We start from the raw sequence: 57,217 nt of genomic DNA, 5'->3' as shown, positions 1-57,217 counted from the left end.
CAGCAGCCCGTGCGTCGACCGGACCGGCGTGGAACCGGTGTTCATGAGCAGAAAACCGCCGGTGCCGTACGTGCATTTGACGTCACCGGGCGCAAAGCACGCCTGCCCGAACAGCGCGGCCTGCTGATCGCCCATGGCGGCCGCGATCGGCACCCCCGGCAGCACCGAGTCGGCCGCGCCGTAGACCTCGGACGAGGAGCGGATCTCCGGCAGCATCGCCTGTGGGATCGTGCACACATCGACGAGTGAGGCATCCCAGCGCAGCGTCGTGAGGTCCATCAGCATCGTGCGGCTGGCGTTGGTGACGTCGGTCAGGTGGTGCTTGCCGCCGGTCAGGTTCCAGATCAGCCAGCTGTCCATCGTCCCGAAGAGCACCTCGCCCTTCTCGGCCCGGGCCCGCAGCCCCGGCGTGTGGTCGAGCAGCCACTGCACCTTGGGCGCCGAGAAGTAGGTGGCCGGCGGAAGCCCGGTCCTGTCCCGCACGAAGTCGGCATCCAGGGCGGAGACCAGCGCGGACGTACGGGTGTCCTGCCAGACGATCGCCGGCGCCACCGGCACTCCGGTCTTGCGGTCCCACACCACGGCGGTCTCGCGCTGGTTGGCGATGCCGATCGCGGCGACCTGAGCGGCCCCGATCCCGGCCGAGGCCATCACCCGCTTGATCAGCTTCTGGGTGTCCCGCCAGATCCGCGCCGCGTCGTGCTCCACCCACCCCGGCTTGGGATAGCTCTGCGGATGCTCGGCCCGCGCCACGGAAACGACGGTGGCCCGCCGATCGAAGAGAATGCATCGCGTCGAGGTGGTGCCCTGGTCGATGGCGAGGATGTAGCGCTCGGTCACGAGAGCCGCCCCATCGCCGCGGGGAATGATCCGAGGGCCGCCCGATTCGCGCGGTGTGCGGACGCCGTCATGAGCGCGGCCCGCTCAGATCGCGTGATATGGACTCGGCGGTGGCGCGCACCTGGGCGACGAGGGCGGTGCGGGGCCGCAGGCGGGAGTCGCAGACGCGCTCGACCGGGCCGTAGATGCCGATCGCGCCGACCACCAGCCCACCGATGCCGCGGGTCGGCGCCGCGATGCCCGCCCGGCCCGGCTCCCATTCCTCGATCGCAGACCCCCACCCCTGGCCCCGGATCTCGGCCAGAGCGGCGGCGAGATCTCGCCGATGGGTCAAGGTCTTCCGGGTGTACGGGTCCAGGCCGCCCCGGACCGCGGCCTCGGCCGCCGGCGCGTCGTACGCCAGAAGGACCTTGCCCAGCGCTGTCGCATGCGCCGGAACGACCAGCCCGATCTCCATGGACTGAGCCGTGTCGTCGGGCCGGAACACGTGGTGGATGACCTTGACCGCCGCGCCGTCTTCGACGCGGCCGTCCGAACCGGTGGCCCTGCCGTCGCGCGCGGGTGTGCCGTCGAGGACGCCGATGCGTACCGACTCGACCGTGCGGGAGGCCAGGGCGTCGGCCCAGTCCAGGGCGCGGGAGCGCAGCTCGTTCACGTCGAGGCCGCCCCGGCCGAGCTCCAGCAGGCCGCGGCCGAGGCGGTAGCGGGCCGTGCGCGGGTCCTGCTCGGCGAAGCCGACGTGTTCGAGGGTGCGCAGGATGCTGTGCGCGGTCGACTTGGGCAGCCCCAGCGCGTCGGCCACCTCTTTGACCCGCAACCGGCCGGGACCGGCCGCGAGCAGGCGCAACACGGCCGACGACCGCTCGACGGACTGAATCATGCCGGGCACGTGCGACATTGTCACACGGTGCACGGCTCAGGACGGCGTGACCAGCCGGGTCTCGAAGGCCACGACCACCGCCTGGACCCGGTCGCGCAGGCCGAGCTTGGCCAGCACCCGGGCCACGTGGGTCTTCACCGTCGCCTCGGACAGGAAGAGGCGGCCGGCGATCTCGACGTTGCTCAAGCCCTGCGCGACCAGGGTCAGCACCTCGCGCTCGCGCGGGGTCAGGGCGGCCAGGTCGCGGTGCAGGGGGGAGTCGCGGGGCTCGGGCGTGGTGAACCGCTCGACGAGCCGGCGGGTGATGCTCGGGGCGAGCAGCGCGTCGCCGTCGCGGACGATGCGCACCGCGGCGACCAGATATTCGGGGGTGACGTCCTTCAGCAGGAAGCCGCTGGCACCCAGCCCCAGCGCCGCGTAGACGTAGTTGTCGAGGTCGAACGTGGTCAGCATGATGACCCGGGGCGGCCCGGCCGCGGCCAGGATGCGGCGGGTGGCCTCGATGCCGTCCATCTCCGGCATGCGGATGTCCATGAGGACCACGTCGGGGCTGGTGCGCCGGACCGCTTCGACCGCCTCGGCGCCGTTCTCGGCCTCGGCCACCACGTCGATGCCGTCGGCGGCCAGGATCATCCGGAAACCGGCCCGCACCAGCGCCTGATCGTCGGCGATCACGACCCGCATCGGCGCGCCGTTCATGGGGTCTCCAAGGGAAGCTGGGCCTGCACGCGGTAGCCGCCGGTCAGGCGGGCGGCCGCTTGCAGGGTTCCGCCGTAGACGGCGAGTCTTTCACGCAGGCCGGCCAGCCCGCGGCCCGTGGACGAGGCCGACTCCGGTGTCGGCCGGCCGCCGGTGTCGGTGACGGTGATGCGCAGCCCGTCCGGCGCGTACGCGACGTCGACCGTGGCGCTGGCCCCGGACGCGTGCTTCACGGTGTTGGTGAGCGCCTCCTGCACGACGCGGTAGGCCGCGAGCTCCAGGCCGGCCGGCAGCGGATATCGCTCGCCGCTGGTGGTGACGGTGACGTCGACGCCGGCGTCGCGCACCCGGTCGATCAGGGGCGGCAGCTGGGCCAGGCCGGGCTGCGGGGTGAGGTCGTCCTCGTCGTCCGGCGCCGACAGCAGGCCCATCACCCCGCGGAGCTCGCCGAGCGCCGCGCGGCCGCCCTCCTCCACCGCGAGCAGGGCGTCGCGGGCGGCCTCGGGCGCCTCGTCGAGGACCTTGCGGGCGGCGCCGGCCTGGATCACCATCATGGACACGTTGTGGGTGACGATGTCGTGCAGCTCGCGGGCGATGCGGGCGCGTTCCTGGCGGGCAGCCTCCCGCGTCGCGTCGGCGCGCTCCTGGCGCAGCCGGTCGGCCCGCTCACGCCAGGTGCGCATGCCGTGCACGGCCAGCCCGATCGGCAGCAGCACCAGGAACGGCACCCAGCCCACCGGCACGATCGGCACCGCCAGGTCGGGGAACGAGCTGTACAGCAGCGCCGCCACCGGCAGCGCGGCCAGGGCCCACATCCGATAGTGGCTGTACGCGGCGGCGGTGTACCCGGCGATCACGCAGGCGTAGAAGGAGACGCGCAGAATGTCGGTGCTCGGCTCGACGCCGTGCAGCGACAGCACCGTGATGCCGAGGATGACCGAGAGGGTGGCCAGCGGGTAGCGGCGGCGCATGAGCAACGGCAGGATCGCGGCGATGGCGATCCAGCCCGGGCTCTGCGGGTCGCGTATCTCGCGCAGGTCGTTCCCCCACGGGTCGAGGGGAACCTGCCCGCGTTCCGCCGGTGCCGGAGGATCCGGGAAATCGGGGAGATCGGGAAGGTCCGGCGGCGGCACCATCATCGCCACGTCGCCGGTGGTGTCGAACAGATGGTCGGTGATGTCGGTCCCGCCCAGCGCCACCGCCACGAACACCACGACCAGCAGCACGTCGAAGACCCAGTTGCGGCGGGTCATCCGTGGCTGCGGGCCGGAGCGGCGGAGAGCCCGCGCGAGCAGGTGCGGCATCCGCTCATTGTGTCCGGGCCGGTCGAGCGTACGCATCAGCCTCTGGACTACGCCGCAAGGATGACCCCGGCCCGCAAAGGGGCTCTCACGGCCGACGACCCGGGTACGCGGCCGTCCATAGTGTCCCGGCCATGATTGACGTCGTAGATGTGAGCCGCCGTTACGAAGGCGACCGGGCCGCCCTCGACCATCTGAGCCTGCAGGTCGCCGAGGGCGAGTGCCTGGCGCTGCTCGGCCCGTCCGGCAGCGGCAAGTCGACCCTGCTCAACCTGATCGCCGGCCTCGACCGGCCCACCGAGGGCAGCGTCACGGTCGGTGGCACCCGCGTGGACCGGCTCGGCGAGGCCGCGGCCGCCCGCTATCGCCGCGCGACCATCGGCCTGGTCTTCCAGTTCTTCAACCTGCTCGACGACCTGACCGTCACCGACAACGTGCTGCTGCCGGCGCAGATCGCCGGCCGGCCCGCCGCCGGCTCCCGCCGGCGCGCGCACGAGCTTCTCGAGACGCTCGGCATCGACCGGCACGCCGGCGCCTATCCCGGCCGCCTGTCCGGCGGGGAACGGCAGCGGGTCGCCGTCGCGCGGGCCCTGATGAACCGGCCGCCGCTGCTGCTCGCGGACGAGCCGACCGGCGCCCTGGACACGGCCTCGGGCGCGGAGGTGCGCAAACTGCTGATCGATCTGCACGCCGACGGCCAGACCATCGTCCTGGTCACCCACGACGAGGTGCTGGCCGAGGCCGTCGCCACCCGCACCGTCCGCCTGGTCGACGGGCAGGTGGCAGTGGGATGAGCGCCATCCGGACCGTCGTGCGCGGCGCCCAGCGGCGCCGCGTCTCCACCATCGTCATCGTCGCGGCCACGGCCATGGCCGTCACCGCGACCGTGCTGGCCGGACTGCTGCTGGCCGCCTCGTCGGCGCCGTTCGCCAACGCGTTCGCCGGCCAGCACGGCGCCCACCTCACCGCGTTCTTCGATTCCGCGAAGACGACGAAGGACCAGGCCGCGGCCACCGCGTCGCAGGCCGGGCAGGCGACCGGCCCGTTCCCGGTGGCCGCGACCGGCATCAGGCCCGAGGGCCTGCAAGGGATGCCCTTCACGGCGCTGAGGGTGGTCGGGCGGGCCGACCCGGGCCGCGACCCGATCGACAAGGTGAGCCTGCTGTCCGGCCGCTGGGCCCGCACCACCGGCGAGATCGTGATGGCCCGCGGGGACCTGAGGATCGCCCCCGGCACTGTCGTGAGCCTGGAGAACGGCTCCACGCTGACGGTCGTCGGCGAAGCCCGGTCGATCAGCCAGACCGCGCAGGCCTGGGTGACACCCGATCAGGCGGCCGCGCTCGGCCAGACCGGCTGGCAGATGCTTTACCGGTACGCCGACGCCGGCACCGTGGCCGCGATGACCGCGCATCAGACCGCACTCGGCCCGGCCGCACAGACGCAGTCCTGGCTGGGCGTCCGCGACGACGCCGCCCACCGCACCCAGCTGTTCGTGCCCCTGCTCACCGCGTTCGGGCTGATCGGCCTGGCCCTGGCCGCCCTCGTCATCGGCAACGTCGCCGCGGGCACGGTCGCCTCGGCCACCCGCCGCATCGGTGTCATGAAGGCGCTCGGGCTGACCCCGGCCCAGGTGGTGCGGGCCTGCCTGGTCCAGGCCCTGATCCCCGGCATGATCGGCGCGGTTCTCGGCATCATCGCCGGTGACCTGCTCGCGGTGCCGCTGACCGCCGACGTGGCCGACCTGTTCGGCACCGTCCCGATGTCGGTCACCCCCTGGGTCGACGCCCTCGCGGTCGTCGCCGCGGTGCTGGTCATCGCCGCGACCGCGGCCCCGGCCGCGTGGCGGGCGGCCCGGCTGCGCACGGTCGACGCGCTCGCGGTCGGCCGCACCCCGCTCAGCGGCCGGGGTCGCCTGGCCGCTCGCCTGGCCGCCCGCTCCCGGCTGCCGAGGCCGCTCAGCCTCGGCCTGGCCCAGCCGTTCACCCGGCCCGCCCGGCTGCTGGCCATGCTGCTGACGGTCGCGTTCGGCACGGCGGCGGCGACGTTCGCCATCGGACTGGCCAGTTCGCTGCGCCTGGTCCAGGCGGCCGACCAGAAGCCCGCCACCTCGGCCGACGTGGTGGTCTATCCGAGCCGGGACGCCGACGGCTCGGTCCCGAACCCGGGCGCCGTCATCGCCGCCACACCGGGAACCGGCAGCTACTACGGCCGCGGGCCGGCGGACATCACCATCGACGGACTGCGCGAAGCCGCCCGGGGGACCGTCACCACCGGTGACGCCAGTGCGGCCGGGTACGAGATGCTCGAGGGCCGCTGGTACACCGCACCGGGCGAGGCGGTCGTCACGACCGGATTCCTCACCGCCACCGGCAAGCACATCGGCGACACTGTCACCGGCACCGGCCACGGCCCGCTCACCCTCGTCGGCGAGGTGTTCGACGGCAGCGCCAACAACCACCTCTACACCGACGTGGCCACCCTGCCCGGCCTGCGGGCGCCGTTCGAGTGGTACGTCAAGCTCACGCCGGGCACCGACCGCGCCGCCTATCTCCAGACGCTGACGAGCCGGAACCTGATGGCCGAGGCCACCCGGGCCGAGGGTGCCGACGGCACGCTGATCGTGCTCAACTCGCTCACCGCCCTGCTCACGGCGCTCCTGGTATCCGTGGCCGCGCTGGGCGTGCTGAACGCGGTCGTCCTCGACTCCCGCGACCGGGTGCACGACATCGGCGTACAGAAATCAATCGGCATGACTCCGAAGCAGACAGCGTTCATGGTCATCTCCTCGGTCGGCGTGGCCGGCCTGATCGGCGGCGTCGCCGGCGTCCCGGCCGGCTACCTCGTGCATCACTGGGCCGTGCCCGCGATGGCCCGCGGGGCCGGCATCCGCCTGCCCGACAGCACCATCGACGTCTTCGCGCCGACCCTGCTGCTCACCCTGGCCCTGGCCGGCCTGATCCTGGCCGCGGCCGGCGCCCTGCTCCCGGCGGGCTGGGCGGCCCGAACGCGCACGGCGGTGGCCCTGCGCACCGAGTAGAGACCCACATGATCACCACCCGCTGAACAGCCAGACTTCGATGCCTGAGGTCTGTCCTAACGGACATCTTCATCACCGTATCTGGATGGCTACTCTCCGGGGATGAGACGACTTCTGGCGGCGACCGTCGCCACGACTGTCGGACTGGCGCTCGGCGGCAGCATGATCCCGGCCGCGGCGCAGGCCCACAGTGGGACTCCCAGCTACACGCCCCCGCCGATCGCGTGGGGCACGTGTACCAACGCCACCCTGAAGGCGCGCGGCGCCGAGTGCGGATTCGTGATCGTCCCGCTCGACTACGCGCGCCCGGGCGGGACCAAAATCAAGATCGCCGTGTCGAGGGTGAAGGCCAAGTCGCCGGCCGCCGACTACCAGGGCGTCATGCTGGTCAACCCGGGCGGGCCGGGCGGATCCGGCCTGATCTACTCGGTGTTGCAGAGCGCCATCCCGAACAACGCGGGCCTCGACTACGACTGGATCGGCTTCGACCCGCGCGGGGTCGGCTCCAGCGTGCCGTCGCTGAGCTGTGACGGGAACGTGGCCGGCTACAACCGCCCGTACTACGTCCCGGTCAACCGGCAGCTCGAGAAGACCTGGCTGGCCCGGTCCAAGGCGTACGCCCAGGCGTGTGCCCGCGCCGGCGGCCCGCTGCTCGATCACCTGAAGACCACCGACAACGTGGCCGACATGGAGAGCATCCGCAAGGCGCTGGGCCAGAAGCAGATCAACTTCTATGGCTTCTCGTACGGCACGTATCTCGGCCAGGTCTACGCGACGCTGCACCCGGCGCAGGTCCGGCGGATGGTCTTCGACGGGGTCGTCGACCCGCGCGGCGTCTGGTACGACGCCAACCTCAGCCAGGACGTCCAGTTCGACAAGAACATGGACACGTACTTCGCCTGGGTGGCCAAGTACGACTCGGTGTACCACCTGGGTACCACCGGCAAGGCCGTCAAGGCCAAGTACTACGCCACGCTGCAGAAGCTCCGCGTGGCGCCGGCCGAGGGCAAGATCGGCCCGGACGAGTGGAACGACATCTTCGTGTCGGCCGGCTACTACGTCTACGGCTGGGAGGACGTGGCCACCGCGTTCTCGGCGTACGTCAACAGCGGTGACGCCTCCGGCCTGCTGGAGCTGTACTCCGAGCCCGGCCCCGGCGCCGACAACGGCTACGCGATCTATCTGGGCACCCAGTGCACCGACGTGCAGTGGCCGACCAGCTGGAACAAGTGGAAGCGGGACAACTGGCGGATCTACCAGAAGTACCCGTTCATCACCTGGAACAACGCCTGGTACAACGCGCCCTGCCTGTTCTGGAAGGGCGACGTCGGCAAGCCGGTCGGCGTCAACGGCAAGAAGGCCCCGCCGATCCTGATGATCGCCGAGACCAACGACGCCGCCACGCCGTACCCGGGCGCGATCGAGGTCCGCAAGCGGTTCCCCCGCTCGGTCCTCATCGAGGGTGTCGGCGGCACCACCCACTCCGGCTCGCTGAGCGGGATCGCCTGCACCGACGACACGATCGCGGCCTACCTGGACACCGGAGCCCTGCCGGCCCGGGTCCACGGCAACCGCTCCGACAAGCAGTGCGCCCCGGTTCCGCAGCCGGACCCGACGGCGGCGGCCGCCAAGTCGCTCGCCTCCACCGGCAGCGGCAGCCTCAAGGCGACCCTGCGCAACGCGGCACCCCCGGTGCGCTGATCACATCCGCCACCCGTGCGACATTGTCGCACGGGTGGCGTTGATCCCGGTCGTTTCGCTCCCTAGCGTCGCTCCCACGAGAAGGGGGCGATGTGGCGGACTTCGTCGGCGCGATCGATCAGGGCACCACCAGCACGCGCTTCATGGTCTTCGACCGGGCCGGTCACGAGATCGGCCGCCACCAGCTGGAGCACCGGCAGATCCTGCCCGGGGCCGGGCTGGTCGAGCACGACGCGGACGAGATCTGGGAGAACACCCTCAAGACGATCGACGTCGCCCTGGCCGACGCGGGCCTCACCCCGGCCGATCTGGCCGCCATCGGCATCACCAACCAGCGCGAGAGCGCGCTGATCTGGGACCGCGCCACCGGACGGCCGTGCCACAACGTGATCGTCTGGCAGGACACCCGGACCGCGCCCATGATCCACACCTTGGACGCCGGCTTCCTGCGCGAACGCACCGGGCTGCCGCCGGCCACGTACTTCTCCGCCACCAAGGTTCAGTGGATGCTCGACAACGTCCCCGGCCTACGGGATCGGGCGTCACGAGGCGAAGTGCTGTTCGGAACGATGGACAGCTGGCTGATCTGGAACCTGACCGGCGGCGAACAGCACCTGACCGACGTCACCAACGCCAGCCGCACTCAGCTGATGAACCTGCACACCCTCGACTGGGACGACGAGCTGCTGCGGCTGTTCGACATCCCGCGGGTCATGCTTCCGGAGATCCGGTCGTCGGCCGAGGTGTACGGGAAAGCCTTCGGGGTGCCCATCGCGGCCGCCATCGGCGACCAGCAGGCGGCGCTCTTCGGGCAGACGTGCTTTGCGCCCGGCGACGCCAAATGCACGTACGGAACCGGGAATTTCGTCCTTCTGAACACCGGGACGACCCCGGTGCGCTCGACGCACGGGCTGCTGACCACCGTGGCCTACCGGTTCGGTGACGACGCACCGGTCTACGCGCTCGAAGGGTCGATCGCGGCCACCGGATCGGCCGTGCAGTGGCTGCGCGACCAGCTCGGCGTCATCGACTCGGCGAGCGAGAGCGAACAGCTGGCGGCCCGGGTCGACGACAGCGAGGGCGTCTGCTTCGTGCCGGCGTTCTCCGGGCTGTTCGCGCCGTACTGGCGGCCGGACGCGCGGGCCGCGATCGTCGGGCTGTCCCGCTATCACACCGCGGCCCACATCACCCGAGCGGCGCTCGAGGCCATCTGCTATCAGACCCGCGACGTCGTGGCGGCCATGGCCCAGGACTCCGGCACCGAGCTGGACTGCCTCCAGGTCGACGGCGGCGTCACCGCGAACGCGCTCTGCATGCAGCTGCAGGCCGACATCCTCGGCGTGCCGGTGAGCCGGCCCGCCGTGGCCGAGACGACCGCGCTCGGCGCCGCCTACGCGGCCGGGCTGGCCGTCGGCTTCTGGTCGTCGACCGGCGAGTTGCGCGCCAACTGGCGGGAGGACCGGCGCTGGACGCCGTCCTGGACCGAGCAACGGCGCGAGCAGGGAACCACCCGCTGGCGAGCGGCCATCGACCGGACCCTCGACTGGGTCAGCCTCGGCTGAAATCGGAGATCACTATGAACACCGGAATCCTGTCGCCCGCCGCGCGCACGGCGGCCCTCACCACGATGTCGGCCGGCCCGGAACTCGACGTGCTGGTCGTCGGCGGCGGCGTGGTCGGCGCGGGCGCGGCCCTCGACGCGGCCACCCGCGGGCTCTCGGTCGGCCTGCTCGAGGCCCGCGACTTCGCCAGCGGCACGTCCAGCCGCTCCAGCAAGCTCATCCACGGCGGCCTGCGCTACCTGGAGATGCTCGACTTCGGCCTGGTCCGCGAGGCGCTGCGCGAGCGCGGCCTGCTCATCCAGCGGCTCGCCCCGCACCTCGTACGCCCGGTGCCGTTCCTTTATCCCCTGCGGCACCGCGCGTGGGACCGGCTCTACGTGGGGGCCGGGGTCGCGCTGTACGACACCCTCGCCCTCTCCGGTTGGGGCGCCGGGCTCCCGCGACACCGCCACCTGAGCCGGACCGAGGCGCTCAAGGCGTTCCCGGCGCTGCGGCCCGAGTCGCTGGTCGGCGCCATCCGCTACTTCGACGCCCAGGTCGACGACGCCCGGCACACCATGTTCCTGGTCCGTACGGCGGCGGCCAACGGCGCCCAGGTCGCGGCCCGGACCGAGGTGATCGCCTTCCTGCGCGAGGGCCGCCGGGTCGTCGGCGTCCGCGCCCGCGACACCGAGACCGGGGCCGAGCTGGAGATCCGGGCCCGGACGGTCATCAACGCCACCGGGGTGTGGACCAGCGACATCCAGTCGCTGATGAAGGGCGAGCGCGGTCAGTTCAAGATCACGGCGTCCAAGGGCATCCACCTGGTCGTGCCCCGCGAGAAGATCACCGGCACCACCGGCATGATCCTGCGGACCGCGACCAGCGTGCTGTTCGTGATCCCGTGGGACCGGCACTGGATCATCGGCACCACCGACACACCGTGGAACCTCGACAAGGCCCACCCGTCGGTGTCGGCCCAGGACGTCACCTACCTGCTCGACGAGGTCAACAAGGCCCTGGCCACGCCGCTGACCCGCGACGACGTGCAGGGCGTCTACGCCGGCCTGCGCCCGTTGCTGTCGGCCGACGCGGCGATCACGGCCAAGCTGTCCCGCGAGCACGCGGTCGACCGGCTCGCCCCCGGACTCGTCCTGGTGGCGGGCGGCAAGTACACGACGTACCGGGTGATGGCCAAGGACGCGGTCGACGCCGCCGTGGCCGACCTCGAAACCCGGGTGCCGGCCTCCTGCACCGACCAGGTCCCGCTGCTCGGCGCGGCCGGATACCGGGCGGCCTGGAACCGTCGCGCCCAGCTGGGCCGCCGCGCCGGCCTGCACGTCTCCCGGGTGGAGCACCTGCTCAAGCGCTACGGCACCCTGGCCGACGAGGTGCTCGCCCTGATCGACGCCGACCCGGCGCTGGGCCGGCCGTTGGCCGGCGCTCCCGACTACCTGGCGGCCGAGGTGGTGTACGCGGTCACCCACGAGGGTGCCCGCCACCTGGACGACGTGCTGACCCGCCGTACCCGGATCTCCATCGAGACCCCCGACCGTGGCGTGACCGCCGCCCGGACCACCGCGGCCCTGATCGCCGCCCCGCTCGGCTGGTCCGCCGCCGAGGCGGAGGCGGAGATCGGCCGCTACGAGGCCCGCGTCGCCGCCGAGCTGGCCGCCCAGGAGCAGCCCGACGACGAGAGCGCCGACGCCACCCGCCTCGCCGCGGTATGAGAAGCCACGCGGCAAGATGTGACGGTCCGAGAGGCCGCGCGGTGAGGTTGGGGCGCGGTGGGGGTCGCCCGGCGCGGGCCGGGCGCGACAAAGGCCGCGCTGTGGGCGCCGGCGCGATCTCGGACCGTGGCCGGGCGAGCCGCGGTCGGAGACGTGGCGGCCGGCGCGGCCGGGGCTGAGTCGTGTCCGCGGAGGAGCGGCAGGCGCGGATTCTCGCCGAGGTCGATCGGACCGGCGGGGTGCGGATCGCGCAACTGGGCGCGCGGCTCGGCGTCTCCGACGTGACCGCCCGGCGTGACGTCGAGGCGCTGGCCGAGCGGGGGCTGGTCGCGCGGGTGCGGGGTGGGGCGATGGCCCGCACCGCCGGGCCGGGGCCCGCCCGCGGGGCCGGGCTGCGGGCCAAGGCCGCCATCGCCCGCAGCGCGGCCCGGCTCGTACGGCCGGACGAGGCGATCGGCATCCTGGCCGGCGGCATCACCGCGCTGCTGGCCCGGGAGCTGTCGGGGGTGCCCGGCCTCAGCGTGGTCACCAACGCGATCCCGATCGCCGACACGTTCCACCACGAGGGCCGGGCCGACCAGATGGTGCTGCTGCTGGGCGGGGTCCGCACCCGCTCCGGCGCGCTGGCCGGGCCGGTCGCCGAGCGGGCCGCGGCCGGGCTCAACGTGGACGTGGTCTTCGTCAGCGTGTCCGGCATGGACGCCAGTTCCGGTTTCACCGCGCCCGGCCGGGCCGAGGCGCGCATCGGGGCCGCCCTGATCGCCGCCGCCCGCCGGGTGGTGGTGCTCGCCGACCACGGAACGTGGGGCTCGAGCGGCGCCGCCGTGATCGCGCCCCTCGAACGGGCCGACGTCGTGGTCACCGACGATGGGCTGGTGCGCGCGGGCCGCTCGGCGCTGCGCCGGCGGGCCGGCCGCCTGATCGTCGCCGACGTGCCCTGAAATCGCCAGACCGCCGGGCTGGAGGCGACGACGTCGTGGCGATCGCCGAGTGCGGCGCCCGGCCGCGTGAAGCGGCGGCTGACCAGGAGGCCGGGCCGGCCAGGCCGACCTGCGCCGGACAACGGAGGGCAGCACCCGTCGGCTGCGCCGGTCAGGCTGAGTCGCGCCGGACGTCGGGGAGGGCAGCACCCGGCGGCTGAGTCGGTCAGGCTGAGTCGGTCGGGCTGCGGCGGTCAGGCTGAGTCGCGCCAGACGACGGGGGAGGGGAGCAGCAGGCCGCCCTGGGGGATCTCCTCGCCCCTGAGCTGGCGCAGCACCATGTCTGCGGCGTGGGCGCCGATGTCGGCCGCGGGCTGGTGGACCGTGGACAGGTGGGGCCGGGTGCGGGTGGCCCAGGAGCTGTCGTCGAAGCCGACCACGCCCACGTCGCCGGGCACCGTGCGGCCGGCCTCGCGCAGGGCCTCGACGGCGCCCGCGGCCACCGCGTCGGACGCGGCGAAGACGCCGTCGATCCGCGGCTCGCGCTCCAGGAGCGTGCGCATGCCCTTGGCGCCGCAGGCGAAGTCGTACAGCGGGACCTCGGCCACCAAGCTTTCGTCGAAAAGCGGGCCCAGGGCGCGGCGGAAGCCGGCCAGGCGGTCGGCGCCGGAGTCGCGGTCGACGGCGGCGGCGATCATGCCGACCCGGCGGCGGCCGGTGGCCAGCAGGCGGCGGGTGATCTCCTCGGTCGAAGTCATGTTGTCGATGCCCACGTACGGGATCTCGGGGCGCAGGTCGCGCGGATGGCCGACGAAGGCCGAGGGCAGGGCCAGGCTGCCGACCACCTGGATGATCGGGTCGTGGCTGCGGGCCGAGACGATGATGGCGCCGTCGACGAAACCGCCGCTCAGGTAGCGGGTGATGCGGGCGGTGTCGCGTTCGGAGTCGACGACCAGGTTGACCATCTGGTAGTCGGCGTCGGACAGCGTCGTGTTGGCGCCGAGCAGGATGCCGCCGATGTTCGGATCTTCCAGGAACAGGGTGTGCGGCTCGAGGACGATGAAGCCGACGGCCTGTGAGCGCTGCATGACCAGGTTGCGGGCGGCGGTGTTGGGCACGTAGCCGACCTCGCGGATGGCCCGCTCGATGGCGGTACGCGCGGTCACCGAGACGTAGCCGCCGTTGAGCACGCGGCTCACCGTGCCCCGGGAGACACCGGCGGCGGCCGCGATGTCGTGCACGGTCGCCCTTTTGCCCGGCTTGTTCGGCTGTTCGGTCGCGCTCACGCAACGACCCTATCTTTCTCCCGAATCTGTTCACGACGGTGAAGATCGCGTGGTCATGTCGCGGCAGGCGGGACTCGAGGTAGGTCGTGAACAAACTCGGGTCTTGACGGCCCGATTGAGGAAACCTAATGTGTGCACGTTCACACATCTGACCTGCGGGTTTTACGCAGCAGAAATGTGTGCACGTGCACAGACGAGGAGAGCCTGTGATCACTCTGGGGTGCGACTACAACCCGGAGCAGTGGCCGGCCGAGGTGTGGGCCGAGGACGTCGCGTTGATGAGGACCGCCGGGGTCTCCCTGGTCGCGGTCAACATCTTCGGCTGGTCGGACCTCGAACCGCGGGCCGGCGAATACGACTTCAAGCAGCTCGACCGCATCGTCGAGCTGCTGCATCAGAACGACATAAAGATCAATTTGGGTACGGCCACCGCGTCGCCCCCGCCGTGGCTCGGCGCCCGCCACCCGGAGATCCTGCCGATGGCCGCCGACGGCACCCGGCGGTACCCGGGCGGCCGGCAGGCGTGGTGCCCGAGCTCGCCGGTCTTCCGCGAGCACGCGCTGTCCCTGGTCGAACAGGTCGCCCAGCGCTACGGGCAACACCCGGCCCTGGCCCTGTGGCACGTCTCGAACGAGCTCGGCTGCCACAACGCGCTCTGCTACTGCGACGCCAGCGCCGAGCGGTTCCGGGCCTGGCTGGCCGACCGCTACGAGACCGTCGAAGGCCTGAACGCGGCCTGGGGCACGTCGTTCTGGAGCCAGCGCTACGGCGAGTGGTCCGAGGTACTGCCGCCGCGGACCGCGCTGTCGCTGCGCAACCCGGCCCAGATGCTCGACTTCCACCGGTTCTCGTCGGACGAGCTGCTCGGCTACTACGAGGCCGAGGCCGCCGTGCTGCGTAAGCACTCCAGCGTCCCGGTGACCACGAACTTCATGGTCACCGCGCACATCCGCAACATGGACTACTGGCGCTGGGCCCCGCGGATGGACGTCATCGCCAACGACCACTACCTGGACCACCGCCTCGGTCACCCGGCGGCCGAGCTCAGCTTCGCCGCCGACCTGACCCGCGGCCTGGCCGGCGGCAAGCCGTGGATGCTCATGGAGCAGTCCACCGGCGCGGTCAACTGGCAGCCGGTCAACCTGGCCAAGGCGCCCGGCGAGATGCTGCGCAACACGCTCACGCATGTCGCCCGCGGCGCCGACGCGGTCTGCTTCTTCCAGTGGCGGGCCTCGGCCCAGGGCAGCGAGAAGTTCCACTCGGCGCTGCTGCCGCACGCCGGCACCGATACCGAGCAGTGGCGTGAGGTCCTCGATCTCTCGTCCGTGCTGGGCAAGCTGGCCGAGGTGGCCGGGACCACGGTCCGTACGGAAACCGCGGTGATCTTCAGCTGGGAGGCCTGGTGGGCGGCCGAGCAGGAGGGCCGGCCGTCGACGGCGGTGAACTATCTCGACCAGGTCCACGCCGTCCACGGTGGGCTGCGCGACCTCGGTGTGACGGCTGATGTCATCAGCCCGGACGGCGATCTGTCGGCGTACGCCCAAGTAATCGTCCCTTGCCTTTATCTCGTCACCGACGAGCAGGCGGCGGCGATCCAGAAATATGTGGAGCGCGGCGGCCGTGTGCTGGTCACCTTCTTCAGCGGGATCGCCGACCGGGACGACCGGATCCGGCCCGGCGGCTATCCGGGCGCGTTCCGTGACCTGCTCGGCGTCACCGTCGAGGAGTTCGCGCCGCTGAAGCCGGGCACGACCGTGACGCTCGACGACGGCAGCAAGGCCACGCTGTGGACGGAGCGGCTGCGGACCACCAGTGCCGAGGTCGTGGCCCGTTACACCGACGGACCGCTGCCCGGCACTCCGGCCATCACCCGCAACGGGAACGCCTGGTATGTCGCGACCGCGCTCGACCGGGAATCGATGCGAACGGTTCTGAGCCGCTTCACCGGAACCCCTGAAACCCACGACGGTTCGGTCGAGGTGGTGCGGCGGGGGACGTACGTCTTCGTCATCAACCACGGCGAGCGGGAGATCGAGTACGCGGTCACCGGCCACGAACTCCTCCGTGGCGAAAAGGTGGCCGGCCTCGTCAAGGTGCCGGCCGGCGCCGTCCGGGTGGTGCGTGAGTCGTGAAGAAAGCCATCCTGTTCTTCGTCGCGCCGTTCGGCGCCCTGTTCACGCTCTTCTACCTGATCCCGATCGGGTACGCGATCTGGCAGTCGCTGTTCACCGTGGAGCGCACCGGCACGTTCGGGCCGGCCACCGAGGTGTTCGGCGGCCTCACCCAGTACAAGCAGGTCTTCAGCGACGGGCCGTTCTGGGAGTCGATCGGGCGGGTGCTGCTGTTCGGCGCCGTGCAGGTGCCGGTCATGCTCGGCCTGGCCCTGTTCCTGGCCCTGCTGCTCGACTCCGGCCTGGTCAAGGGGCGCCGGTTCTTCCGGCTGGTCTACTTCCTGCCCTATGCGGTGCCGGGCGTGGTCGCCGCGATCATGTGGGGCTACCTGTACTCGCCCAACCTGTCGCCGTTCACCGAGGTCACCTCGGCCGTCGACCTGCTCTCGCCGAGCCTGGTGCTGTGGGCCATGGCCAACGTCGTGACCTGGGTCTACGTCGGCTACAACATGCTGATCATCTACTCGGCGCTGCTGGCCGTGCCGACCGAGATCTACGAGGCCGCCAAGATCGACGGGGCCGGCGTGTTCCGTACGGCCTGGTCCATCAAGATCCCGATGGTCATGCCGGCGATCGTGCTGACCACCGTCTTCTCGATCATCGGCACGCTTCAGCTGCTGGCCGAGCCGCAGGTGTTCCGCAGCTTCAGCTCCGCGGTGTCCAGCACCTACACCCCGAACCTGACCGTGCTGAGCACCGCGAGCATCCCGAACTTCCACCTGGCCGCCGCCTTCTCGGTGGTGCTGGCCCTGGCCACGTTCGTCCTCTCGTTCTCGTTCCTCAAATTCACTCAGCGCAAGGGCGTGCAGTGATGACCGGATTCAAGGTCCCGCGGTACGCCGCCATGCTCGTCATGGCCGTCTTCACGCTCTACTTCCTGACGCCGCTGTGGTGGCTGTTCATCGCCTCCGGCAAGCAGGACGGGCAGGTGACCGAGGGGCACGCGCTCCTGCCGGACAACTTCGCGCTCGGCACCAACCTGTCCGACCTGTTCCGCTACAACGACGGCGTCTTCCTGCGCTGGCTGGCCAACTCGGTCGGCTACACCGTCGGCGCCGCCCTGCTCGGCACGCTGCTGGCCGGCATGTGCGGCTACGCCCTGGCCAAGTACGTGTTCCGCGGCCGGGAGCTGATCTTCAACATCGTGCTCGGCGGCGTGCTCGTGCCGGCCACCGCGCTCGCGCTGCCGCTGTTCCTCATGTTCAGCAAGGCCGAGCTGGCCAACACCTTCTGGTCGGTCTTCCTGCCCAGCCTGGTCAACCCGTTCGGCGTCTACCTGGGCCGCATCTACGCGGCGGCCAGCGTGCCGGACGAGCTTCTGGAGGCGGCGAGGATCGACGGTTCCGGCGAGGTGCGGTCCTTCTTCACCATTTCCGTACGGCTGATGGCGCCGGCCTTCGTCACCATCTTCCTGTTCCACTTCGTCGCGGTCTGGAACAACTTCATGCTTCCGCTGATCATGCTCGGCAATGAGCGGCTGTTCCCCGTGACCCTCGGCCTCTACTCATGGAACTCCCAGGTCAACCAGCATCCGGAGCTGCGCGCCCTGGTCCTGGTCGGAGCGTTCGTCTCGATCGTTCCGATGGTCATCGCATTTCTCTCACTCCAGCGCTTCTGGCGAAGCGGCCTCGGCGCTGGATCCATTAAGTAGGAGGGTTTCATGCGCGTACGCGCAGGCTCTATCGCTGTTCTGTTGGCCTTCTCCCTTGGTGCTTGTTCGTCCGGTTCCGATGATTCGTCGTCCACGGAAGCGGGATCGGCGTGCGCCCCCGCCGGCGCGCCGGTCACCCTGACCTACACCACCTGGATCCCCGGCATCGAGAAGGTCGTCGACGTCTGGAACAAGGCCAACCCCGACATCCAGGTCAAGGTGCAGACCGGCCCGAACGGCAACGGCGGCACCTACGCCAACTTCTTCAACCAGCTCAAGGCCGGCAACGCGCCCGACCTCGGCCACATCGAGTACGACGCGCTGCCCAGCTTCCGGGTGCAGGACGGCCTGACCGACCTGGCCGGCTGCGACATCGTCACCCAGTCGCAGAGCAAGTTCATCGACTGGACCTGGAACCAGGTCACCTTCGGCGAGCAGGGCCACGTCTACGGCATCCCGCAGGACGCCGGCCCGATGGGGCTGTTCTACCGCAAGGACCTGTTCGAGAAGAACAACATCCCGGTCCCGACGACCTGGGAGGAGTACGCGGCGGCGGCCGAGAAGGTGAAGGCCGCGGGCGGCTACATCACCAACTTCTCGCAGAGCGACATCAACCAGTTCGCCGGCCTGGTCTGGCAGGCGGGCGGCCACTGGTTCGGCAACGACGGCACCAACTGGACCGTCACGATGACCGACGAGCCGACCAAGAAGGTCGCCGACTACTGGCAGGGCCTGATCGACAAGAAGCTCGTGTCGTCGGTGCCGCCGTGGACGCCCGAGTGGGACAACGCGTACAACTCGAGCAGTGCCTGGACCTGGGTCTCGGCCGTGTGGGGCGCCAACTCGATCCTGGCCGGCGCGCCCAAGACGTCGGGCAAGTGGGCGGTCGCGCCGATGCCGCAGTGGAGCGCGGGTGAAAAGGTCGCCGGCAACTGGGGCGGCTCGTCGACCGCGGTCTTCAAAAACTCGAAGCACCCGTACGAGGCGGCCAAGTTCGCGCTGTGGCTGAACACGTCGACCGAGGCGCTGACCCTGCTGAACAAGGAGGCCCAGCTCTACCCGGCCACGAAGGAGGGCGCGTCGCTGCCGGCCCTGAAGGAGGGCGTCGAGTTCTACGGCGGCCAGAAGATCTACGACGTCTTCGCCGAGGCCTCGACCCAGGTCAAGCCCGACTTCACGTGGGGCCCGACGATGACCAAGACGTACGCCGACGCCTCCGACGGCTTCAAGAAGGCCGTCACGGGTCAGGAGACGCTGACCAAGGCCCTCGAGGACGCCCAGGCCAGCACGATCGCCACCCTGAAGTCCCAGTCCATCCCGGTCAAGGAGTAACAGGCGGTAAGAGCCGGAGCCGGCTCGTCTCATGGCGAGCCGGCTCTGCCGGATCATCCGATGGGGCCGTGCACCGGAGGCCGGGAGACTGTCACCGCTGGCCGAGCCCGCCGGCGGCATCGCTGTCTTCGTGGTGCGCCTCGACGGCAGCCGCCTGCGGCGGGTCACCCCCTGGGCGCTGGAGGCGGGCGACCACCCGGACTGGTCGCCGGACGCCGTTCCGCTCCAACGTCGAGGGCGACTTCCTCAACTCGCAGCTCTACACGGTCCAGCCCGACGGACGGCACCTGCGCCAGGTCACGCATGTCAGTGCCGACACCATGCTGCTGTCGAGCTCGTTCTCGCCCGACGGCGCCGGCATCGTCTACGCGCGGTCGGGCGACGGCGACCAGCCGGACATCTTCACCGCCCGTGTCGACGGCAGTCATGTCCGGCCGGTCACCCACACTCCGCGGTGGGAGAGCGCCCCCGACTGGGGGCCGGCGATCAGGCGGGGAAGGTGACCTGAGCCGGCGCCGTGCGGTTGGTGGTGGTGCCGTCGGCGAGCTGGCCGGCCGCGTTGTAGCCCCAGCACCAGAGGCTGTCGTCGGCGCGGGGCGCGCAGACGTGGTAGGCCACGACGAAGGAGCGGGTGGCGGTGGTGCCGGTGGCCGTCGGGGCGTACCGGTTGGTGGTCGTGCCGTCGCCGATCTGGCCGGCCATGTTGTTGCCCCAGCACCACAGGGTGCTGTCGGCCCGGGTGGCGCAGGCGGTGTCGAAGCTGGCGTCCACGGCGGTCCAGGCCGCGCCGGAGCCGATCTGCAGCGGGGACCGCTGGAAGGTGACGTTCGCGCCGAGCTGGCCGTAGCCGTTCTCGCCCCAGCACCACAGCGTCTGGTCGGACCGGACGGCGCAGGTGAAGGCGTACCCGGTCGTCACCTGCGACCACGTCGTGGCCGTGCCGACCTGGCCCGGCGTCGTGCTGTAGGCGACCGCGCCCTGGCCGAGCTGGCCGGCGCTGCCGTCGCCCCAGCACCACAGGGTGCCGTCGGTGCGGGTGGCGCAGGTGTGTGCGTAGCCGGTGGCGACGCTCGCCCAGGTGCCGGCCGTGCCGACCCGGACCGGGGTGGCGGAGTAGTAGTCGGCGCCGCCGGTGCCCAGCTGGCCGAGGCGGTTGAAGCCCCAGCACCACAGGCTGCCGTCGGTCCTGACCCCGCAGGTGTGTGCGTCGCCGGCGCTGACGGTGGCCCAGGTGGTGGCGGCGCCGACCCGCGTGGGGGACGTCCGGTTGGTCGTGGTGCCGTCGCCGAGCTGGCCGCGGCGGTTGCTGCCCCAGCACCACAGTGAGCCGTCGGTGCCCACGGCGCAGGTGTGGCTGGTGCCGGCGTCGACGGCCTTCCAGGTGGTGGCGGTGCCGGCGCGGACCGGTGAGGTGCGGGCGGTGGTCGTGCCGTCGCCGAGCTGGCCGCTGCCGTTGCCGCCCCAGCACCACAGCGAGCCGTCGGACGGGATGGCGCAGGTATGCAGATATCCCGCGGCGACATCGGTGACCGGCGCGGCGGCGGCCGGGCCGGTCACGACTCCGAGGAACGACGCCACCAGCGCGAGGAGGATCACGATGCGTCGGAGAATCATGTCCGGAACGTTACGGGAGCGCTCCCATACATTCAAGATTGTGATTCTGTTACAGGAACTCGCTCCGGTAGGTCGGCGCCAGCTCGGCCGCGCGGCGGCGGCGCTCGGCGAGCTGATCGGGGGTGAGCGCCGGCGGCGGGGCGTCCGGGCCGGCGACGACGTCGCCGATGCGGGCGAAATACTCGTCCTGGCCGGCCGGGGTGCACATGCAGAGCATGCGGGCCGGGGCGCCGGAGACGTTGCGGAAGTTGTGCGGGGCGTTGGCCGGGATGTTGACGGTCGAGCCGGCCCGCACGGTGTGCTTCTCGCCGCGGAAGGTGAACTCGATCTCGCCCTCGAGGATCGTGAACATCTCCTCGAAGTCGTGCCGGTGCGGCGGCGGCCCGCCGCCGTCCGGCACGCGCATGTCGATCAGGCAGTACTGCTCGTTGGTCTGCTCGCCGGTGATCAGCATGGCGTAGGTGTTGCCGACCAGCGAAATGTACGTGGTGGCCGGGTCGCCGGGATTCGCCACGGTCAGCGAGCGAGACAGATCGTCATCCGGAATCATCGGGGTCTCCTTAAGGGGCGTCAGGCGGCGAGGACGATGGTCTTGCCGCTGGGGAGCTTGCCGGCGGCGGCGTCGGCGTGCAGGGCCGGCAGCTCGGCCAGTGGGACGCGAGCGGCGATGTCGACCCGCAGCTCGCCGCTGTCGACCAAGGCGGCCAGCTGCGCGAGCTGGTCGGCGTCGCTTCGGACGAAGAGGTTGATGCCGCGGACGCCGCGGGCCTCGTCGGACGGCGCCGGCATCCACACCGTGGTGTTGACCAGGACGCCGCCGTCGCGGATCAGCGGGACCAGCGCGGCCAGCTGCTCGGGCGCCACCGGGGCCAGGTTGAGCACGGCGTCGACCGGCTCCAAGGTCGTCACGTCGGTGAGCACCTCGTCCGCGCCCGAGACGCGTGAGGCGCTGCGCGGGCTGGCCACGGCGATCACGTACGCCCCGGCCCGCTTGGCCAGCTGCACGGCGTAGTCGCCCACCGCCCCGCCGGCGCCGTTGATCAGGATTCGCTGGCCGGCCGTGAGCGAGGCGTGCTCGAAAAGGGCCTGCCAGGCGGTGAGGCCGACGATGGGCAGCGCCGCCGCGTCGGTCAGCGGGATGCTCTTCGGCGCGGCCGTCAGCACCGCCGCCGGCGCGAGCACGTACTCGGCGGCCGCCCCGGTCTCGGTCATCGGGAGGAAGCCGATCACTTGGTCGCCCACGGCGACCTCGGTGACGCCCTCGCCCAGCGCCTCGACCGTTCCCGCCATGTCGATGCCGGGGGTGTGCGGCAGCGTCACCGGGATCGGCCCCTGCATGAAGCCACCGCGGATGTTGGCGTCGACCCCGTTGAACGACGTCGCCGCCACCCGGATCAATACCTGCCCGGCGCCGGGAACGGGCCGCTCCACGTCCTCGTAGCGCAGAACCGAGGAGTCGCCGTACTCGTGGAAACGCACTGCCTTCATGGGACTGCCTGCCTTCATGCCGATCGCGTTTGCTTCGAACTCGAAGCACCTGGGAACAAAGCTATGCCTGCTTCGAATTCGAAGCAAGAGTGATGCCCTGTGTGGCCGGACACAGGAACTCTAGGAAGATCCGCACCCCGGGCGCGTGTACCGTCGCGACACCTGATGGCATCCAAGCGACAAACGGGAGGCCTCTCATGCGGGTGGGCACCTTCACCGTCGACGCCGACTCGACCGGCGTCGGGCGGGAGACGTGGGAGCCGTTCATCGACACCTGGAACGACCGCATGGGCGACCTCTATCCGCTGCCCGAGTTCAGCGCCGACACGGCGGACGGCTTCCAGGGCACGATGCACTCGGTCACCCTGAGCGACACCGCCATCAACGAGATGTGGACGTCCTCGCCCATCAGCACCCAGGCCGTCGGTTCTCTGGAGCAGGACCAGGTCCGGTTGTACGCCGGGATGCGCGGCACGGTCGCTCTCCAGGAGCCGCACGATCGGGGCGGCGACGCGTCCGTCACGGCGGGCACGTACTTCATGCATCACGTGGTCGCCGAGAATCACTTCCACACCACACCCGGGGTCGGCGCCCGCATCTTCATCTTCCCCGGCGACGCCATGCGGCCGCTGGTCGCCGGGAAGCCACGCCTCGGCCGCGCCGACTCACCGGCGGCCCAGATCCTCATGGCGCACACCACGATGGTCCAGCGCGTCGCCACCGGCCTCGGCCCGGCCGCCGCCGAAGCCGCCCGCAACGCCCTGATCGAACTGGCCAAAGGGCTGGTCCTCGACCACTTCGACGACCGCGAGCCGGTCTTCGCCCCGGCCCTGGCCCAGGCGGCCAAGGACTTGGCCGACGCCCACCTCACCGACGCCGACTTGTCACCGGCCGCGGTCGCCGACCGGCTGCACGTCTCGGTCCGCACCCTGCAACGCGCCTTCGCCGCCCTCGACGAGTCGTTCGCCGGCTACATCCGCCGCCGTCGCCTGGAGGAGGCCGCCGCCGCCCTCACCCACCCGGCATCGCGACTCAGCGTGTCGCAGGCCGCCGCGATCTGGCAGTTCACCGACAGCAGCCACTTCATCCGCTCCTTCAAGAAGCGGTTCCAGGTGACACCGGCGGAATTCGCTCGCCGTAAAAGGTGACATTAGATGTCACCGTTGGCGTTCAGGCTGGTGGCATGGAGCTGAAAAACAAGATCGCGCTTGTGGCCGGAGCCACCCGCGGCGCCGGGCGGGCGCTCGCCGTCGAACTCGGCCGGGCCGGGGCCACCGTGTACGTCACCGGCCGCACCACCCGGGACCGCGCCAGTGAGGTCGGCCGCCCCACGGAGACCATCGAGGAGACCGGGGAGCTGGTCACCGCGGCCGGCGGCACCGGCATCGCCGTACCCACCGATCATCTCGACGAGGCCCAGGTGCGGGCGCTCGTCGAACGGATCGAGCGCGAGCAGGGCCGGCTCGACATCCTGATCAACGATCTGTGGGGTGGCGAGCACCTGCTCATCAACTCGGTCTTCGGCAAGAAGAGCTGGGAGACCCCGCTCGCCGACGGCCTGCGCATCCTCGAGCTCGGCGTCCGCTCCCACCTGATCACCGCCGCGCTCGCCCTGCCGCTGCTGATCCGCTCGGACGCGCCGCTGCACGTGGAGGTCACCGACGGCACGGCCGCCTTCAACCGCCGCTATCGCGAGAACCTCTACTACGACCTCGCCAAGAACGCGCCGATCCGCATCGCCTTCGGGCTGGGCGAGGAACTCAAAGATTTGGGGGGTACGGCGGTGGCCGTCACCCCCGGCTTCCTGCGCTCGGAACAAATGCTCGGCCACTTCGGTGTGACCGAGGAGAACTGGCGCGACGCCGTGGCCCAGGAGCCGCACTTCGCGATCGCCGAATCACCGCACTACCTGGCCCGCGGTGTCGCCGCGCTGGCCGCCGACCCCGATCGGGCGTCCCGCTGGAACGGCCGGTCCGTCTCCAGCGGAGATCTGGCCAAGGCTTATGACGTACGGGATGTGGACGGCACCCAGCCCGACTCGATCGCCTACTTCGAGGACGTCGTCTACGGGGGCAAGCAGGCCTCGCCCGACGACTACCGCTGATACAGCTCGGTCAGGGCCTGCGCGTGCTCGCGGAACCGCGCGCGCAGGCCCTCCGGCGCCAGCACCTCGACCGTTGCGCTCAGCCCGACAAGCTGCCCGAAGGCGACCTCCTCGGACTCCACCGGCAGCTCGACGGTGAACAGGCCGGACGAGGACGGGCCGGTCACCGCGGCGAACCCGGCCGGATCGGCCACCACCCGCAGCCGCCGCAGACCGGTTTCCGTGGTGCGCAGCGTGACATTCGTCCGCAGCATGGCCCGGGCGAACTCGGCCGCCCCGGCCTCCCAGTGCGCGGCCAGGTCGAACGACGGGTCGCGGTCGAAGTGCTCGCCGGGGCTGGTCGCGGTCACCCGGTCGACCCGGTAGGTGCGCCAGTCGCCGTCCCGGACGCGGCCCACGACGTACCAGACCCCGGCCTTCAGGACGAGGCCGTACGGCTCCAGCCGCCGCGTCACGACCTCGCGACCCGGCCGGGCATAGGTCAGCTCGACCGTGCGATCGGTCCACACCGCCCGGGCCAGCTCGGGCAGCAGCGCCGGGGCCGACGGTTCCCGGAACCAGGCCGGCGCGTCGAGGTGGAAGCGCCGCACCGACGACTCGGCCGCCGCCCGCACCGACGGAATCAGCGTCGCCGACAACTTCAGCCGCGCCGTGTCAGCCGCATCGGCCAGCCCGAGATCGCGTAGTGCACTCGGCAGCCCCGACAGGAAGAGTGTCTCCGCCTCGGTCGGATGCAGCGTCGTGAGCCGCGTCCGATATCCCGGCGTGAGGTGATAGCCGCCCATGCGCCCGAGCTCGGACCGGATCGGCACCCCGGCTTCCTGCAGCGCCTGCGCGTCCCGGATCACCGTCCGCTCCGAGACCTCGAGCTCCCGGGCCAGCGCGCCCGCGGTCAGGCCGGGAGTCGACTGGACGAGCAGAGCCATGCGGATGAGGCGGGCGGCGCGCATGGCTCCATGATGGCAATCCGCCTCAGGCGCCGACCGCCGCGACGGCCTCGCGGATCACCGCGGCCACCTCCTGGGGGTGCGAGATCATCACGACGTGGGAGGAGTCGATCTCGACCGGGCGGATGCCGCCCCGCCGGTAGCCGAACCGCTCCACGTCCGGGTTGATGGTGTTGTCGCCGGTCGAGATCACGCCCCAGGCCGGCTTGGTGCGCCAGGCGGCGACCGCGGCCGGCTCGGTGAAGGCGGCCGCGGCCAGCGGGCGCTGCGACACCGCGAGGACGCGGGTCAGCTCCGGGTCGACGTCGTGGGCGAAGATCTTCGGGAACTTCTCGATGTCGACGCTGACATCGGTGCCCGGCTCGGTCGACCCTTCGATCGGGTACGGCGTGTAGACCAGCGCCGACGCGAGTTCCGAGTCGGGGAACCGGCCCTGCAGCTGGGCCAGGCTCTCGCCCTCCTCGAGCGCGTAGCCGGCCAGGTAGACCAGCGCTTTGACGTTCTCCTCGGCGCCGGCGACGGTGATGACCGCGCCGCCGTACGAGTGACCGACCAGCACCACGGGCCCGTCGATCGAGCGCAGCACCGAGCTGATGTAGGCGGCGTCGCCCGACAGCGACCGGTTGGGCACCGCCGGGACGAGGACCTTCAAGCCGGCGTCGAGCAGTTCCGGGACGAGCTTGGCGAAGCTCGACGCGTCGGCGAAGGCGCCGTGGACGAGGACGACAGTCGGATTCATCGGCTCAGGACCTCCTCGGCGAAGTCCTGCAAGGCGTGGCGGCGGAGCAAGTGATCCATCTCGGTTCCTCTCTCTGCGAGGAACTGAGCACATCAGAAGCCACTGCACGATCACTGACTACCGATTGCAGTGCCCTCCGCGGCCAGAACGCCGTCCACTCGTGCCATGTAACTGACGAAGTAATCGTCGCCGATGACCTCGGCGAAGACGTCCTCGCGGCCTTGGACCAGCGCGCGGGACCGTTCCGCCTCGGCGCGGGCCCGGGCCGTGTCGCCGAGGTTGTGGCTGGCCAGGGCCAGGATCACGCTCGAGGTCCAGGTGGTCACCTCGTCGGCCGGGTCGATGTGGTCCAGGGCCCACGCCGCCATCCGCGAGGCCGCCTCGTCGTCGCCGAGCCTCAGCGCGATCCAGGCCCGGGCCGCGGCCAGCAAGCAGCGCATGTCGGTCAGGCCCGCGTCTCCGGCCAGGTCGAAGGCCTCGGCCGCCACCGCCGCGGCCCGGGCCGGCTCGTCGTAGTCGTCCAGCATGCGCGCCAGCATGTCCAGCGCGTACACCAGCACGCTCGGCTCACCGGCCCGGCGGGCGGCCCCGACCGCGCGTTCCGCGTACGTCACCTGACCGCGCCCCTCGGTGATGGGAGCCACGGCGAGGTTGCGCAGGATCTGCGCCTGGCCGACCAGGTCGCCCCGGGCCTGCGTGATGGCCAGCGCCCGCAGCAGATAGTCGCGGGCGCGATCGGTCGAGTGTGCTCTCAACTGGACCGCCGCCTCGCGCAGGATCAGCGTCTCGAGTTCCGGATCGCCGAGCCCGGCCACCGCTTCGACCGCCCGCACCGCCTGGTCCCGGAGCTCGGCCGACAACCGGGGCTGAGACGACCGCATCGGCCGCACGTGCACCATGATCAGGGCGGCGGCGCGGGCCCAACCGCGCCGCAGGGCGAGATCGGTGACGGCTTGCACCGCGGCGCGCTCGTTGCGGTACCAGTCGTGCGCCCCGCTCATGTCCACCGGCCGAGACGGGTGGACACCGGGTGGCGGCGGCCCCGGGTCGGCCGGTGGCAGTAGCTTGAAGGTCAGGTAGGCGTTCCGCGACGAGTGCAGGTAATGCTCGACCAGCCGGCGCTCCGCGTCGGGCCGGCCCTCGTCGCTCAGTTCCGCGGCATAGACCTTCAGCAGGTCGTGCGCCGTGTACCGGCCCGCGCCGAGCGGGGTCAGCATGCTCGTGACGGTGAGCTCGGCCAGCGCGGCCCGGACGTCGGCGCCCGCGATGCTGGCGGCCGTCTCGGCCGACACGTCGGCGCTCGGGTGAACCGCCAGCAGCCGGAACAGCCGGGCCGCGGGTTCGGACAGCACGCGGTACGACCAGGAGAAGGCGGCCCGCACGCTGTCGTGCTCCTCGCCGGTGTCGAGAGCGTCGAGCCCGTGGCCGGCCGACAGGTCGGCCACGACGTCGGCCAGGCTCTCCTCGGGGCTGACGGCGATCCGGGCGGCCGCGATGGAGAGGGCCAGCGGCAGGCCGGCGCAGATCTCGACGAGTTTGTCGGTCGCGGCCGGCTCCGCGGCCAGACGCGGCGCGCCCAGGCGACGGTGGAGCATGTCCTTGGCCGCCGAATGGACGAGCCGGCCGACGTACACCGGCCATGCGCCCTCGCGGGCGACCAGGCTGGGCATCCGGTTGCGGCTGGTGACGATGACCAGGCTGCCCGGCGAGGCGGGCAGCAGGGGCCGGACCTGGGCCGAGTCGCGCGCGTTGTCCAGCAGGACGATCATGCGACGGTCGGCCAGGGCCGACCGGAACTGGCCGGTGAGCGTGTCCGGGCCGTCGCCCTCCGGTGTGGCACCCATGCTGATCAGCAGCGACGTGAGGGCCTCGGCCGGGCGCAGCTGCCGGCCGGCCGGGGCGAAGCCGCGCAGGTCGAGGTAGAGCTGGCCGTCCGGGTAGTCGGCGGCGATGCGGTGGGCCCAGTCGACCGCGAGGGTGGTCTTGCCGGCGCCGCCCATGCCGCTGAGCACCACGAGGCCGGCCCGGCGGCCGGCCTGCACCGCGGCGGTCAGCTCGGGGCGCGGGCTGAACGCGGTGACCCGAGGGGGAAGGTGAATCGGCCGGAGGTCGGTGAGGGCCTCGCGGTGCGCCGCCTGGAGCTCGGCTCCCGGGTCGGCGCCGAGTTCCTCGGACAACCGCTGTCGTACGGCCTCGAAGTGCGCCAGGGCTTCGGCCCGGCGCCCAGCCGCCGTGAGGAGCCGGATCAGGCGGGCCTGGAGCGGCTCATGGAAGGGCGCGGACTGCGCGTACGTGCTCAGCAGGGGAAGATCGGCGGCTTGGACCGCCACCTCGATGCGGGCGGTCTCGATCGCGGTGAACGCGGGTAGTCCCAGCACGCCGGCCGGTAGGCCCGCGAAGGGCCGTTCCTGGGCGAGGGTCAGCGCCTGGTCGAACTGCTGCCGCCCGGCCATCTCGAAGAAGGCCATCAGGTCGGACGTTCGGGCGTCCTGTCGCAGTCGATAGCCCTCGCCGACGGGAAGCAGCCAGTTGCCCGGCTCGCGGTTCGGCAGGTCCGGCTCGAACAAGCGCCGGACCTGCCCGATCAGGCGCTGGATCTGGTTCTCGGCGCTGGCCGGCGGCCGGTCGCCCCACAATGTGTCGACCAGCTCGGCCACTCCGACCGTGGCGCCGCGCGCCGCGAGCAGGACGGCGAGCGTCGTTTGGATCCGAATCGACCCGATTTCGACCTCGATGCCCTCGCGCCACAGCCGCAGGCCTCCGAAGACGCGCACCTTGATCATGTGCACAGCCTCGCGGCTCGCCCACCACTCGGCAATACGAAAGGGCCGGGACGCGACGCTGCGTCCCGGCCCTTCCAGTGGGGGGTTACTTCGTGGTGTAGCGGATGACGTCCGTGCGCAGCACGTCGCCGGAGACCTTCACGGCCTTGAAGGTGTGCTTGGTGTTCTTCAGGTTGGCGACGGTGAAGACCGTCTTCTGGGTGGCGCGGGCGGCGCTGTTCGTGTCGACCCGCTTGCTGAGCTTGCCGTCGATGTAGATGTCGACCAGGCCCTGGTCGGGGCCCACAGCGGTGATCCACTCGACGCCGGTGCCGCTGAAGGCGTACGACACGGAATCGCCGTTGACCGTCGTGGCGTGGACGTCGTCGAGGTAGTCGCCGCGGAAGGCGAAGTCCAGCTGCGCCTTTCCGGTGGCCAGGGTGGCCAGGTAGGCCGAGCGCAGCGTCACGGTCGAGCCCGACACGGTGTAGTCGGTGCCCTTGGTGAGGCCGGTGATGCCGATGAACTCGCTGCCGTCGCGCAGGAGCTTGACGGTGACGTCGGCCGGGGCCTTCTTGTCGAAGGACGCGGTCGGCGGGTCGAGCAGGCTCGGCTGGAGGACGTCGATGCGGTCGAGCAGCATGAACGAGCCGGACTTCTTGACCGCCATCAGCGTGTGGCTGCCGTTCGGCAGGTCGTTCACGGTGAAGACGGCCTGCTGGGACAGGCGCGGCTGGCCCTGCTCACGGCCCGTGTTGACGGTCTTGACGAACGTGCCGTCGAGGTAGATGTCGACATCGCCCTGCGAGGAGTCCATCTCCGTCACGTACGAGACGCCGGTGCCGGTGAACGTGTACTGGAACGAGTCGCCGTTGCGCTCGGTGTAGTGCACGTTGTCGTTGTAGTCGCCCAGGCCGCGGCCGGTGCTCTGCGACCACGTGCCGGCGTAGGCGATGCCGGTGTCGGTGTTGTCGTGGATGATCGTGCGGACCGGGCCCGACGTCGACGGCGGGGTGGTGGCGCCGGTGTCGGTGACGGTCAGCTCGAGCGGCTGCGAGGTGGCCGCGACCTCCTTGCCGCCGTTGCGCGACCAGTCGCCGGTGTATCCGACGCGCAGGGCGTCGTTGTTGACGGCGACCTTGGCGCCGGCCTGCGGGGTCACCTTGAGCAGGCGCACGCCGTGGATCGGCACCGCCGGGGCGGTGAAGCCGGTGGCGAAGCGGCCCAGGTCCTTGCGGGCCCACAGGTCACGGACGGTGGCGGCGCCGGTCAGGCCGATGTCGGACCAGGTGGCCGTGATGTCCTTGTCGGCGCGGCCCAGGTTGAACAGGGCCACCGTGTAACTGCCGTCGGGGTTCAGGGCGTACCAGACCGGCTGCTGGGAGGTCGCCGAGACGGGGCGGGCGGGGGTGCCGGCCTGGTCGACCGCGATCACCTCGGGGTTGGTGAGCAGGCTCAGGCCGTACGTGTCGAGCTTGGTCAGGTCGTTGCCGAGATAGAGCGGAGCCGCCGAGATCGCCCAGAGGGTCATCGCGGTCCGCCGCTCGTCCTGGGTCAGGCCGTCCATGGTGCCGTTGCCGATGTTGAGCGAGTCGAGGTCGTTCCAGCCGCCGTTGCCGCCGTTGCGCCACCAGGTGGCCAGGTCGGGGAAGAGCCGGGCGACGTTCTGCCACTGGGTGAGGGCCTCGTTGGCGCAGTAGCACTCGACGTCCCAGTCGATGCGCCAGCCGTTGGCCTTGGAGCGCCAGTAGTCGGCGTACTTGGGGTCGAGGGCCCAGGACAGCTCGAACCAGATCTTGTTGCGCTTCAGGGCCGACGACCAGGCGGCGACGTCGTCGCGGGCGTCGAGCGAGAGGTCGCTGATGCCGGAGCCGGGGGTGACGCTGTCGAACTTGACGAAGTTGACGCCCCACGAGCCGAACAGGTCGGCGATGGAGTCGATGTACTTCTGTGAGCAGGGGTTCGCGAAGTCGATCCGGTAGCCGATGTTCCAGTAGTCGGCCTGCTGGATGGGCTGCTTGACGATGTCGTGGGTGGTGCAGCCGGGCGCGCCGGCGATCGGCAGGCTCGCGTTGTAGATGTCGGGGGAGATGCCCGGGATCATGTAGAGCCCGAACTTCTGCCCGTTCTTGTGGACGTGGTCGATGACCTTCTGCAGGCCCTGCGGGTAGAGCGTGGAGCTCGGCTTCGGGCGCCCGTTGGCGTCGACGCCGTCGTTCCAGCCGGCGTCGACGTTGATGTAGTTGTAGCCGTACTTCTGCAGCTTGGCCTTCATGGCGTCGGACTGCTTGATGAGCTGGTCGCCGGTGATCCACTTACCGTTGCCGGAGTAGACCTGCATGCTGTAGCTGCTCCACCCCATGTAGGGCTTGACGGCCCAGGGGTCGGGGGTGGAAGCGCCCGGTCCGGCGATCGTCGCCGAAGGGGCGACCGAGGGCGGGACACGGGTCGCCGCGGCGGCTTCCGGGCTCGGCTTGGGCTTGGGGCCCGGGTCGGCCTGGGCCGCGGACGCGCCGGCGCCCAGCGGTAGGAGCATCGCCAAACCGAGGACGGCGGCGGAACGGAACCTCACGGTGTTACCTCCTGAAGCGGGGCTACGAAGCCCGGCCCGCGCCGAACGTCCACAGGGGCCCGCAACCGGTCGGTGGGTCGGTGTCGGGGCCTCGGCGCTGGTGAGAGGGCGGGCACAAGGTGCGACGAGCTTAGGACCGCCGACTTAAGGAAATCAATACTTGACGAAGGAAATTATTGAGCTTAGGTTTCGGCCATGTTTCCCGAGATCGGCCATCAGCCGATGACCTCGGCCACGAGGGCCGTTCCGGTGCGAACCGGCACCTCAGGCCGTCCGCAGGAGGCCTGATGGCAACCATCACGCCGCACAAGATCCCACCGGCCGGCGCCGCCGAGAGGCCCTCCGAGCTGGTCGTCCGCCGGCGCAGCAGGCGGGCCGAGTTCCAGAAGTCGTGGCGGTTGCACTGGCAGCTCTACCTGCTGGCGCTCGTACCCATCGCGTACTTCGTGATCTTCAAGTACGTCCCGATGGCCTTCAACGTCATCGCCTTCAAGGACTACAGCCCCGTGCTGGGCCCCTGGGGCAGCGAGTGGGTCGGGCTGGACAACTTCCAGCGGCTGTTCACCAACCCGGTCTTCGGGACGCTGTTGAAGAACACCTTCATCCTGGCGTTCTACCTGGTGCTGGCGAGCTTCCCGATCCCGATCCTGCTGGCCATCGCGCTGAACGAGATCCGCAACGGCTGGTTCAAGCGCACCGTGCAGATGGTCACCTACGCGCCGTACTTCATCTCCACGGTCGTGGTCGTCTCGATCACGATCCTGCTGCTGGCGCCGAACGGCATCGTGAACGACGGGATCGGCAACGTCGGGGCCGGCCCGATCGACTTTCTCGGCGATCCGAACTTCTTCCGGCACGTCTACGTGTGGTCCGACGTCTGGCAGACCGCGGGCTACTCGGCCGTCATCTACATGGCGGCGCTGGCCGGCATCGACCCCGCGCTGCACGAGTCGGCCAAGGTCGACGGGGCCAGCCGGCTCCAGCGCATCCGGCACATCGACCTGCCGGGCATCATGCCGACCGCGGTGATCATGTTGATCCTCGGCGTCGGCAACATGATGGCGATCGGGTTCGAGAAGGCCTACCTGCTGCAGAACAGCCTCAATCTCGCCCAATCAGAGATCATTCCGACGTACGTCTACAAGACCGGCCTGATCAACGCCGACTTCAGCATGGCCACGGCCGTGGGTCTCTTCAATTCAGTGGTCAATCTCTGCCTGCTTCTGGTGGTCAACTTCGTCGCCAAGCGGGTCACCGGAAACGGACTGTGGCGATGAGCGCGACAACCCTCTCGAAGAAGCCGCCGAAGGTCCGCGAGCCCTTCAGTGACCGGATGTTCCTCATCGTCGTCACGCTCATGCTCGTCGTGCTCCTGGCGCTGGTGCTGCTGCCGCTGATCTACATCGTGGCCAGCTCGTTCAGCAGCCCGGCGGCGGTCAACGCGGGCCGCGTGAGCCTGTGGCCGGTCGAGTTCTCGCTCGAGGCCTACCGGTCCGCGCTGAGCAACTCGGAGGTTCTCCAGGGCTACTACAACTCGCTGATCTACGCGGTCGCCGGCACGATCATCAGCGTCACGCTGACCGTGGCCATCGCGTACCCGCTCTCCCGGAAGACCTTCTACGGGCGCAACGTCATCATGACGCTGCTCATCTTCACCATGCTGTTCTCCGGCGGCCTGATCCCGACCTACATGGTCGTGCACGACCTCGGCATGCTGGACACCCGCTGGGCCCTGCTGATCCCCAACGCGATCGGCGTGTGGCAGGTGATCATCGCCCGCACCTTCTTCGCCAACACCGTCCCGGACGAGCTCTACGAGGCGTCGCAGCTCGACGGGGCGGGCGGCCTGCGGACCCTCTGGTCGGTGGTGCTGCCGCTGTCGAAACCGCTGCTGGCCGTGCTCGCCCTGATGTACACGATCTATCAGTGGAACACCTATTTCGACGCCCTGGTTTACCTCAAGGACCCCGATCTGTTCCCGCTGCAGATCGTGCTGCGCAACATCCTCATCCTCAACACCCCGGGCCGGGCCGGCTCCGTCGATCTGGCCCAGTCGATGCACCAGATGCAGTTGGCCAACGTGCTGCGGTACGCGCTCATCGTCATCTCGAGCCTGCCGGTACTGATCATCTACCCCTTCGTCGCTCGCTTCTTCACCAAGGGCGTGCTCGTCGGCGCCGTCAAGGGCTGATTCAAGAAATGGAAGGAATCATGAAGAGATCATTCATAGCCATCGGGATCTCCGCGACGCTGGTGGCCGCCGGTTGCTCGTCGAGCAAGAAGGACGACGCCCCGCAGGCCAAGATGGACGGCGACAAGGTGATCGTCACGGCGATGGCCGCGGCCGACGCCGACACCAAGCTGGACACCAACGCCACCACCAAGATGCTCAGCGACAAGTTCAAGATCAAGTTTGAGTTCACGACCACGACCATGGACGGCGGCCCGGCCAAGGAGAAGCGCCAGATCGCCATCTCCAGCGGCGACTACCCGGACCTGTTCCTGCTCACCCCGTACATCGACGCCTTCACCAAGACCGAGGTGCAGAAGCTCGGCCAGCAGGGCGTCGCCGTGCCGCTGGAAGACCTGATCAAGGAGAACGCGCCGAACGTCCAGAAGGCGCTCGACGCCAACCCGGTCCTCAAGGCGATGTCGACCACGCCGGACGGCCACATCTACGCGCTGCCCCAGTGGTCCGACTGCTTCCACTGCACGTACTGGAACAAGCTCTGGATCAACTCGGAGTGGCTGAAGAAGGTCAACCTTCCGATGCCGAAGACCACCGAGGAGCTGCGCACGGTGCTGCGGGCCTTCAAGACGAAGGACCCGAACGGCAACGGCAAGGCCGACGAGATCCCGATGACCACCGACACGCAGGACAGCACGCTCATCGGCTATCTGATGGGTGCTTTCGCGTACGCCCCGTTCGGCGCCAGCAACGGTGTGCCGTCCCTGCTCGAGCTCAACGGCGACACGGTGCAGACGCCGGTCGACAAGCCCGAGTGGCGTGAGGGCCTCAAGTACATCAACTCCCTCTACTCCGAGGGCCTGATCGACCGGGCCTCGTTCACCCAGAACGCCGAGGCCCTGCAGGCGACGGGCAACGACCCCAAGGCCGTACGCATCGGCTCCTCGCCCGTGCTCTACCCCGGCATCTTCGTCCAGCTGGGCCAGAAGGACGGCCGCGACAAGCAGTACGACGCCGCGCCGCCGCTGACCGGCCCCGAGGGCAAGAGCTACACCGCGTACAACAACCCGACCTCGACCGGCTACACCTTCATGCTGACCAACAAGTCCAGCAAGGAAGCCCGGATCGCGGCCCTCAAGATGCTCGACTACATCTACACCGACGAAGGCCAGCTCGAGGTCAACAACGGCCCCAAGGGCACCGGCTGGGTCGAGCCCGCCGCCGGCGACATCGCGCTCGACGAGACCGTGAAGCCGACCTGGAAGACCCTGCCGTCGGCCGACGTCCCGAAGAACATCGCCTGGTCCTCCATGGGCCAGTACAACGTCACGACGAAGCTGCGCAACGAGCAGGCCGTCCCGAAGGACATCTACGCGGAGACCGGCCTCGAGCGGCGCCTGTTCGAGGCGACGAAGCAGTACGAGCCGCACGTCGACAAGGCCAAGGTCTTCCCGGAGGCCCAGATCTGGGTCGACCCGAACGACGTCTCCGAGCTGGCGACGCTGAAGACCAACCTCGACAGCTACGTCAGCCAGGGCGAGCTGGCCTTCATCACCGGCTCCAAGAACATCGACACCGACTGGGACGCCTTCGTCAAGGGCCTGGACGGCATCGGCATGAAGCGCTACCTGGAGCTGAACCAGAAGGCGTACGACCGGTACAAGTCCACAAACAAGTAAAGGCCGGAGCCCGGCCCGCTGCTCAGGCAGTGGGCCGGGCTTTCTGCGGGTAGATCGTCTCGTGGCGGGCCAGCATGGCGACGAACTCGACGATCTTCCGCTCCCGCGTCTCGGCCCGCTTGACGCCGTTGACGCGGTGGATCAGCGCGAACCGGTTGGCGCTGGTGAGGACGTCGAACATGGCCTGCGCGGCCGGCTCGGCGGCGATCGCGGCCAGCAGATCCTCCGGCACCACAGCCTCCGAGGGCGGAGCGTAGGCGGCCTCCCACCGCCCGTCCGCCTTCGCCGCCTCGACCGCGGCGCGACCGGCGGGCTGCATCCGCCCCTCGGCCTCCAGCCGGGCCACATGCCCGACATTGCGTTTCGACCACGAGCTACGGGCCCGCCGCGGCGTGAACCGAATCCACGACATCGCCTCGTCGTGCTTGCGGGCCTGCCCGTCGATCCAGCCGAAACAAAGCCCCTCGTCAACCGCCTGCTGCCACGTCAGCGTGGTGACGGCGCCACCTTTCTTGGCCAGCGCAAGCCAGATACCGGGCGACGACCCATGGTTCTCGCTCAGCCACGCCCGCAACGCCCCGGCGTCGGCGAAAATCATCTCTTCCAGCACAACGGGCTCCGTCTTGGCCATGCCAGCAGGCTAACCGTGCCCCCTGACATTTTCCGCCGCGCCGGCCACGCTCCCCGTCAGCCGGCACCGGGGCCGGCGCACTCGGGTGCCCGGCGCCGTGCTTCGTCGCAGGTCCGGGCCACTTCGGCCGGCGCGATCATCCCCAGTCGGCGGTCCTGCCATGCCAGATGAGCCTGGGGCGAGAGCCGGCGCCGGAAGGCGCGTGGTCGTCCGGCCGTCGGCCCGCCGGCCCGTGCAGGAGGTGCTTTCGGCGTGGAACAGCCGGGAGCCGACCTCGTCGTCCCTACATATTGGAGCGACGAGCGGGGCTGTGGCGCGGGCCGGGGGCCGGCGGCGATCAGGCCGGGAAGTTGCTGTGATCGACGGTGTGGTGATGGGGCTCGTGCCAGGTGAGGCCGGTGACCGCGTCCTGGTAGCGGACGCGGGTGGTGGTCTTGCGGTCGGAGCGGATGTGGGCCTCGTGGAGGCGGCCCTCGCGCCAGGTCAGGTCGACGGTGAAGCCGCCTCGGGCCCGTAAGCCCTGTACCGAGCCGTTGCGCCAGGTGGAGGGGAGGGCGGGCAGCAGCTCGATCTCGTCGCCGTCGGACTGCAGGAGCATCTCGGCTATGGCGCCGGCGCCGCCGGAGTTGCCGTCGAAGGAGTAGATGTTCTGTTCGGCGCCGGCTATGCCGCCCTGCGAGTAGCTCAGCAGGTTGGTCTCGCTGGCGTCGGTGATCAGGCGGGTGATGTGGTGCAGGGCCTTGTCGCCGTTGAGCAGGCGGGCGTGGAAGGCGGCGAAGTTCGCCTCCACCCACTCGGTCTGCTCCCAGCCGGGCGCGGCCTGCCGCCGTTCGATGGTGACTTCCACGGCCCGGGCCAATTCGGGTGTACGCCGTGGGCTGATCTGCCGTTCGGGGAAGACCGACACCAGGTGCGAGGTGTGGCGGTGGGCCGGGTCGGCCTCGTCGAAGTCGTGCAGCCACTCCTGGAGCTGGCCGTGCCGGCCGATCCGGAACGGCGACAGCCGTGCGCGGGCCGCCTCGGTGCGGGCGCGCAGCGCCGGGTCGACGCCGAGGATCTCCGCGGCCTGGCCGCAGATGCGCAGGATGGCCTCGGCGAAGGCGCGGTCGGCGGTGGTGCCCATGGCGACCGTGCCGCGCGTGCCGTCCGGGGCCAGGTAGGCGTTCTCCGGCGACTCGGCCGGGCCGGCCACGAGCCAGCCGTTGGTGGGCTCGGGCACCAGGTAGTCGAGCAGGAACTCGGCGGCGCCGCGGAGGACCGGATAGGCGTGCTCGCGCAGGTAGTTCTCGTCGAGCCCGTATTCGTAGTGCTCCCACAGTTGCAGGGCCATCCAGGCGCCGCCGGTGACGTTCAGGCCCCAGCCGATGCCGGCCCCGGGGGCGCTGTAACCCCAGGCGTTGGTCACCGTGTGGGCCACCCAGCCCCGCGACCCGTACATCTGCCGGGCCGTTGTCGCCCCGGTCTCGGCCAGCCGCCGGAGGAAGCCGAACAGCGGGGTCTGGCATTCGGCGAGGTTGCCCGACTCGGCCGCCCAGTAGTTCTGCTGGGTGTTGATGTCGAGGTGGAAGTCGTTGCTCCAGCCCATGCTGCTGGCGAAGCCGTCGTTCCAGACGCCTTGCAGGGCCAGCGGCAGCGGGGAATCGGCGCGGGAGCCGGCGATGGTGAGGTAGCGGCCGTACTGGTAGTACAGGGCGATCAGGTCGTCGTCCCGGTGACCCTGGGCCAGGCGCTCACGCCGTACGTCAGTGGGAAGCGCGACCGGCTCACCGAGATCGAGCGACACCCGGCGCATGAGGGACTGGTGGTCCGCGATGTGGGCGGCGCGCAGGGTCTCGTAGCCGGGTGCGGCGGCCACCAGCTTCTCGGCCCGGCCGGCGGCGTCCTCACCGGCCCAGTCGGTGCCCACGGCGATCAGCACGACCACCGCGTCGGCGCCGCTGACCGTGATGGTGTCACCGTCGGCGCTCAGCGTGCCGCCCTCGAGCACGAAGCGACAGCGGATCTCGACGGTGGCGCCGTCCTGACCATTGCTGTGCAGGGACTCGACGGCCCGGCCGCTGAAGGCGAGGCCGTCCTCGGTGGCCGTGGTGGTGCCGGGCAGGACGGAGTCGTCCAAGGTGGCGGTGAAGCCTCCCGTTGTTCGCATGGCGATGACGCCGTGCGGGTGCGAGGCGAAGACTTCCCGTACGTGGTCACCGATCTCGATGCGGACGAGGCCGGTGTCGAGGTCGAGGGTGCGGCGGTAGCTTTCCGTGGTGTGGTCGCCGCCGAAGTCGAGGCGCAGGCGGGGGAGGGGCACGTTCGTGCCGAACGAGGTGGGCCGTCCGGGCAGATGTTGCTCGGCGAGGCGCTGGGCCTCGGCGTATTTCCCGTCGAAGAGCAGCTGCCGGATGGCCGGCAGATGCCGCGCCGCGGTGGGGCTCACGTCGGTGTCCGACGGCGCCCCGGACCAGGCGGTCGACTCGGAGAGCCGGATGATTTCGGTGGTTATGCCCCCGTACACCATGCCGCCGAGCCGGCCGTTGCCGATCGGCAACGCCTCGAACCAGCGCTCGGCCGGCCGATCGTAGAAGAGATCAGTGGTGGGCATCGGGAGTCTCCTGAAGGCCGTCGATACAGCGCGGCGAGCGTAGGTCCGAATTGAGGCCTAAATCAATACTTGACGAAGGAAATTATTGAGCTTAGATTTCGGCCATGTTTCCCGAGGCTGACGCCGTAGCGCCCGCAGTGACAGCCGTCTTCACCGCCGTCCTGACCGAGGGCCCGATCAGCCGCGTCGCCCTCGCCCGCCGCCTCGACCTGTCCTCCGGCGCCGTCACCAAGGCGGCCCGTCCGCTCATCGACCTGGGCTATCTCGAGGAGCTGGCCGCCACCGAGCGCACCGGCCCGGGCGCCGGCCGCCCGGCCAGCCCGCTCGCGATCCGGGCCGACAGCGAGTTCTTCGTCGGTGTGAAGATCACCGCCGACGAGCTCATCGGCGTGGTCTGCGACCTGCGGGCCCAGGTGCGGGTGTCGGCACACCGGCGGCTGCCCGTGGCCGACGCCGACCAGGTGCTCACCCAGCTCGGCGAGCTCGTCGACGACCTGCTCGACGGGCCCGGCGACTATCGGGCGCGCACCCGGCGGCTCGGGCTGGCCGTCTCCGGCGACGTCGACCCGATCACCGGCCTGGTCCGCTATTCGCCGTTCCTGCGCTGGCACGACGTCGCGCTGCGGGAGCGGGCCGAGAAGATCACCGGGCTCGCCGTCACGGTCGAGAACGACGTGAAGGCGCTGACCATCGCCGAGCACTGGTTCGGCGAGGGCGTGGGCGCCGAGTCGTTCGCGCTCGTCACCGTCGGCGCCGGCATCGGCTGCGGCCTGGTGGTCGGCGGACGGCTCGTCTCCGGCGCCCACGGCGTGGCCGGCGAGATCGGCCACATCGGCATCGACGTCGACGGCCCGGACTGCCACTGCGGCAGCCGCGGCTGCGTGGAGGCGATCGCGGGGGCCGGCGCCATCGTCCGGCAGGCCCGCCTTTGCTCGGGCCGGCCCTCCCTGACCTTCGAGGACGCGGTGGAACTGGCCCGGCACGGCGACGTGGCGGTCTGCGAGGTCTTCGCCCGCGCCGGCGACGCGATCGGGGCCGGCATCGCCGCGGTGGCCAACCTGGTCGGCCCGGCCCGCATAGTCGTCTCCGGTGAAGGGCTGGCGGCGTACGACCTGTTCGAGCCGCACATCCGGGCCGGCTTCCAGCGCCGGGCCTTCGGCGCCGCCGCCGACTGCCCGCTCTCGATCAGGCCGCTGCCGTTCGAGGAGTGGGCGCGGGGGGCGGCCACAGTGAGCATCAAAGCTCTCGTGGCGGCGGGATAAAGTAACCCGTGATTTCAGCTGTTTTCTTCGACTGCGACGGCGTTCTCGTCGACTCCGAGCCCATCACCAACGGCGTCCTGCGCACGATGCTGATCGACCTCGGCTGGGAGATCTCCGAGCGCGACTGCGTCGACCTGTTCGTCGGCAAGGCGCTGCGCGACGAGTGGGCGATCATCCAGAAGCAGACCGGGTTCCGCATCGACGACGCCTGGCTGGCCAGCTTCCGCGGCCGCCGCGACGAGGCGCTCCGGTCGAGCCTGGTACCGATCGACGGCGTGCAGGAGACGGTCCGGGCCGTGGCCTCGTTGATGGGCGAGCGGTTCGCCTGCGTGAGCGGAGCCGACCGCGGCAAGGTCGAGATGCAGCTCAAGCTGGCCGGCCTGGACGGCTACTTCGGCGACCGGGTCTTCAGCGGCATGGAGGTGCCCCGCAGCAAGCCGGCGCCGGACGTCTACCTGGCGGCGGCCGAGGCGCTGAAGGTCGATCCGGCGGCCGCGGTCGTCATCGAGGACTCGGTGGCCGGCGTCACGGCCGGGGTGGCCGCGGGGGCGACGGTGTTCGGGTTCGCGCCGGCCAGCCCCACCCACGCCTCGCCGGACGTGCTGCGCGCGGCCGGGGCCAGCCTCGTCTTCACGCACATGTCCGAGCTGCCCGGACTGCTGACCGCCTCATCCGGCGCAGGCGAGGTGCGGGCTTCTCCCACGCCGTAACTTCGGTGCGTGGCATTCCGGTCAGTACGCGCGCCCGCGGCGCCGATGGGCGAGCGCTGGGCCGCGGGGCGGGCGGCGCGAGAAGTCGTACCCCTGCGGGAATTGGCCTTCGTCCCGGCCGGCCGGGACGCGCTCACGACAGTGCTCGACCAGAACAAGGCCCGAGTGCCCGACCTCGTGCCGCTCCGGATGCAGCGGATGTCGGCCTCGCCGTGGACCTACTACCGCGGGGCGGCGGCGGTGATGGCGGCCGACCTCGCGGCGGCGCCGCACACGGGCATCGAGGTGCAGTTGTGCGGGGACGCGCACGTGCTCAACTTCGGGCTGTGGGCGACACCGGAACGCCAGCTGTCGTTCGACCTGCGCGACTTCGACGAGACGGTGCGCGGGCCCTTCGAGTGGGACGTCAAACGCTTCCTGGCCAGCCTGATCGTGTTGTCCCCAGCGAAGGGGCCGGCCGCGGTGCGGGCGGCCCTGCGCGCGTACCGGGAGAAGATCGCGTTCTACTCGACCGCCGACGAGCTGCGGATCTGGTACGACGTGATCACCGCCGACCAGCTGCTCTCGCTGTTCGCCCCCGAAGACGCGTCGGCGCGCGTGGCGCGAAAAGCACGGCGGCGAACGAGCGCCGGCGCGGCCCGCAAACTCACCCACATGCTCGACGGGCGGCTGCGGATCGTCGAGGATCCCCCGATCCGGGTGCGCGCCGACTTTCCCGACGAGGCCTTCCAGGCCTACCACGACAGCCTGCCGTACGAGAGGCGCGGCCTGCTCGACCGCTTCACGCTGGTCGACGCGGTCCGACAAGTGGTGGGCGTGGGCAGCGTCGGCATGCGGGTCCACCTGGTGCTGCTCCAGGGCCGCAACGGCCAGGAGCCGCTGTTCCTGCAGATGAAGCAGGCCGGGCCGTCGGTCTACGAACAGTTCCTGGGCCCGAGCCCGTACGCCGGCCACGGCGAGCGGGTGATCCGAGGCAAGCGCCAGATCCAGGCCGCGAGCGACATCTTCCTGGGCTGGGCCGGCGACTACTACGTACGGCAGTTCCGCGACATGAAGGTCATCCCGAACGGCGAGCTCATCACCCCGTTCCTGGTCCCGTTCGCCGAGCGCTGCGCCCACGTCCTGGCCCGGGCCCACGCCCGAACGGGCGACGCGCTGGCGATCGCCGGCTACATCGGCAAGGGCCGCCGCTTCGACGAGGCGATGGCCCAGTACGCCGCCGCCTACGCCGAGCAGACCACGCGAGATCACGCGGAGCTGGTAGCATCTGAATAAGCAAGGAGGTCTTATTCAGATGCAGGTTGACATGCGGAACCTTGGTCAGCGCCTGCGCGAGGCACGGGAGGCGGCCGGAATCTCGCAGGACACGGCCCGCAAGGCGATCGGGGTCTCCCAGCCGACGTACTTCCGGATCGAAAACGGTGACCGGCCGCTCAAAGGCGATGAGCTGGTTCAGCTGGCCGACTGCTTCGGCACCCGCGCGGCGGCGATCACCGGGCTGGCGGAGATCAGAGAGCGGGCTCGCTTCGCCGCACGGACCGACGGTGATTTCTGCCCGATGGCCGCTATGCGTGAGCGCCTGTACGCCTATCTGGAGCTGGACTCCTACCTGACCAGCCAGGGCATCGCGGGAGCATGAGCTGACTACCAACGAGAGCCGTGCCCAGCAGCTCGCGGAAAGCTTCCGTGCCGAGCATGGGTTGGGCGACGGGCCGATCAAGGACATGTTCGAGCTGCTGCACGTCGCCAAGGGCGTCGACGTGATCAGCATGAAGGTGCCGGAGACCGAGCACGGCCTGTCGATGTGCGATCCGGATTCCGGTCGGGTCGTGATCGCCGTCGCGACGACCCCGCACCCGATGCGGCAGCGGTCGTCGATCGCGCATGAGCTCGGCCACCTGCTCGCCGGAGATCTGGACCAGGCTGAACCGCTGACGCCGGGCGAGCGCTCGCCGGCGGAGATTCGGGCCGACGCATTCGCGCGCCACCTGCTACTTCCCCTGAACGCGATCCGTCGCAGGTTCGTCGCCGACAGGACTTCCGCGAAAGTATCCCTGACGGATCTGTCCGACCTGGTCCAGGAGTTCGAGGTGTCCGCGCACATAGCGGTGACCCAGCTGCGCACGCTCAAACTCATCGACACCGATACGTGCTCCGCGTGGAGCACCCGTTCGGTGGCGAACCTGGCGACGACCTTCGGCTGGGGCAGCCAGTACAGCGCCCTCGCCGCGGACTCGTCGGTGCCGAGAGCACCGCAGGCGCTCATGGCCCGTGCCGTCGAGGGCTACCACCGTGGTGTTCTCGGCATCAACGAGTTGGCCGCGTGGTACGGGCGGGATCCATCCGAACTCGAGGCCGAGCTCGGCGCTCCGCGGCCGCTCGCCGAAATCGACGACTGGGACGATGACGCACCGCTGTTCCCTGACGGGGAGCTGGGGGACATCCCCTCGTGAGCATTCTGCTGGACGCTGGTCCCTCCCTGAATTTCCTCGCCGTCGGCCAGCAGAACATTCTGATCCGAACCGATGACCTGACCACCTGGCAGTTCGCCGAGGCGGTCACGAGGATCAGTGGCATGCCTGCCCAGGACCGGGTCCGCAGTAGGAAGAGCCTCGGCGAGATCATGGTGCTGGCTCACGCCTCGGTCTTCGTCCAGCAGGGGCAGGAAGTGTTCGTTTGATCGACGACGGCGATGGGCGCAGACGTGCGAGCCGCGAGGCGCAGTGCAGGTGTACGACCAGATGACCGCTTACGACGATGGGCTCCTGCCACGCTCGCATTGGCCGTCGAGGTTCTGACGGACCGGAACGATCACGCTGAGCTAGTTGCCGCGCAGGAAGGCCGTTAGGCGGTCGGCCTCGTCGTTGACTTCGGTTCGTTCGGTGCGGGTCAAGGGGCGTAGCGGGGTCACGGTGACCGGGCCGGTGGGCGGCGCGGTCCAGGTGGCGGCGACTCGGCCGTCGACGAGGGCTACCCGGATGCCGGCCACGGAGAGGTTGCGGTGGTCGTCGTCGATGATGCGGGTGCGGTCGTGGTAGCCGAGGATCGCGTTGTCGAAGGCCGGGAGGAAGCGGACCGGGGCGGGCGTGTCCGGGTCGGGGCGGGGCGCGTCGGCCAGGTCGAGCAGGCGGCGGCCGCGGTCGTCGCGGAACTCGACCAGCTCGTCGCGCAGGGCATTGACCGCCTCCGGCAGGCCGGCCAGACCGCACCACGCGCGGAGGTCGGCGGTCGCGGCGGGCCCGAACGCGCGCAGGTAACGCCGGATCAGGTCGGCGTCGGGCGGGCCGGGCGGTGCGTCGCCGGGGATCCAGGTGGCCAGAGGCAGGTAGCGCACGCCGGCCGTGCTGCGCCAGACGCCGCGCGGTGGCAGCTGGACCGTGGGCACCAAGGCGGCGACGACCAGATCGCCCAGCACGCGAGGGGCGACGCCGGGCCAATGCTCGGCCAACTCGCGCCCGATCTCGCCGAGCGAGCGTGGCTCGCCGTCGGCCATCAGGGCTTCCGCCCGCGCGGTGAGCGATGAGAGGTCGACGTCGGCCAGCTCGCGGCGGTACACGCCGACGGCTTTCTGCCGGAGGAGGGCATGATGGCGCGGCCGCCAGCGAAGGGCGTCATCGGCGGTGACGAGGTGCACGGTGCGGCGCATCAGATGCATCCGTACGACTTCTCGCCCCTCGAGCAGCCGCGAGAGCTCGGCCGGGTCGAAGGCGGCCACCCGCGACCAGAGTCCGACGAACGGCTCCTGCGGTTCCTGGGCCTGCAACCCGCCGAGATGGGCGACCGTGTCCAGCACCGGCATGTCGGTGCGATCGAGCAGGTGCTGCCGGGCGAGGGCGGCCCGGTTGAGGGCCCGTGCGTCGAGTGTGACTGTCACGGGCCCAGTCTTACCGGTATTGAGGCCAGCTTGTGACCGCTAGCTCGGTGGGATGTTGTGGTTGATGCGGAACAGGTTGGCGGGGTCGTAGCGGCGCTTGATGGCCTGCAAGCGGGGATAGTCGGCCGGGGACCAGGCTAGGGCGGCGGTCTCCGGGGTGGCGTCGGGGGCGAACATGAAGTTCAGGTAGCGGCGGCCCGTCGACCACGGGGCCAGGGCGTCGATCAGCTGTTGCTCGGCGGTGTGCAGGGGCTCCGCGTCGGCCGGGCCGCCCGCCGCGACCAGGAAGACGTTGTAGAGGGTGTCGTCGTCGCGGTTGCCGACGGCGTTCGGGACGGCGGGTGGGCGGGACAGCGCCCCGCCCATGTGCCGGATCTCGGCCAGGACGAACGGGCCGCTCCGGCGCAGGATCTCGTCCACGGCTTCGGCGGGGAGAGCGCGGAGCAGAGCGCCGTGCTCGTACAACGGCAGCGGATCCACCGGGTCACTGTGGACAGAGGCGATTGCTGTGTACGGCAGCTCGGCCACCGCGTCGATGACCGGCTCGCCCAGGGCGCGGAACGGCGCGATCAGGCGCGCGCCCTCCTGCGGGTCGCCCAGGTAGGTGATCCGCAGGTGGGCCACCAGGCGGTCGCGCAGTGGCTCGGGGACGAACGGCAGCGGCGGCAGGTGCAGCAGGCCGACCGACGCCGACATCTCCTCCGGCACGTCGGCCGTCCAGCGGCGGAACAGGTGCAGCACCTCGCCGGCCAGCTCGCCGGGGAAGAAGATGCCGCCGCCGTAGAAGGTGCGGATCGGGAACAGGGTGAACTCGACGGCCGTCACGACGCCGAAATTTCCCTTGCCGCCGCGCAGCGCCCAGAACAGGTCGGGCTCGGTCTCGGCCGTCACCCGGCGCAGCTCGCCGTCGGCGGTCACGACCTCCAGGGCGGTGACGTGGTCGGCCGCGTAGCCGTGCTTACGGCCGAAAGGACCCAGACCACCCCCGATGGTGTACGACACCACGGTCACCGTGGGCGACGACCCGTTCAGGGCGGCCAGGCCGAGCTTGCCCGCCTGCTCGATCAGCTCGGCCCAGACCACGCCGGCCTCGACCCGGGCCGTGCGGGCCGGCTCGTCGATGGTCAGGCCGGTCAGGCGGCGGGTGGTGACGAGCACCGCGCCGGCCGACGGGACGGAGCTGCCGTGGCCGGCGCCCAGGACGGCCACCGGCAGGCCGTGGGCCGCCGCGTAGCGGACCGCGGCCTGGACGTCGGCCGGGTTCATGGCGCCGACCACGACGGACGGCGTGTGCACGACCGTCAGGTTGTAGGTGTGCAGCTCGTTCGCGTAGCCGTCGTCCTCGGCGGTGAGGACCGGGCCGGTCACGCTCGCGCGCAGATCAGCGATGGTCACAGAGGGGGTCCTTGTCACAGGGAGGCGGTCAGGCCGCCGTCGATGAGGATGTCGGCGCCGGTCACGTTGCCGGCCCGGCCGCCGGCCAGCAGCAGCACCAGGTCGGCCACCTCCTCGGGGCGGGTGAAACGGCCGGTCGCGGTGCCGCTCACGGCACCCTTGGCCACGTCCTCGGGGGCCAGGTCGGCGGCGCCGCCGACCGTCTCGGCGACGCCGCCGGCGCCCAGCCACAGGTCGGTGGCGACCGGGCCGGGGCTGATCGTGTTGACGCGGACGCCCTTGGGGCCGACCTCCTTGGACAGGGCCTTGGAGAAGTTGGCCAGGGCCGCCTTGGCCGCGCTGTAGTCGATGACCAGCGGGTCGGGCAGCGACGCGTTGACCGAGCCGACCGTGACGATCGTGCCCTGGCGGTCGAGCAGGTACGGCAGGGCCGCGCGTGTCGTCCGTACGGCCGAAAGGAAGTTGATCGTCAGGGCTTGCTGCCAGTCGTCGTCGGTCACCGAAAGGAAGCCGCCGGTGCGGGGACGGACGCCGCCCACGTTGTTGACCAGGATGTCGAGGTGGCCGCCGAGCGCGGCGACGGCCGACTCGACCAGCGCGGCCGGACCGTCCGGGGTGCTCAGGTCGGCGGTGATGCCGTGGACGGAGGCCAGATCGGGGGTGATGTGCCGCGCGCCGGCCGCCACCGTCGCGCCTTCGGCGGCCAGGGCCCGTACGATCGCCAGCCCGATGCCCTTGCTCGCCCCGGTGACCAGGGCGGTCTTGCCCTTCAGCGCGAGGTCCATCAGAGGCCCTGCTTCTTCAGCCAGGTCAGGGCGGTCTCGGCGACCTCGCCCCAGCCGGAGTCGATGGTCAGCGAGTGCGCCTTGGCCGGGAAGTCGACGATGTCGGTGACCGCGTGCGAGTGGCGGTACTGCTTGAGGGTCGCCCGCACCACGTTCTCGGGGACGGTGTGGTCCTTGCCGCCGGCCATCAGCAGCAGCGGGCCGCGCGACTCGTTGGCGGTGTCCACCTTGGCCGGCGAGTGCGGGTTGAAGTTGGCCGTGGCCGCCTCGAAGAGCGGCTTGCCGGGCGCGGGGATGGACCACCGGTCGTACAGCTGCCGGCTCTCTTCTTCGGTGATGGCGTTGCCGAAGGCGTAGCGGAACTGCTCGGCCGTCAGCGACACCGCCTTGCTGCTGTTGGCCGGGTTGCCGAGCACGGGGAAGCTGGAGCGCAGCGCGGACAGCGGCACCGGCAGCACGCCCTTGATCTGGGCGGCGTCGATGGCGACGGCGGCCGCGCCGAGGTCGAGGCCGAGCAGCTTCTGCGCGATCATGCCGCCGAAGGAGTGGCCGATCAGGATCGGCTTCTCGGGCAGGGCGCCGATGATCTCGCTGTAGTGGGCGACGACGTCGTCGATGCCGTGACCGGCCAGGGCGTCCGGGTTGGCCCGGGTTTCCTCGACGGTCGGCGCGTCGCCCGGCCAGCCCGGCGCGACCGGCTGGTAGCCGCGCTCGGTGAACAGGTCGATCCAGGGCTGCCACGAGGAGGAGTGCAGCCACAGGCCATGGATGAAGACAACAGGAAGAGTCATGCCCCGGGACGGTAGACAGCGCTAGTGGGCAAAGTGTGGGCATCGATCTTTGTGCGTACGGCGGACGCCTCCGGCCGCCCCAGGTCGTCGAGAATGGCCACGGCCGACCGCCACGCGGCTACGGCCCGGTCGTGCTCCCCGGTGGCGGCGTGGGCGTCGCCGAGGTTGACCAGCACCTCGGCCTCGGAGCGCCGGTCGCCGATGCGTACGCACAGCTCGGCCGACTGCCGGAAGCACTCCACCGCCCGCTCGTGCTCGCCGAGGCCGGTGTGTGCGAGGCCGAGAGTGTCCAGCGTGGCCGCCTCGCCGTGCCGGTCGCCCAGCTCGCGGAAGACCACCAGGGCCTGCTCGCAGCGCTGCCGGGCCTCGTCGTGCTGGCCGAGCTTGGCGTGCAGGAAGGCGGCCTCGTTGAGGCACTTGGCCAGGCCGGGCCGATGGCCCGCGGCACGGTAGAGGTCCTCCGCGCGCAGGTAGTGCTCGAGCGTGCGGTCGTACTGGCCCGGTTTGACGTACGTGTAACCGATGCCCCTCTCGACGTGGGCCTGGGGGACGGTCTCGCCGAGCTCGGCGTAGCGGTCCAGGGCGTACGTGAGATGCGCGCGCGCCTCACCGGCCCGGTCGGCCCGGGCCAGCGCGTGGCCCAGATCGCGGTAGGTGTCGGCCAGCAGCAGCGGGTCGCCCAGCCGCTTGGCCGCGGCCAGCGCGGTCCGGCGGGTGGTGACCTGGTCGTGGCGCAGGTCCTGGCGGCGCTGGAACGTGTCCAGCGTCCAGGCCAGCTGCCAGGCGGCGCGGCTCGACCCGGCCTCGGCCAGCCGGTCCACGAAGGAGCGCAGCACCCGGTATTCGGCGGTGAGCCAGCCGAGGGCCTGCTCCTCGCCGGTCAGCCGCTCGGGCCGGCTGCCCGGCGCGGGCGCCTCCAGCGCGATCGGGTCGCGGCCGGGGGCCAGCAACATCGCGGCCCGGTACGCGGTGTGCAGATAGTGGCTCAGGAGCCTGGCCCGGGCGGCCTCGTCCGCGCCGGCCAGGTCGGCGGCGTAGGCGCGCAGCAGGTCGTGGGCGCCGTACCGGCCGGGGGAGACCTCGGCGAGCAGGCCGGCCCGGACCAGTTCGGCCAGCAGCGGGCGCACCGCGGCCGGCCCGAGACCGGCCAGGCTCGCCGCGGCGGCCACCGAGATGTCGGAACCGTGATGCAGGCCGAACAACCGGAACAGCCGGGCCGGCCCGTCGGCCAGCACGCGGTACGACCAGGAGAAGACCGTGCGCACGTCGCTGTCCGGGTCGCCGGTGGTCAGCGGGGCCAGGCGGTCGGCCGCGTCCAGGTCGGCGGCGAGCTGGGCCATGGTCAGTCCCGGCTGGACGGCCGCGCGGGCGGCCACGATGGCCAGGGCCAGCGGCAGGCCGCCGCACCGGCCGATGATCTTGTCGACCGCGGCCGGGTCGGTGGCGATCCGGTCCGGGCCGAGCCGCTCGGCCAGCAGCAGCCGGGCCTCGTCGGTCGAGAAGGTGGCCAGGGCGATCGGCCGGGCCCCGTCCGAGACGACCAGGCCGGCCAGGTGGTCGCGGCTGGTCACCAGCACCAGGCAGCCGGGCGTGCCCGGCAGCAGCGGGCGCACCTGCGCGGTGTCGCGGGCGTTGTCGAGCAGCAGCACCATCCGCCGGCCGGCCAGCCGGCTGCGGAACAGCGCGGCCCGGGAGTCCACATCGGCCGGGACCTGATGCGACGGAACGCCCAGGGACGCCAGCAGGCGGACGAGAGCGGCGGCGGGGTCCATCGCGGCGCCGGGGCCGAACCCGCGCAGGTTCAGGTAGAGCTGGCCGTCGGGGCAGCGATCGGTGAACCGGTGGGCCAGATGGACGGCGAAGGTGGTCTTGCCGACCCCGGCCATGCCGCTGATCGCGCCGATTCTCTCCCGGTCGGGGAGGGTGAGCCCGGCTGCCATTTCCGCCTCGCGGCCGGTGAACGCGGGCAGGGTGTGCGGGAGCTGGGCGGTGATCGCGGGTTTGATCAACTTCTGGGCCGCCGCGGTCAACTCCGGGCCGGGCTCCACGCCCAGGTCGGCGGCGAGCCGGGCCCGGACCTCCTCGTATCGGCGCTGAGCATCGGCCGGCCGGCCGGCTCCGGCCAGCATGAGCAGGAGGCGGGCCTGCAACAACTCGTTCAGCGGTGCCCGATCGGCCGCCAGCTCGACCGCGCGCACCAACGCGGCCGGCGCGCCGGTCACCAGGGCGGCCTCGGCCGCGGCGGCCTCGTACTCCCGGTCCAGCGCGCTGAACAAGGCCTGGCCGCGCACCTCGGCCGCAAGCCCCGCGGCCGCGGGGCCCTGCCACAACTCCAGGGCCTCGGCGAACGCCTTCTGGTCGAGCAGCGCGCGGAAGCGCAGCAGGTCGACCTCGTCCGGGCCGGCCTCGAGCCGATATCCGCCGCCCGCACGCACCAGCCAGCGGCCCACCCCGCGTACGGTCAGCCCCGGCTCCAGGGCCCGGCGCAGCAGCCCGACGCTGCGGTGCACCGCGTTGACCGCGGTCGCCGGCGGGTCGTCCCACCACAGGGTGTCGACGATCTCGGCGAGGCTGACCGGTTGCCCGGCCCGGGCCAGCAGCACGGCCAGCACCGACCGCTGTTGCGGTGCGCCGAGGTCGATCTCGGCGCCGTCCCGCCAGGCCCGCACCGGGCCGAGCACCGTGAACCACATCGTCCCCATGAACGGGACGCTAGGCCCCGCCGGCACCGCTCGCGAGCGTCACATGACGGTTGCGCACGTGTGCGCCCAGCTGCGCCCGGGAGGTGATCTCCAACTTCGGGAAGATCCGGTGCAAATGCGAGCTGACCGTACGATGTGACAGGTACAGCCGTTCGCCGATCTCCCGGTTCGTCATGCCGTCCGCGGCCATCTGGGCGATCTGGAGCTCCTGGGCGGTGAGCCGCTCGTGCGGCTCGACCGTGCGGCGCCGGCTCGTCTCGCCCGAGGCGCGCAGCTCCTGCCGGGCCTGCTCGCCCCACGGGGTGACGCCGAGGCTGTCGAAGGTGTCGCGGGCGGCCCGCAACGGGCCGCGGGAGTCGGCGATCCGGCGCTGGCGGCGCAGCCATCGCCCGTACGCCAATTGGACCCTGGCCCGGGCGAACGGTGCTGTGTCGAGAGCCGCCCGGAACAGCTCCTCGGCCCGGTCGTCGCCGGCGAGAACGGCCCGGGCGTGCCGGAGGCCGCCGTGCAGCGCCGGCGACGGGGTCTGCCGGCCGAACTCCTCGATCTCGGCGACGATCCCCGCCGCCTCCTCAGCGTGTCCACTGTGCACTGCGGCGTCGGCCAGGTCGGCCAGGGAGAAGCATCGCAGCGCCGGATGGAAGGCGGGATCGGACGGGTCGTGCATGCGCTGGAGATGCTCGTACGCCTCGGCGTAGCGCCCCGCGCCGAGCGCGGCCAGCCCTCGGGCGAGCCGGGCCGTGGCCAGCACCGGCCGGACCCCGCCGGAGAGGGCGCCCTGCTCGGCCACGGTGGCGAAGCTCCGCGCGGCCTCCTCGTCGCCGCGCAGCGCGGCCAGCACCGCCGCGGTCGACCGGCCGATGCCGACGAACAGGGGCTGGGACGTCTCGGCGGCCAGCGCGGCGCACTCCTCGGCGGCCGGGATGCCCGCGTCCAGGTCGGCCAGGTGGGCGGCGCTCCAGGCCAGCGCGCCCAGGGCCCGGGCCAGCAGGCCGAGCCGGCCCTGCGACCGCAGCGCCGGCAGGGCGGCCGCCGAGCAGGACTGGGCCAGGCCGAAGGCGCCGACCAGGATCGCCGCCGAGCCGACCAGCCGCACCGCCTCCGGATCACCGCCGGAGCGCTCGGCGCTGCGCCGCAGGCTGGCGATGACCGTGGCGCCCCGCTCGATGGGCGCCGCGAAGGCCAGGATCGCCAGCAGGTCGGGATCGCCGGCGGCGACCGGGAGCGCCTCGGCCACGTCGACGATGCGGTGCCGGGCCGAAGGGTCGGCCTCCGTCCAGAACGAGCGCAGGGCGGCCCCGTTGAGCAGCCGCAACGCGACATCGCCATGACCGTCCGCGGCCACCCGCTCGGCCGCGGCCGCGATCGCCTCCGGCCGCCGGTGCTCCTCGCGCAGGCCGCCGCCGAAACTCGCCTCGATCCACAGCAGCTGGCCGCGCTGGCGCGCCGACAGCTCGGCCGTCCGGGCCTGCTCGACCAGGCTGGTCACCACGTCGTGGCGGCCGAGCTCGACCGCCGCCTCGGCCGCGCGCAGCAGCCGCTCGGCCCGGCGGGCCGGATCGGCGGTGAGCTGGGCGGCCCGTTGCAGGGCCGACAGCGCGGCCGTCGCCGCGCCGCGCCGGCGCGACAGCGCGGCCGTCTCCTCCAGGCCCGCGGCCACGCTCTCGTCCGGCTCGGTCAGCGCCGCCGCCCGGTGCCAGATGGCCCGGCCGGGCTGGTCGGCCAGCACCCGGGCCAGGGCGGCGTGCGCGGCGTGCCGCTCGGCCAGACCGGCCCGCTGGTGGATGGCCGAGCGCATCAGCGGGTGCCGGAAGCGGATCCGCGTCTCGTCCGCCTCCAGCAGGAACGCCTCCACGGCCGGAGCGAGATCGGCCGCCTCGCCCGAAGCGGCGGCGAGCGTCTCGGACAGGGCGTCGCCGTCGTTGAGCGCGGCCACCAGCAGCAGGCGCCGCGTGGCGGCCGGCAGCCGGGCCACCCGGGCCGCGAACGCCTCCTCCAAACGGTCGCTGAGCGGGCGCAACGTCCCGGTCGCGGGCGCGGCGGCCAGCTCGACCAGGGCCAGCGGATTGCCGGCGGCCTCCTCGAGCACCTGGCGCCGGGCACCCGGCGCCAGCCCGCCGGCCCGGGCGTCGAGCAGCGCCGCGGCCGCCTGGTCGCCGAGCCGTTCCAGGCGCAGCACCGGCAGCCCGGCCCCGAAGGCGGAGGGGAAACCGTCGCGCACCGCGGCCAGCAGCAGGATCGGGTCGGCGTCGAGGCGCCGGGCCACGAAGCCGAGGACCTCGGCGCTGGCCTCGTCGAGCCAGTGGGCGTCCTCCACGAGCAGCAGGGCTTTCCGGTCGGTGTCGCCCAGAATGTTCAGCGCGGCGAGGGCCACCAGAAACAGATCCGGGGTCGCCCCGGCGGTCATCCCGAACGCGGCCAGCATGGCGTCGCGCTGCGGGGCGGGCAGCGACTCGGCGCGGCCCAGGACGGGCCGCAGCAGGTGGTGCAGGCCGGCGAACGGCAGCCGTGACTCGGCCTCGACGCCGGTGACCGACAGGACGAGCAGGCCCTCGGCGACGGCGGCCCGGCGGGCCGCGGCCAGCAGCGCCGACTTGCCGATGCCGGCCTCGCCGCGGACCACGAGCGCGCTGCCCCGGCCGGGGTCATCCCGGACCAGGCCGTCCAGAAGCCGAAGCTCGGCCTCACGGCCGTACAGCGCCTGCTCGCTCATGCTCTCCGTCCCCCGTTCTGCTGATCGTGAGCTTAGGCGTTGTCGGGTCAAGGACGGAGCCGGTGGGCGGCCCGGCGACCGTCCTACGCTCGGCGGAGACGACCCCGGGAGGAGACATGCCGGACACGACTGAGGTGCTGCTCGAGCCCGTCGCGGAGCCCGCGCTGACCACCGATCAACTGGTATCGGCCGCGCTGGCCGACTCGGAGGTGTCAGCCCTTCTGGGCGTGGCCAAACCGGAGATGGTGATCGGCAGTCCGCCGCAGTGGGACAGCCGCGAGGGCGAGCAGAAGGGCGCCTACCGGGCGCTGCTCTATGCGACCCAGTCCGGGCAGGCGGTCGAGGTGTTCGGCGACACCGGCCGTCCCGGTGAGTTCCGGGCCCGGCCGAGCGCTCACGTGCCGCTTCCCTCGGCCGTGGAGCTGCGTGAGGCGGCGGCGATCCTGCGGGCCGACCCCGGCTTCTCCGAGGGCCTCATCTACCAGCCGATGCCGCCACTGGCCAACGTCGAGCGTGAGGACGGCACCGTCCAGCGCCGGATCACTCTGGGCATCTACCGGGCCACCGGCAGCCCCAAGCATCGGATCGTGGCGATCGACCCGGCCGACCGCAAGGTCGACTGGTCGCCCGAGGGTGTGGACCGGCACAGCAACCACGACTGCGAGTCGACGCTGCCGATCCCTGTGGAGAGCGAGCCCAGCGCCGGCGGCCCGAGCCGGGTGAACGTGCGGGTGGTCCGCAACGGCACCGAGCTGTGGAGCTTCATGGTCGTCCGGCCGCGGGACTCCGAGCCCACGACGTACGGCAAAGGCTCCGGGGTCGAGCTGCGGATGGTCAGATACCGCGGCCGGCTGGTGCTCTACCGGGCCCACGTGCCGGTCCTGAACGTCCTGTACGACGACGGCGTCACCTATCGCGACTGGCAGAACGAGGAGACCCCGTTCCAGGCCGTCGGGAGCGACCCGGTCGGCAACGGCTGGCGGGTGTGCAGCCAGCAGCCGGCCACGATCCTCGAGTCGGGCACCGACGCCGGCAACTTCCAGGGCGTGGCGTTGCGCTACGCCGACGGGGAACTGCGGATCGTCAGCGAGGTCCAGGCGGGCTGGTACCGCTACGTCTCCGAGTGGCAGCTGCGCGACGACGGCGTCATCAAGCCCCGGTTCGGCTTCGCCGGCACCCGCAACCCGCGCACGTGCATGCGGCACCAGCACCACGTCTACTGGCGGCTCGACTTCGACATCGAGGGCGCGGGCCGGGACGTCGTCGAGCGCCGGGTCCCGCTCGTGCCCAACCAGCCGCCGTGGGTCCGCCGCCTGCGCGAGGGCGCCGTCAAACGCGGCACCCCGGCCCGGCCGTGGCGGGTGCGGGACAGGGACACCAACCGCGGCTACACGATCGTGCCCGGGCTGACCGACGGCACGGCCGACTCGTACGGCGTGGCCGACATGTGGTTCCTGCGCTACCACGGCGACGAGATCGACGACGGTTACGGCGGCGTCGGCGGCTCCCCGTCCGACACCCAAACCAAGATCAGCAAGTACGTCAACGGCGAGAGCATCGACGGCACCGACGTCGTGATCTGGTACGCCGGCCACTTCATGCACGACCAGCAGCACCCCGACCCGCACATCGGCCACATCGTCGGCCCCGAGCTCCGCCCGCTCAACTGGACCTGATCTTCCTACAGGCGGATGAGGTCGGCGACCTCCTCGGGCAGCCCCGGCGAGGTCAGCACATGGCCCATCCCGGGCACGACGTGCAATGTCGCGCCCGGGATGGCGGCGGCCACGGACCGGCCGTGGCCGAGCGGATAGATCGGGTCCTGGTCGCCGTGCACGACCGAGGTGGGCGCGGTGATCGACGACAGCGGGGCGAGCAGGCTCGGATCGTCCCGCCACACGGCCCGGTGGTGGTTGGCGGCGGCCTTCGGGTCGACCGCCCGCGACAGCGCCAGCTCCAGCATGGCCCGCGCGGCCGCCTCGTCGAACGGCCGGACCGGCCCGTTGAAGACCCGGAACAAAGCAACATCGGACTCCACACCCGGGGGCAGCCCGAGGGCCTGGTGCGCGAGGAATTCGGCGGTCGGCGGCGGCAGATCATCAGTCGGTTTCCGAGGATCGTGGTTCATCGGCGAGCTCGACATGATCGTCAGGGACCGGACCCGGTCGGGCGCGTGCACGCCGAGCCACTGCGCGATCATGCCGCCCAGGGAGGCCCCGGCCACGTGCGCCGTGCGGAGCCCGAGGCCGTCCAGCACGGCCAGGCAGTCGCGGGCCATGTCGCTGATCGTGTACGGGTGGGCGTCGAAGTCGATCACGCTGGACCGCCCGGTGTCCCGATGATCGAACCGGATGACCTGGACCCCGCGCTCGACGAGCCGGCCGACCAGCTCGTCGGGGCAGCTGATGCCCTGAGCGGCCGACCCCATGACCATGAGAACGGCCGGAAGACCGGGATCCCCGGTCCGCTCGGTCCAGATCCGCAACGGCCCGGAGGCGATGAACTGCTCGACCATGCCGGCACCCTAGCGGTTGAGTACCCGTACCCATGCACGATTTTCCATGGGCGACAAGACTTCACGGCATGAGACGGTTCCTGGTGGTGGCTCTTCTGCTGTCCGGCGTGGCGGGATGCTCGTTCGAGGAGGCGATCTGCAGCTCGGGGGAGTACCCGGTGGCCGCCGTGGACAGCCTCACCGGCCGGGCCTGCGTGCCCGACGGTGATCCGGTGCCCGAGGGGTATGTGCGGTTCCCGCAGGGCAAGGAGCCCCGGCACGTGGGTGACGAGTGGGACAAATACTGGGAGTCGCACAAGCTCGACCAGCGGGGGAACGAGATCGAATAACTTTGTCGTACCCCCGTGGGAGGGTCGGGTCATGTACGAGGAATGGAGATCCGAGCTGCCGTACGTCGTCGCCTGGCGCAGTGTGACGGAGGCGCGCGACGGGCCCACGCGGATCCTGCCCGACGGGTGTCTCGACCTGATCTGGCGGGAGGGGACCGTGTTCGTCGCCGGGCCGGACACGACCGCGCAGGTGGGGGAGCCTGTGGTGGGGCGGCGGCATGTCGCGTTGCGGTTCGGGGCGGGCACCGGAGCGATGGTTCTGGGGCTGCCGGCGTGTGAGGTCGTCGATCGGCAGGTGCCCCTCGAAGCGCTGTGGCCGGAGGCCGAGGTGCGGGCGATCGCCGAGGCCGGCGATCCGCTGGCCGCGCTGACGGCGGCCGCCCGGCGGCGGTGGCAGGGTGCCGACCGGGTGATGGTGGCGGTGGCCGGGGCGGCGCGGGCGGGTCTGCCGGTGGGGGTGGTGGCCGAGCGGTGCGGGCTCAGCGCGCGCCAGCTCCAGCGGCGGAGCAACAACGCTTTCGGGTACGGGCCGAAGACGCTGCACCGGGTCTTCCGGCTCCAGCGGGCGGTGGCGCTGGCCCGGGGTGGGTCGCCGTTCGCGGTGGTGGCGGCCGACGCGGGGTACGCCGACCAGGCCCATCTGGCGCGTGAGGTGCGGGCGATGGCCGGCGTGCCGCTCGGGGAGCTACTGCGATGACTCGGCGAAAAGGTCCACCACGTTGCCGTCGGGGTCGGCCACCTGGGCATAACGCTGGCCCCAGGGCGCGTCCCAGGGCGCCTTGACCGATTTGTAGCCGGCGGTGACGAGGTCGGCGTGGACGCTGTCCACCTCGGCCGGGCCGGCGCAGAGGAAGGCCCAGCCGCCGGAGGGCTCGCCGGGGCGGTAGTCCGGGTCGAAGGACTGCAGGGCGGCGTGGGTGTCCCACATGAGGCGGATGCCGCCGGCGACGATCGCCTCGGTGTGCGGTTCGTTCTCGGCGCCGGGCGGGAACTCGAGGCCCAGGCGGCGGTAGAAGGCCAGGGAGGTTGCCATGTCGGCCACGGCCAGGCCGATCGCGTTGAAAGTGGGTGCCATGCGACGACCGTACGGCGGAAGGGAATTGAGGTCTTGAAGAAAACGGACGTCACCTGAGGTGGACGGCGAGCGGGATGTTCTGCTCGCGCGGGGCGGTGGCGATGAGGCCGGCGATCTGCCTCGCGCCGGCGGCTTCGAAGTGCGTGTGGTCGTTGCCGAAGAAGGCGCCGACCGCGCCCGTCGCGTAGTCGCCGTTGTTGGGGCACAGTCTCAGCGTGTTGTAGAGGGCGACGCTCCGCGCGTGCAAGTCGATCACCGGCACGCCGTTGGCGGCGGCCGCGGCCATCACGCCGAGCAGCTTCTTGAAGCGCGCCGAGCCGACGTGCCGGGGGGTGTCCCTATGGGTTCTGTCAAGCGGCGAGGGCGAGTTTTTCTGCCGGTTTGGGCTGGTAGGGGGTCTGGGTGCGGAGCATCGCGTGCAGGACGTCGACGCGGCGGCGGGCAAGGCATATCAGGGCGGCGTTGTGCTTCTTGCCTTCAGCGCGTTTGCGGTCGTAGTAGGCCCGACTGAGCGGGTCGGACAGGGCCGCGAAGGCGGACAGGAAGAACGCGCGTTTGAGCTGTTTGTTGCCGCCCTTGGGCGGGTGTTCCCCGCGGATGCTGGTGCCTGAGCGGCGGGTGACCGGGGCCAGGCCGGCGTAGGCCGCCAGGTGCCCGGAGGTG

General features: G+C 71.2%; 49 protein-coding genes (1 of these 49 cut by a window edge). 25 read left to right on the top strand and 24 right to left on the bottom strand.

Annotated features, from left to right (window positions below; genetic code table 11):
• From glpK (CRP55_RS47875) to CRP55_RS47860, 4 genes are all read right to left on the bottom strand, one after another.
• On the bottom strand, positions 1–840 hold the 5' portion of the coding sequence (gene glpK, locus CRP55_RS47875; RefSeq protein ID WP_097328766.1) for a glycerol kinase GlpK. The gene continues 651 nt to the left of window position 1, outside the view; 840 of the gene's 1,491 nt are visible here — the first part of the coding sequence; the start codon lies at positions 838–840; its stop codon lies beyond the left edge, outside the window.
• Positions 841–907: 67 nt separating this feature from the next.
• Entirely contained in the window at positions 908–1,729 is an 822-nt protein-coding gene (locus CRP55_RS47870) for an IclR family transcriptional regulator (RefSeq protein ID WP_097328765.1), read from the bottom strand.
• A gap of 27 nt (positions 1,730–1,756) precedes the next feature.
• Positions 1,757–2,419: a response regulator gene (locus tag CRP55_RS47865; protein WP_097328764.1), complete on the bottom strand. Its 663-nt coding sequence runs from the start codon at positions 2,417–2,419 to the stop codon at positions 1,757–1,759.
• Complete coding sequence (locus CRP55_RS47860; protein ID WP_179855675.1) at positions 2,416–3,723, bottom strand: sensor histidine kinase; 1,308 nt, start codon at positions 3,721–3,723, stop codon at positions 2,416–2,418. Before CRP55_RS47860 ends, CRP55_RS47865 begins: the two co-directional genes overlap by 4 nt.
• A gap of 131 nt (positions 3,724–3,854) precedes the next feature.
• On the opposite strand from CRP55_RS47860, the gene CRP55_RS47855 reads away from it, so the two are divergent.
• The 6 genes from CRP55_RS47855 to CRP55_RS47830 all read left to right on the top strand — a co-directional run bounded on the left by CRP55_RS47855 (position 3,855) and on the right by CRP55_RS47830 (position 12,670).
• Positions 3,855–4,514, top strand: coding sequence for an ABC transporter ATP-binding protein (locus CRP55_RS47855; protein ID WP_097328763.1), 660 nt, complete (start codon positions 3,855–3,857; stop codon positions 4,512–4,514).
• Positions 4,511–6,757, top strand: coding sequence for an ABC transporter permease (locus CRP55_RS47850; RefSeq protein ID WP_097328762.1), 2,247 nt, complete (start codon positions 4,511–4,513; stop codon positions 6,755–6,757). Before CRP55_RS47855 ends, CRP55_RS47850 begins: the two co-directional genes overlap by 4 nt.
• A gap of 102 nt (positions 6,758–6,859) precedes the next feature.
• On the top strand, positions 6,860–8,458 hold the full coding sequence (locus CRP55_RS47845) for an alpha/beta hydrolase (protein WP_097328761.1): 1,599 nt from the start codon (positions 6,860–6,862) through the stop codon (positions 8,456–8,458).
• 92 nt (positions 8,459–8,550) lie between these two features.
• On the top strand, positions 8,551–10,020 hold the full coding sequence (glpK, locus tag CRP55_RS47840; RefSeq protein WP_097328760.1) for a glycerol kinase GlpK: 1,470 nt from the start codon (positions 8,551–8,553) through the stop codon (positions 10,018–10,020).
• A gap of 14 nt (positions 10,021–10,034) precedes the next feature.
• Positions 10,035–11,729: a glycerol-3-phosphate dehydrogenase/oxidase gene (locus CRP55_RS47835; RefSeq protein ID WP_097328759.1), complete on the top strand. Its 1,695-nt coding sequence runs from the start codon at positions 10,035–10,037 to the stop codon at positions 11,727–11,729.
• A gap of 182 nt (positions 11,730–11,911) precedes the next feature.
• Entirely contained in the window at positions 11,912–12,670 is a 759-nt protein-coding gene (locus CRP55_RS47830) for a DeoR/GlpR family DNA-binding transcription regulator (protein WP_097328758.1), read from the top strand.
• A gap of 233 nt (positions 12,671–12,903) precedes the next feature.
• On the opposite strand, the gene CRP55_RS47825 is transcribed toward CRP55_RS47830, so the two are convergent.
• Positions 12,904–13,935 (bottom strand): LacI family DNA-binding transcriptional regulator, encoded by a 1,032-nt coding sequence (locus CRP55_RS47825; RefSeq protein WP_097328757.1) that lies wholly within the window; start codon positions 13,933–13,935, stop codon positions 12,904–12,906.
• Positions 13,936–14,141: 206 nt separating this feature from the next.
• On the opposite strand from CRP55_RS47825, the gene CRP55_RS47820 reads away from it, so the two are divergent.
• From CRP55_RS47820 to CRP55_RS52605, 5 genes are all read left to right on the top strand, one after another.
• Positions 14,142–16,067 carry a beta-galactosidase gene (locus tag CRP55_RS47820; protein WP_097328756.1) on the top strand — a complete coding sequence of 642 codons (1,926 nt, stop codon included), beginning with the start codon at positions 14,142–14,144 and terminating at the stop codon, positions 16,065–16,067.
• On the top strand, positions 16,064–16,918 hold the full coding sequence (locus CRP55_RS47815; protein ID WP_097328755.1) for a carbohydrate ABC transporter permease: 855 nt from the start codon (positions 16,064–16,066) through the stop codon (positions 16,916–16,918). The genes CRP55_RS47820 and CRP55_RS47815 overlap by 4 nt, the downstream gene beginning before the upstream one ends.
• Complete coding sequence (locus CRP55_RS47810) at positions 16,918–17,757, top strand: carbohydrate ABC transporter permease (protein ID WP_097328754.1); 840 nt, start codon at positions 16,918–16,920, stop codon at positions 17,755–17,757. The genes CRP55_RS47815 and CRP55_RS47810 overlap by 1 nt, the downstream gene beginning before the upstream one ends.
• 42 nt (positions 17,758–17,799) lie before the next feature.
• On the top strand, positions 17,800–19,089 hold the full coding sequence (locus tag CRP55_RS47805) for an ABC transporter substrate-binding protein (protein WP_245923901.1): 1,290 nt from the start codon (positions 17,800–17,802) through the stop codon (positions 19,087–19,089).
• 68 nt (positions 19,090–19,157) lie between these two features.
• On the top strand, positions 19,158–19,592 hold the full coding sequence (locus CRP55_RS52605) for a TolB family protein (protein ID WP_143235451.1): 435 nt from the start codon (positions 19,158–19,160) through the stop codon (positions 19,590–19,592).
• Here CRP55_RS52605 and CRP55_RS47795 read toward each other — a convergent pair.
• From CRP55_RS47795 to CRP55_RS47785, 3 genes are read right to left on the bottom strand one after another with little or no spacing between them, the layout of a single operon-like run.
• Positions 19,576–20,703, bottom strand: a complete 1,128-nt coding sequence (locus CRP55_RS47795) for an RCC1 domain-containing protein (protein WP_097328751.1) — start codon at positions 20,701–20,703, stop codon at positions 19,576–19,578. The genes CRP55_RS52605 and CRP55_RS47795 overlap by 17 nt on opposite strands.
• Positions 20,704–20,752: 49 nt before the next feature.
• Positions 20,753–21,253, bottom strand: coding sequence for a cupin domain-containing protein (locus CRP55_RS47790; protein ID WP_097328750.1), 501 nt, complete (start codon positions 21,251–21,253; stop codon positions 20,753–20,755).
• Between the two features lie 20 nt (positions 21,254–21,273).
• Positions 21,274–22,191, bottom strand: a complete 918-nt coding sequence (locus CRP55_RS47785) for an NADP-dependent oxidoreductase (protein ID WP_097328749.1) — start codon at positions 22,189–22,191, stop codon at positions 21,274–21,276.
• A 197-nt stretch (positions 22,192–22,388) separates the two neighbouring features.
• On the opposite strand from CRP55_RS47785, the gene CRP55_RS47780 reads away from it, so the two are divergent.
• Positions 22,389–23,339 (top strand): helix-turn-helix domain-containing protein, encoded by a 951-nt coding sequence (locus CRP55_RS47780; protein WP_218855116.1) that lies wholly within the window; start codon positions 22,389–22,391, stop codon positions 23,337–23,339.
• A gap of 35 nt (positions 23,340–23,374) precedes the next feature.
• Positions 23,375–24,295, top strand: a complete 921-nt coding sequence (locus CRP55_RS47775; RefSeq protein WP_097328748.1) for an SDR family oxidoreductase — start codon at positions 23,375–23,377, stop codon at positions 24,293–24,295.
• Here CRP55_RS47775 and CRP55_RS47770 read toward each other — a convergent pair.
• The 4 genes from CRP55_RS47770 to CRP55_RS47755 all read right to left on the bottom strand — a co-directional run bounded on the left by CRP55_RS47770 (position 24,286) and on the right by CRP55_RS47755 (position 31,315).
• Positions 24,286–25,245, bottom strand: a complete 960-nt coding sequence (locus tag CRP55_RS47770) for a helix-turn-helix transcriptional regulator (protein ID WP_097328747.1) — start codon at positions 25,243–25,245, stop codon at positions 24,286–24,288. The genes CRP55_RS47775 and CRP55_RS47770 overlap by 10 nt on opposite strands.
• A gap of 22 nt (positions 25,246–25,267) precedes the next feature.
• Complete coding sequence (locus tag CRP55_RS47765; RefSeq protein WP_097328746.1) at positions 25,268–25,981, bottom strand: alpha/beta fold hydrolase; 714 nt, start codon at positions 25,979–25,981, stop codon at positions 25,268–25,270.
• A 110-nt stretch (positions 25,982–26,091) separates the two neighbouring features.
• Positions 26,092–28,764 carry an AfsR/SARP family transcriptional regulator gene (locus CRP55_RS47760; protein WP_097328745.1) on the bottom strand — a complete coding sequence of 891 codons (2,673 nt, stop codon included), beginning with the start codon at positions 28,762–28,764 and terminating at the stop codon, positions 26,092–26,094.
• An 85-nt stretch (positions 28,765–28,849) separates the two neighbouring features.
• On the bottom strand, positions 28,850–31,315 hold the full coding sequence (locus CRP55_RS47755; protein ID WP_245923899.1) for a X2-like carbohydrate binding domain-containing protein: 2,466 nt from the start codon (positions 31,313–31,315) through the stop codon (positions 28,850–28,852).
• 287 nt (positions 31,316–31,602) lie between these two features.
• Between CRP55_RS47755 and CRP55_RS47750 the strand changes: the two genes are divergently transcribed.
• Genes CRP55_RS47750 through CRP55_RS47740 form a run of 3 tightly spaced genes read left to right on the top strand, consistent with a single transcriptional unit; the run spans position 31,603 to position 35,182 of the window.
• A complete protein-coding gene (locus CRP55_RS47750; protein ID WP_179855674.1) occupies positions 31,603–32,592 on the top strand; it encodes an ABC transporter permease in 990 nt (329 codons plus the stop codon).
• Positions 32,589–33,506 (top strand): carbohydrate ABC transporter permease, encoded by a 918-nt coding sequence (locus CRP55_RS47745; protein ID WP_097328778.1) that lies wholly within the window; start codon positions 32,589–32,591, stop codon positions 33,504–33,506. The genes CRP55_RS47750 and CRP55_RS47745 overlap by 4 nt, the downstream gene beginning before the upstream one ends.
• Before the next feature lie 20 nt (positions 33,507–33,526).
• Positions 33,527–35,182 carry a type 2 periplasmic-binding domain-containing protein gene (locus CRP55_RS47740; RefSeq protein ID WP_245923897.1) on the top strand — a complete coding sequence of 552 codons (1,656 nt, stop codon included), beginning with the start codon at positions 33,527–33,529 and terminating at the stop codon, positions 35,180–35,182.
• A gap of 22 nt (positions 35,183–35,204) precedes the next feature.
• Here CRP55_RS47740 and CRP55_RS47735 read toward each other — a convergent pair whose 3' ends face one another.
• A complete protein-coding gene (locus CRP55_RS47735; protein ID WP_097328744.1) occupies positions 35,205–35,813 on the bottom strand; it encodes a YdeI/OmpD-associated family protein in 609 nt (202 codons plus the stop codon).
• 337 nt (positions 35,814–36,150) lie between these two features.
• Complete coding sequence (locus CRP55_RS47730) at positions 36,151–38,403, bottom strand: glycoside hydrolase family 95 protein (protein ID WP_097328743.1); 2,253 nt, start codon at positions 38,401–38,403, stop codon at positions 36,151–36,153.
• A gap of 104 nt (positions 38,404–38,507) precedes the next feature.
• Between CRP55_RS47730 and CRP55_RS47725 the strand changes: the two genes are divergently transcribed.
• The 6 genes from CRP55_RS47725 to CRP55_RS47700 all read left to right on the top strand — a co-directional run bounded on the left by CRP55_RS47725 (position 38,508) and on the right by CRP55_RS47700 (position 43,055).
• Positions 38,508–39,665, top strand: a complete 1,158-nt coding sequence (locus tag CRP55_RS47725) for an ROK family protein (protein WP_097328742.1) — start codon at positions 38,508–38,510, stop codon at positions 39,663–39,665.
• An 8-nt stretch (positions 39,666–39,673) separates the two neighbouring features.
• Positions 39,674–40,375 carry an HAD family hydrolase gene (locus CRP55_RS47720; protein WP_097328741.1) on the top strand — a complete coding sequence of 234 codons (702 nt, stop codon included), beginning with the start codon at positions 39,674–39,676 and terminating at the stop codon, positions 40,373–40,375.
• Between the two features lie 9 nt (positions 40,376–40,384).
• Positions 40,385–41,650 (top strand): DUF2252 domain-containing protein, encoded by a 1,266-nt coding sequence (locus CRP55_RS47715; protein WP_245923896.1) that lies wholly within the window; start codon positions 40,385–40,387, stop codon positions 41,648–41,650.
• 31 nt (positions 41,651–41,681) lie between these two features.
• Positions 41,682–42,014 carry a helix-turn-helix domain-containing protein gene (locus CRP55_RS47710; RefSeq protein WP_179855673.1) on the top strand — a complete coding sequence of 111 codons (333 nt, stop codon included), beginning with the start codon at positions 41,682–41,684 and terminating at the stop codon, positions 42,012–42,014.
• A gap of 85 nt (positions 42,015–42,099) precedes the next feature.
• Positions 42,100–42,828 (top strand): ImmA/IrrE family metallo-endopeptidase, encoded by a 729-nt coding sequence (locus CRP55_RS47705; protein WP_143235449.1) that lies wholly within the window; start codon positions 42,100–42,102, stop codon positions 42,826–42,828.
• Positions 42,825–43,055 (top strand): PIN domain-containing protein, encoded by a 231-nt coding sequence (locus CRP55_RS47700; protein ID WP_097328737.1) that lies wholly within the window; start codon positions 42,825–42,827, stop codon positions 43,053–43,055. The genes CRP55_RS47705 and CRP55_RS47700 overlap by 4 nt, the downstream gene beginning before the upstream one ends.
• Positions 43,056–43,196: 141 nt before the next feature.
• Here CRP55_RS47700 and CRP55_RS47695 read toward each other — a convergent pair whose 3' ends face one another.
• From CRP55_RS47695 to CRP55_RS47670, 6 genes are read right to left on the bottom strand one after another with little or no spacing between them, the layout of a single operon-like run.
• Positions 43,197–44,249 (bottom strand): winged helix DNA-binding domain-containing protein, encoded by a 1,053-nt coding sequence (locus tag CRP55_RS47695; protein WP_245923895.1) that lies wholly within the window; start codon positions 44,247–44,249, stop codon positions 43,197–43,199.
• A gap of 39 nt (positions 44,250–44,288) precedes the next feature.
• Positions 44,289–45,644: an FAD-binding oxidoreductase gene (locus CRP55_RS47690; protein ID WP_218855113.1), complete on the bottom strand. Its 1,356-nt coding sequence runs from the start codon at positions 45,642–45,644 to the stop codon at positions 44,289–44,291.
• A gap of 14 nt (positions 45,645–45,658) precedes the next feature.
• Positions 45,659–46,429 (bottom strand): oxidoreductase, encoded by a 771-nt coding sequence (locus CRP55_RS47685; RefSeq protein ID WP_097328736.1) that lies wholly within the window; start codon positions 46,427–46,429, stop codon positions 45,659–45,661.
• Positions 46,429–47,220 (bottom strand): alpha/beta hydrolase, encoded by a 792-nt coding sequence (locus tag CRP55_RS47680; RefSeq protein WP_097328735.1) that lies wholly within the window; start codon positions 47,218–47,220, stop codon positions 46,429–46,431. Before CRP55_RS47680 ends, CRP55_RS47685 begins: the two co-directional genes overlap by 1 nt.
• The gene (locus CRP55_RS47675) at positions 47,217–49,922 is read right to left on the bottom strand and encodes an AfsR/SARP family transcriptional regulator (RefSeq protein ID WP_143235447.1); all 2,706 of its coding nucleotides are present in this window, start codon (positions 49,920–49,922) and stop codon (positions 47,217–47,219) included. The genes CRP55_RS47680 and CRP55_RS47675 overlap by 4 nt, the downstream gene beginning before the upstream one ends.
• 10 nt (positions 49,923–49,932) lie before the next feature.
• Complete coding sequence (locus tag CRP55_RS47670) at positions 49,933–52,635, bottom strand: ATP-binding protein (RefSeq protein ID WP_097328733.1); 2,703 nt, start codon at positions 52,633–52,635, stop codon at positions 49,933–49,935.
• A 116-nt stretch (positions 52,636–52,751) separates the two neighbouring features.
• On the opposite strand from CRP55_RS47670, the gene CRP55_RS47665 reads away from it, so the two are divergent.
• Entirely contained in the window at positions 52,752–54,311 is a 1,560-nt protein-coding gene (locus CRP55_RS47665; RefSeq protein WP_097328732.1) for a hypothetical protein, read from the top strand.
• A gap of 5 nt (positions 54,312–54,316) precedes the next feature.
• On the opposite strand, the gene CRP55_RS47660 is transcribed toward CRP55_RS47665, so the two are convergent.
• The gene (locus tag CRP55_RS47660) at positions 54,317–55,150 is read right to left on the bottom strand and encodes an alpha/beta fold hydrolase (RefSeq protein WP_097328731.1); all 834 of its coding nucleotides are present in this window, start codon (positions 55,148–55,150) and stop codon (positions 54,317–54,319) included.
• Positions 55,151–55,218: 68 nt separating this feature from the next.
• Here CRP55_RS47660 and CRP55_RS47655 point away from each other — a divergent pair, with 68 nt between their 5' ends.
• Together CRP55_RS47655 and CRP55_RS47650 are read left to right on the top strand one after the other, a co-directional pair.
• Complete coding sequence (locus tag CRP55_RS47655; RefSeq protein ID WP_097328730.1) at positions 55,219–55,479, top strand: SCO0607 family lipoprotein; 261 nt, start codon at positions 55,219–55,221, stop codon at positions 55,477–55,479.
• 31 nt (positions 55,480–55,510) lie between these two features.
• Positions 55,511–56,176 carry a helix-turn-helix domain-containing protein gene (locus tag CRP55_RS47650; protein WP_097328729.1) on the top strand — a complete coding sequence of 222 codons (666 nt, stop codon included), beginning with the start codon at positions 55,511–55,513 and terminating at the stop codon, positions 56,174–56,176.
• Here CRP55_RS47650 and CRP55_RS47645 read toward each other — a convergent pair.
• The 3 genes from CRP55_RS47645 to CRP55_RS47635 all read right to left on the bottom strand — a co-directional run.
• The gene (locus CRP55_RS47645; protein ID WP_097328728.1) at positions 56,165–56,554 is read right to left on the bottom strand and encodes a VOC family protein; all 390 of its coding nucleotides are present in this window, start codon (positions 56,552–56,554) and stop codon (positions 56,165–56,167) included. The genes CRP55_RS47650 and CRP55_RS47645 overlap by 12 nt on opposite strands.
• A gap of 49 nt (positions 56,555–56,603) precedes the next feature.
• Positions 56,604–56,843: an SGNH/GDSL hydrolase family protein gene (locus tag CRP55_RS47640; protein ID WP_179855672.1), complete on the bottom strand. Its 240-nt coding sequence runs from the start codon at positions 56,841–56,843 to the stop codon at positions 56,604–56,606.
• A 61-nt stretch (positions 56,844–56,904) separates the two neighbouring features.
• On the bottom strand, positions 56,905–57,217 hold a 313-nt coding region (locus CRP55_RS47635; protein ID WP_143235445.1), incomplete at its 5' end, for a transposase.

The organism is Paractinoplanes atraurantiacus (assembly GCF_900215205.1).
GTDB classification, from domain to species: domain Bacteria; phylum Actinomycetota; class Actinomycetes; order Mycobacteriales; family Micromonosporaceae; genus Actinoplanes; species Actinoplanes atraurantiacus.
Note: the sequence above shows the minus strand (reverse complement) of the source record. Positions and strands in the feature narration are given on the sequence as shown.

What these genes read in the sequence shown, in the direction of transcription:
- CRP55_RS47865 (WP_097328764.1), bottom strand. Translation starts at nt 2,419, where the DNA reads ATGAACGGCGCGCCGATGCGGGTCGTGATCGCCGACGATCAGGCGCTG.
- CRP55_RS47860 (WP_179855675.1), bottom strand. Translation starts at nt 3,723, where the DNA reads ATGCCGCACCTGCTCGCGCGGGCTCTCCGCCGCTCCGGCCCGCAGCCA.
- CRP55_RS47855 (WP_097328763.1), top strand. Translation starts at nt 3,855, where the DNA reads ATGATTGACGTCGTAGATGTGAGCCGCCGTTACGAAGGCGACCGGGCC.
- CRP55_RS47850 (WP_097328762.1), top strand. Translation starts at nt 4,511, where the DNA reads ATGAGCGCCATCCGGACCGTCGTGCGCGGCGCCCAGCGGCGCCGCGTC.
- CRP55_RS47845 (WP_097328761.1), top strand. Translation starts at nt 6,860, where the DNA reads ATGAGACGACTTCTGGCGGCGACCGTCGCCACGACTGTCGGACTGGCG.
- CRP55_RS47835 (WP_097328759.1), top strand. Translation starts at nt 10,035, where the DNA reads ATGAACACCGGAATCCTGTCGCCCGCCGCGCGCACGGCGGCCCTCACC.
- CRP55_RS47810 (WP_097328754.1), top strand. Translation starts at nt 16,918, where the DNA reads ATGACCGGATTCAAGGTCCCGCGGTACGCCGCCATGCTCGTCATGGCC.
- CRP55_RS47795 (WP_097328751.1), bottom strand. Translation starts at nt 20,703, where the DNA reads ATGATTCTCCGACGCATCGTGATCCTCCTCGCGCTGGTGGCGTCGTTC.
- CRP55_RS47790 (WP_097328750.1), bottom strand. Translation starts at nt 21,253, where the DNA reads ATGATTCCGGATGACGATCTGTCTCGCTCGCTGACCGTGGCGAATCCC.
- CRP55_RS47785 (WP_097328749.1), bottom strand. Translation starts at nt 22,191, where the DNA reads ATGAAGGCAGTGCGTTTCCACGAGTACGGCGACTCCTCGGTTCTGCGC.
- CRP55_RS47780 (WP_218855116.1), top strand. Translation starts at nt 22,389, where the DNA reads ATGCGGGTGGGCACCTTCACCGTCGACGCCGACTCGACCGGCGTCGGG.
- CRP55_RS47775 (WP_097328748.1), top strand. Translation starts at nt 23,375, where the DNA reads ATGGAGCTGAAAAACAAGATCGCGCTTGTGGCCGGAGCCACCCGCGGC.
- CRP55_RS47770 (WP_097328747.1), bottom strand. Translation starts at nt 25,245, where the DNA reads ATGCGCGCCGCCCGCCTCATCCGCATGGCTCTGCTCGTCCAGTCGACT.
- CRP55_RS47765 (WP_097328746.1), bottom strand. Translation starts at nt 25,981, where the DNA reads ATGAATCCGACTGTCGTCCTCGTCCACGGCGCCTTCGCCGACGCGTCG.
- CRP55_RS47760 (WP_097328745.1), bottom strand. Translation starts at nt 28,764, where the DNA reads ATGATCAAGGTGCGCGTCTTCGGAGGCCTGCGGCTGTGGCGCGAGGGC.
- CRP55_RS47750 (WP_179855674.1), top strand. Translation starts at nt 31,603, where the DNA reads ATGGCAACCATCACGCCGCACAAGATCCCACCGGCCGGCGCCGCCGAG.
- CRP55_RS47745 (WP_097328778.1), top strand. Translation starts at nt 32,589, where the DNA reads ATGAGCGCGACAACCCTCTCGAAGAAGCCGCCGAAGGTCCGCGAGCCC.
- CRP55_RS47740 (WP_245923897.1), top strand. Translation starts at nt 33,527, where the DNA reads ATGAAGAGATCATTCATAGCCATCGGGATCTCCGCGACGCTGGTGGCC.
- CRP55_RS47735 (WP_097328744.1), bottom strand. Translation starts at nt 35,813, where the DNA reads ATGGCCAAGACGGAGCCCGTTGTGCTGGAAGAGATGATTTTCGCCGAC.
- CRP55_RS47730 (WP_097328743.1), bottom strand. Translation starts at nt 38,403, where the DNA reads ATGCCCACCACTGATCTCTTCTACGATCGGCCGGCCGAGCGCTGGTTC.
- CRP55_RS47725 (WP_097328742.1), top strand. Translation starts at nt 38,508, where the DNA reads ATGTTTCCCGAGGCTGACGCCGTAGCGCCCGCAGTGACAGCCGTCTTC.
- CRP55_RS47710 (WP_179855673.1), top strand. Translation starts at nt 41,682, where the DNA reads ATGCGGAACCTTGGTCAGCGCCTGCGCGAGGCACGGGAGGCGGCCGGA.
- CRP55_RS47705 (WP_143235449.1), top strand. Translation starts at nt 42,100, where the DNA reads ATGTTCGAGCTGCTGCACGTCGCCAAGGGCGTCGACGTGATCAGCATG.
- CRP55_RS47685 (WP_097328736.1), bottom strand. Translation starts at nt 46,429, where the DNA reads ATGGACCTCGCGCTGAAGGGCAAGACCGCCCTGGTCACCGGGGCGAGC.
- CRP55_RS47680 (WP_097328735.1), bottom strand. Translation starts at nt 47,220, where the DNA reads ATGACTCTTCCTGTTGTCTTCATCCATGGCCTGTGGCTGCACTCCTCC.
- CRP55_RS47675 (WP_143235447.1), bottom strand. Translation starts at nt 49,922, where the DNA reads ATGGGGACGATGTGGTTCACGGTGCTCGGCCCGGTGCGGGCCTGGCGG.
- CRP55_RS47670 (WP_097328733.1), bottom strand. Translation starts at nt 52,635, where the DNA reads ATGAGCGAGCAGGCGCTGTACGGCCGTGAGGCCGAGCTTCGGCTTCTG.
- CRP55_RS47665 (WP_097328732.1), top strand. Translation starts at nt 52,752, where the DNA reads ATGCCGGACACGACTGAGGTGCTGCTCGAGCCCGTCGCGGAGCCCGCG.
- CRP55_RS47660 (WP_097328731.1), bottom strand. Translation starts at nt 55,150, where the DNA reads ATGGTCGAGCAGTTCATCGCCTCCGGGCCGTTGCGGATCTGGACCGAG.
- CRP55_RS47655 (WP_097328730.1), top strand. Translation starts at nt 55,219, where the DNA reads ATGAGACGGTTCCTGGTGGTGGCTCTTCTGCTGTCCGGCGTGGCGGGA.
- CRP55_RS47650 (WP_097328729.1), top strand. Translation starts at nt 55,511, where the DNA reads ATGTACGAGGAATGGAGATCCGAGCTGCCGTACGTCGTCGCCTGGCGC.
- CRP55_RS47645 (WP_097328728.1), bottom strand. Translation starts at nt 56,554, where the DNA reads ATGGCACCCACTTTCAACGCGATCGGCCTGGCCGTGGCCGACATGGCA.